Source organism: Frankia sp. CcCS3 (assembly GCF_977927575.1).
The window spans coordinates 1-42,058 of the sequence record NZ_CDWRCL010000008.1; the positions used below are offsets into that span (position 1 = coordinate 1).

General features: G+C 71.5%; 28 protein-coding genes. 15 read left to right on the forward strand and 13 right to left on the reverse strand.

The annotated features are described in order from the left end of the window. Positions 1-114: 114 nt before the first annotated feature. Complete coding sequence (locus AC08OQ_RS01595; RefSeq protein WP_476604408.1) at positions 115-1,515, reverse strand: LCP family protein; 1,401 nt, start codon at positions 1,513-1,515, stop codon at positions 115-117. Positions 1,516-2,024: 509 nt separating this feature from the next. On the opposite strand from AC08OQ_RS01595, the gene AC08OQ_RS01600 reads away from it, so the two are divergent. Beyond that, positions 2,025-3,101, forward strand: coding sequence for a glucose-1-phosphate thymidylyltransferase (locus tag AC08OQ_RS01600; protein ID WP_476595192.1), 1,077 nt, complete (start codon positions 2,025-2,027; stop codon positions 3,099-3,101). 72 nt (positions 3,102-3,173) lie between these two features. Here the strand turns inward: AC08OQ_RS01600 and AC08OQ_RS01605 are convergent, their stop codons facing one another. Continuing rightward, on the reverse strand, positions 3,174-5,039 hold the full coding sequence (locus tag AC08OQ_RS01605) for a glycosyltransferase family 39 protein (protein ID WP_476601364.1): 1,866 nt from the start codon (positions 5,037-5,039) through the stop codon (positions 3,174-3,176). A 150-nt stretch (positions 5,040-5,189) separates the two neighbouring features. On the opposite strand from AC08OQ_RS01605, the gene rfbD reads away from it, so the two are divergent. The 3 genes from rfbD to AC08OQ_RS01620 all read left to right on the forward strand — a co-directional run bounded on the left by rfbD (position 5,190) and on the right by AC08OQ_RS01620 (position 9,476). Continuing rightward, a complete protein-coding gene (gene rfbD / locus AC08OQ_RS01610; protein WP_476604409.1) occupies positions 5,190-6,098 on the forward strand; it encodes a dTDP-4-dehydrorhamnose reductase in 909 nt (302 codons plus the stop codon). Positions 6,099-6,375: 277 nt separating this feature from the next. Continuing rightward, positions 6,376-7,965, forward strand: a complete 1,590-nt coding sequence (locus tag AC08OQ_RS01615; RefSeq protein WP_476601362.1) for an MFS transporter — start codon at positions 6,376-6,378, stop codon at positions 7,963-7,965. A gap of 98 nt (positions 7,966-8,063) precedes the next feature. Further along, positions 8,064-9,476 carry a hypothetical protein gene (locus tag AC08OQ_RS01620; protein WP_476601361.1) on the forward strand — a complete coding sequence of 471 codons (1,413 nt, stop codon included), beginning with the start codon at positions 8,064-8,066 and terminating at the stop codon, positions 9,474-9,476. A 1,839-nt stretch (positions 9,477-11,315) separates the two neighbouring features. On the opposite strand, the gene AC08OQ_RS01625 is transcribed toward AC08OQ_RS01620, so the two are convergent. The 5 genes from AC08OQ_RS01625 to AC08OQ_RS01645 all read right to left on the reverse strand — a co-directional run bounded on the left by AC08OQ_RS01625 (position 11,316) and on the right by AC08OQ_RS01645 (position 18,031). Further along, a complete protein-coding gene (locus tag AC08OQ_RS01625; protein ID WP_476598923.1) occupies positions 11,316-12,584 on the reverse strand; it encodes a glycosyltransferase family 4 protein in 1,269 nt (422 codons plus the stop codon). A 50-nt stretch (positions 12,585-12,634) separates the two neighbouring features. Continuing rightward, on the reverse strand, positions 12,635-14,272 hold the full coding sequence (locus AC08OQ_RS01630) for a glycosyltransferase (protein WP_462186849.1): 1,638 nt from the start codon (positions 14,270-14,272) through the stop codon (positions 12,635-12,637). Continuing rightward, positions 14,269-15,687, reverse strand: coding sequence for a glycosyltransferase family 2 protein (locus AC08OQ_RS01635; RefSeq protein ID WP_476598924.1), 1,419 nt, complete (start codon positions 15,685-15,687; stop codon positions 14,269-14,271). Before AC08OQ_RS01635 ends, AC08OQ_RS01630 begins: the two co-directional genes overlap by 4 nt. Continuing rightward, positions 15,684-16,946, reverse strand: coding sequence for an ABC transporter ATP-binding protein (locus AC08OQ_RS01640; protein ID WP_476598926.1), 1,263 nt, complete (start codon positions 16,944-16,946; stop codon positions 15,684-15,686). Before AC08OQ_RS01640 ends, AC08OQ_RS01635 begins: the two co-directional genes overlap by 4 nt. Positions 16,947-17,065: 119 nt before the next feature. Further along, positions 17,066-18,031 carry an ABC transporter permease gene (locus AC08OQ_RS01645; protein WP_476598928.1) on the reverse strand — a complete coding sequence of 322 codons (966 nt, stop codon included), beginning with the start codon at positions 18,029-18,031 and terminating at the stop codon, positions 17,066-17,068. Positions 18,032-18,519: 488 nt separating this feature from the next. Between AC08OQ_RS01645 and AC08OQ_RS01650 the strand changes: the two genes are divergently transcribed. Further along, positions 18,520-21,108 (forward strand): HAD family hydrolase, encoded by a 2,589-nt coding sequence (locus AC08OQ_RS01650; protein ID WP_476598930.1) that lies wholly within the window; start codon positions 18,520-18,522, stop codon positions 21,106-21,108. Next, on the forward strand, positions 21,105-22,535 hold the full coding sequence (locus AC08OQ_RS01655; RefSeq protein WP_476598932.1) for a class I SAM-dependent methyltransferase: 1,431 nt from the start codon (positions 21,105-21,107) through the stop codon (positions 22,533-22,535). Before AC08OQ_RS01650 ends, AC08OQ_RS01655 begins: the two co-directional genes overlap by 4 nt. On the opposite strand, the gene AC08OQ_RS01660 is transcribed toward AC08OQ_RS01655, so the two are convergent. The 3 genes from AC08OQ_RS01660 to AC08OQ_RS01670 form a co-directional block, all read right to left on the reverse strand. Further along, a complete protein-coding gene (locus tag AC08OQ_RS01660) occupies positions 22,517-24,946 on the reverse strand; it encodes a WD40 repeat domain-containing serine/threonine protein kinase (RefSeq protein WP_476598934.1) in 2,430 nt (809 codons plus the stop codon). The two genes, AC08OQ_RS01655 and AC08OQ_RS01660, sit on opposite strands and share 19 nt — an antisense overlap. Positions 24,947-25,342: 396 nt before the next feature. Beyond that, positions 25,343-27,385 carry a DUF2142 domain-containing protein gene (locus AC08OQ_RS01665; protein WP_476598936.1) on the reverse strand — a complete coding sequence of 681 codons (2,043 nt, stop codon included), beginning with the start codon at positions 27,383-27,385 and terminating at the stop codon, positions 25,343-25,345. Positions 27,386-27,819: 434 nt separating this feature from the next. Next, positions 27,820-28,494, reverse strand: coding sequence for an acyltransferase (locus AC08OQ_RS01670; RefSeq protein ID WP_476598938.1), 675 nt, complete (start codon positions 28,492-28,494; stop codon positions 27,820-27,822). Positions 28,495-28,708: 214 nt separating this feature from the next. On the opposite strand from AC08OQ_RS01670, the gene AC08OQ_RS01675 reads away from it, so the two are divergent. The 9 genes from AC08OQ_RS01675 (at position 28,709) to dnaN (ending at position 38,527) form a co-directional block, all read left to right on the forward strand. Continuing rightward, a complete protein-coding gene (locus AC08OQ_RS01675; RefSeq protein WP_476598940.1) occupies positions 28,709-29,692 on the forward strand; it encodes a glycosyltransferase family 2 protein in 984 nt (327 codons plus the stop codon). 5 nt (positions 29,693-29,697) lie between these two features. Next, positions 29,698-30,921 carry a glycosyltransferase gene (locus AC08OQ_RS01680; RefSeq protein WP_476598942.1) on the forward strand — a complete coding sequence of 408 codons (1,224 nt, stop codon included), beginning with the start codon at positions 29,698-29,700 and terminating at the stop codon, positions 30,919-30,921. A gap of 115 nt (positions 30,922-31,036) precedes the next feature. Continuing rightward, positions 31,037-31,750, forward strand: a complete 714-nt coding sequence (locus AC08OQ_RS01685) for a class I SAM-dependent methyltransferase (RefSeq protein ID WP_476598944.1) — start codon at positions 31,037-31,039, stop codon at positions 31,748-31,750. A gap of 3 nt (positions 31,751-31,753) precedes the next feature. Next, complete coding sequence (locus AC08OQ_RS01690) at positions 31,754-32,029, forward strand: hypothetical protein (protein WP_462187458.1); 276 nt, start codon at positions 31,754-31,756, stop codon at positions 32,027-32,029. Positions 32,030-32,111: 82 nt separating this feature from the next. Continuing rightward, positions 32,112-33,521 carry a glycosyltransferase family 4 protein gene (locus AC08OQ_RS01695; RefSeq protein WP_476598946.1) on the forward strand — a complete coding sequence of 470 codons (1,410 nt, stop codon included), beginning with the start codon at positions 32,112-32,114 and terminating at the stop codon, positions 33,519-33,521. A gap of 82 nt (positions 33,522-33,603) precedes the next feature. Further along, the gene (locus AC08OQ_RS01700) at positions 33,604-34,734 is read left to right on the forward strand and encodes a glycosyltransferase family 4 protein (RefSeq protein ID WP_462187465.1); all 1,131 of its coding nucleotides are present in this window, start codon (positions 33,604-33,606) and stop codon (positions 34,732-34,734) included. Positions 34,735-34,868: 134 nt separating this feature from the next. Next, entirely contained in the window at positions 34,869-35,789 is a 921-nt protein-coding gene (locus AC08OQ_RS01705) for a glycosyltransferase family 2 protein (RefSeq protein ID WP_476593616.1), read from the forward strand. A gap of 235 nt (positions 35,790-36,024) precedes the next feature. Further along, the gene (gene manB / locus AC08OQ_RS01710) at positions 36,025-37,098 is read left to right on the forward strand and encodes a mannose-1-phosphate guanylyltransferase (protein ID WP_476611877.1); all 1,074 of its coding nucleotides are present in this window, start codon (positions 36,025-36,027) and stop codon (positions 37,096-37,098) included. 175 nt (positions 37,099-37,273) lie between these two features. Then, on the forward strand, positions 37,274-38,527 hold the full coding sequence (gene dnaN / locus AC08OQ_RS01715) for a DNA polymerase III subunit beta (RefSeq protein ID WP_476598948.1): 1,254 nt from the start codon (positions 37,274-37,276) through the stop codon (positions 38,525-38,527). Positions 38,528-38,561: 34 nt separating this feature from the next. Here dnaN and AC08OQ_RS01720 read toward each other — a convergent pair whose 3' ends face one another. From AC08OQ_RS01720 to cofD, 3 genes are all read right to left on the reverse strand, one after another. Continuing rightward, complete coding sequence (locus AC08OQ_RS01720; protein ID WP_476604411.1) at positions 38,562-39,368, reverse strand: DUF3105 domain-containing protein; 807 nt, start codon at positions 39,366-39,368, stop codon at positions 38,562-38,564. A 175-nt stretch (positions 39,369-39,543) separates the two neighbouring features. Further along, positions 39,544-40,872, reverse strand: a complete 1,329-nt coding sequence (locus AC08OQ_RS01725) for a coenzyme F420-0:L-glutamate ligase (RefSeq protein WP_476602282.1) — start codon at positions 40,870-40,872, stop codon at positions 39,544-39,546. After that, complete coding sequence (gene cofD / locus AC08OQ_RS01730) at positions 40,865-41,863, reverse strand: 2-phospho-L-lactate transferase (RefSeq protein ID WP_476602281.1); 999 nt, start codon at positions 41,861-41,863, stop codon at positions 40,865-40,867. Before cofD ends, AC08OQ_RS01725 begins: the two co-directional genes overlap by 8 nt. Positions 41,864-42,058: the final 195 nt, after the last annotated feature.

A 42,058-nucleotide genomic window follows, 5' to 3' on the forward strand; every position in this document is an offset into this window, starting at 1 on the left:
AAACGCACCGGGCGGTCGCGACCCGCTACGACAAGCTAGCCGTCCGCAACGAAGCAACAGTCACCATCGCCGCGATCAACGAATGGCTGCCCCGATAAACTTCCCAAACAGGCCCTAGTACGTGCACCCCGAGGTGAGATCCGCGGCCGTCGACGGTGAGGCGGGAGGCGGGTCCGCCGCGGCGGACCCGCCGGTCGCCCCGGCGGCTGTGCCGGTACCACCGGTCGATCCGGCGCCCCCGGCCGCTGGACTCGGGTTCACCCCGTCGTAGGACGTGCCCAGGACGAGGGTGATGTGGCCGGCGGGGACGGAGGCGTCCGCGCGCAACCGGCTGCCGGGCACGTCGGCCTGCACGGCATGGGCGGCGGCCTGTTCGCCCGGGCGATAGCGCACCTGTGTCGTCTCCACCACGCCGGCCTGCCACGTCTGCGGCGGGCCGACCCGGAAACCGGCCTGCCGCAGCTCCCCGGCGGCCGTGGCGGCGAGGCCCCCCACCCCGGCGCCGTTGTAGACGTCGATCAGCACCTGTGCCGGGTCGACCGTCGGGGTCGGGGTAACGGAGGATTCCCGCGTGTCACGGGCCCGCCCGCGCAGCGGAGCGAAGAACTTCTCCAGCGTCTCGGGGTCGTAGAGCTGTACGGAGCCGAACCTCGGCAGCTCCCCCACGGCGTTGCCGCCCTCGGCCGGCGTCGGGGCGTGCACGGGGATCGTCTCGAACCGGATCTGATCGGCGGACATCCCGCGCAGCCGTGTCGCGAGCGCGCGCATGTCGTTCATGCTGGTGCCGTCATCGATGGTGAGCGCCCTGGTCGCGGCCTGAAGCAGGTTCTCCAGCCTGACCGGGTTGGCGAGCACCCCGGTCGTGGTTGCCTGGGTGAAGATGGCGCCGATGAACTGCTGCTGGCGGCGGATGCGATCAAAATCGTTGTCGGGTAGGCCGTGGCGTTGGCGGACGAAGGCGAGTGCCCGCTCTCCGTTGAGATGATTTTTGCCTACCGTGCCCCGCCACTGCGACCACGGATCGTACAGATTGGACTTTCCGCCGTTTGGTAGCGGTTTGACGCAGACGGTGACGCCGCCAATGGCATCGGTCATCTCCTTGAAACCGGCCAGATCGACCGAGACATAGTGGTCGATCTTGATGTCGGTGAGATTCTCGATCGTTCTGATCAGGAGACTGGGCCCGCCGAGGGTGATCGCCGAGTTCAGCTTGCCGAGGCCGTGCCCCGGAATGCGCACGAGGATGTCCCTCGGAAAGGAGACCATCGTCGTGGTCCCGTCCACGTCGAGGTGGGCCAGCATCGTCGTGTCCGACCGTTCGCCGGTCACCGCTCCCTGGCTCTCGTACTCGCCGCCGGTGCCCGCCCTGCTGTCCGATCCGACCAGCAGGAAGTTCCGGGTGCCCTCCGCGGCCTCCGCCGGCCGGTCCCCGCCGAGCCCGAGGCGGATCCGGTTGATCTGGGTGTCAAAATACTCGTAGGCGGTCCAGCCGCCCACCGCGGCAAGGAGTACCACGGCGGCGAGTATTGCTGCGACTACCGTGAGCAGGCGGGATGCCAGAGACCGCTCCCGGCGAGTGTCGTGTTCGCCGTCGCGGTTCTGGTGGTCGTCGCGGTTCTGGTGGTCGTCCCGGGTCGGATACGGGCCTCGATACGCACGGGCAGTAGGATTCAGACGATTTCGTCGCCGCGGGGGCGGGCCCTGGGACCCCGCGGACAGACGCGGCGGCGCGTCGGTCACCGTGTCCCCCTCCCAGGCGGCCCGAGATGTCTCCTGGGTCTGGAACGATCAGATGCGCGGTAAGGTTTCCCGCCGGCTGGCCGCCCCGAACCCTGCGACTACCCAACGTACCCGTATCGGGCGGGGTGTACCTGTCGCCGGCCCGGTGCGCATGGAAATACCTGTTGCACAGGTGGGTGTTCGCGGTGACATGCGGGCAAAGGTGGATCGATCTGCCATGTGATAGGAATCACATTGGCGGTTACTTTCTGTTAGCTCAAAGCGGCACGATAGGGTTTCGGATCATGAAGGCCCTCGTCCTTGCCGGTGGTTCGGGAACCCGTCTGCGGCCAATCACCCACACCTCGGCCAAACAGCTTGTCCCAGTGGCGAACAAGCCGGTGCTTTTCTACGGCTTGGAGGCCATCCGTGACGCCGGTATCACCGATGTCGGGATCATCGTGGGGGAGACGGCCGACGAGATCCAGGCGGCGGTAGGTGACGGCTCGGCATTCGGGATCCAGGTCACCTACATCCGCCAGGACGCGCCGCTCGGATTGGCGCATGCCGTGCTCATCGCCCGCGACTTCCTCGTCGATGAACCGTTTGTCATGTACCTCGGCGACAACCTGATTATCGGTGGGATCTCCAGCCTGGTCGAGGAGTTCCGACGGACCACGCCGGACGCCCTGATCCTGCTGACCAGGGTCGACAACCCCTCCGCCTTCGGTGTCGCCGAGCTCGGTGCGGACCGGAAGATCATTCGACTGGTCGAGAAGCCGCTCGTTCCGCCGAGTGACCTGGCGCTCGTCGGCGTCTACATGTTCGGCACCCCCATCCACGACGCCGTGGGGGCGATCAAACCGTCGGCCCGCGGCGAGCTGGAGATCACCGAGGCGATCCAGTGGCTCGTCGACGGCGGATACGAGGTCGCCTCGCACCTGGTCGAGGGTTACTGGAAGGACACCGGCCGACTCGACGACATGCTCGAGACAAACCGCCACCTCCTCGAGTCGATCGAGCCGGCGATCCGTGGCAGCGTTGACGAGCACAGCACGATCGTCGGCCGTGTGGTGATCGAGGAGGGCGCCTCGCTGGTCCGGTCCACCGTGCGCGGGCCGGCCATCATCGGCCGGGACACCACCCTCGTCGATACCTATGTCGGCCCGTTCACCTCGATCTTTCACTCCTGCACCATCGAACGGACCGAGATCGAGTACTCGATCGTGCTGGAGCGGGCGACGATCCGTGGGATCGGGCGGATCGAGGACTCGTTGATCGGCCGGGATGCCGAGGTCGTCCCCTCCGCGGCCCTGCCCAGGGCGCATCGGCTCATGCTGGGCGACCACTCCCGCGTCTCGGTGGCTACGACGGGGACCTGAGGCCCGCTCGGAGCGGACCTCCCTTGCACATCCGCGACGGACTTCGTGGGGCGGGCGTCGGCCGGTGACCGCCTACGCCCGGACCCGATCCCGGACCCGATCCCGTGACCGCGCCCCCGCCCGCGCGCCCCCGGCTCCGCCCGCCCGCACCGCGACGGCGAGGCAGAGAACGACGAGCACCGCCGACAGCACGAAGACCGTGATCGTGACGCCGACCGGGAACGGCGCCCAGCGGCCGGCCCCCGCGACGACCTCGGGAACGCGAGCCGGGGTGAAGGACACCTGGCGCGGCAACCAGTAGTATGAACAGATCGCCAGCAGCCCCAGACCCTGCATCAGCAGCGCGCTGACCAGCGTGACGGCGGGTGCCAGTCGCTCCCGGCCGCGCAGCGCCGTGCGCAGGCCCAGAGCGAACACCACCCCCAGACCGACCAGTCCCAGGTAGAGATACCGGCCCTGGACGGCAATGCCGCGGGTGTACTGCTGGTACTCCGCCCAGCTGCGCTGCCCGACCATCAGGTAGGCGAAAGCGACCGGGAGCAGCAGTACCGCCGGCCCGGCATCGCTCGCCAGCCGGTCCGGCCGCGCGGCGCGGCGTGGTCCGGCGACCAGCGCGGCCGCGCACAGTCCGACGACCGCCCCGGTCGCCACGACGATGGCGACCGGGGAGAGCTGGGGCGGCTCGAACAGGCCGAGCCCGCCCCAGAAGCGGCTGATCATAGTCCGGAAGAAGTACCAGAACCAGGTGAGAAAGGAGTCCGGAAGCAGCAGTGGTTCCCGCCGCGGCGGGTTCGTCGCCCACCCGTTCGGCTGGACGGCGTCGTACAGGACGTAGTTCCTGATCCACCACCAGCCTCCCAGGGCGAGCCCGAGGCCGACCGCCAGCGTGGCCGGCGTCCATGGCAGGGAGCCAATCGCGCGACGCGACGCGAAAAGTCGGCCGGCCGGATACGCAGACCGCTCCGGTGCATGCCGGCCCGCACGCCGCAGGTGCCACCAGCCGACCAGATAGGCGGCGATGATCACGGCCGGCAGGGCCAGCGCGAACGCCTTGGACAGCAGGGCGATTCCCAACCAGATTCCGGCCCAGGCGGCTGCGCGGCGACGCATGTCGCCGCGCAGCACACCCACGAGGGTGACGGTCAGCCCGCCGGTGGCGAGCATCAGGATGCCGTCATTGTTGAAGGTGGCACCGACCCTGGTGAACCCGGGTACGGCGAGTGGCAGGGCCGCCGCGGCGAGAGCCGATGGTTGATCCAGTCCGAAGCGGCGTGCCGCCAGCCATGCCAGCAGGGGCAGCGGCGCGACCACCAGGATGTTCAACAGACGCAGGACGAAGACCTGCTGGTCATAGGCCCAGTGCTTGGAGCCCGGCAGGGCGTCGAGCAGCCTGGCGCCGACCACGTAGATCAATGGTGGATGCTGCACCATCTGGTTGGAGAGGCGGCCGTCGCCGACGGGGGTAACCCCACCGAGGGCGTCGAACGCCTGGCGCTGGCCGCGTGGCGTCGGATCGATCTCGGCGAAGGACGGGGAGCCCCGCTGTTTCCCACCGGCCTGGAACATGTCCTGGAAGCGGCCGCGGTCGAAGTCGTCAGAGGTCGCGGCTACACCCGTCGAGATGATCTTCTTGCCTGGTGCGGGCCAGCCGACTCCGTGCTGCAGGCCGTAGACCATGTCCACGTGCTGAGCCTCGTCGTATCCCGTCCAGGTCGGATACACGAACGCGTAGCTGAGCAGCAGGCCGAGGTGAACCGCCGTGATGAGGAGCAGTAACACCGGCACGCGCCGCGGACCGGGCATCGACACCGCCTCGGCGGCCTCGCCTCGCGCCTCGGTCGCCGGTTGGGTCCCCGCCGGCCGGGTCCCCGCCGCGGAATCAGGCGCGGGACCGGCGGTGTAGCTACGGTCGATGATCGGCGGTTCTGGGGCGTCCATGGTTGACGCCAGCGTAGACGACCGATGTGAGAGGTTCGGACGAGCTCGGCGTGGGGTAACCGTCGCCTGTCTGTTGCCCTCTTCTCGACACGGGCTGATCCTGGGTGGATCCTGAACCGGGCGGGTCAGGGTGTCTGCGACACTCGGAAGGTGCGTTTTCTCGTGACCGGTGCCGCCGGTCAGCTCGGGGCCGACCTTTGCCGGCTGCTCGAGGCTCGAGCCGCGGAACCGGACTCCGGGGTGTACGGCTGGGCCGGTCTGACCCGGGCGGAGTTCGACATCACCGATTCGGCCCGGGTGCGCGCCGTCCTGCGCGACCAGGCGCGTCCCGCGAAGACCCAGGGTGGGCTGGTCGTCTTCAACACGGCGGCTTGGACAAACGTCGACGCGGCGGAGTCGGACGAGGCTGGCGCCTACGCGGTCAACGCCACGGGGCCGGCGCACCTCGCCGCAGCCTGCGCCGAGGTCGGCGCGACCCTGATCCACATCTCGACTGACTACGTCTTCGACGGGCGGGCCGCCAAGCCCTACGAGGTCGACGATCCTACCGGTCCCGTCTCGGCATACGGCCGGACGAAACTGGCCGGGGAGGAGGCTGTCCGAGGCCTGCTGCCCGATGCCTCGTACGTGGTGCGCACCGCATGGATCTATGGCCGGACCGGCAGCAACTTCGTGAAGACGATCTCGCGACTGGCCCGTGAGCGGGACACGCTGTCCGTTGTGGACGATCAGGTGGGCTCGCCGACCTGGTCGGCCGATCTCGCGTCGGGGCTGATCGAGCTCGCTTCCTCGGCGGCACCGACCGGCGTCTACCACTGCACGAACGCCGGCGAGACCACGTGGTTCGGCTTCGCCCGCGAGATCGTCGCCGCGCTGGGCCAGGACCCGGCCAAGGTGACGCCGACGACGACGGAGGCATTTCCCCGTCCGGCCCGGCGCCCGGCCTACGCGGTGCTCTCCGGGCGGTCGTGGGTGGACGCGGGACTCACTCCTCCGCGGGCCTGGGACGCCGCGCTGTCCGCGACCTTCGTCGCGGCGGGCGACGCGCTGCGCGGCTGATCGTTCTGCCGGGTACCGATCTTTCTGCCGATCGTTGCGCGACCGGCCACCGTCGGCCCACCGCGCCCCCGGCCGCGGGCGGGGGCGGGGGCGTGTCTGACTCTCGCCTGGTTCTCGCCTGCTGTCCGGTCCCCCGCCCGGCCCCGTCTTCCCGATCCGCCCGGCCCTTCGGCGACGGTTCCCGGTGGGCGCCGATCGTGTTGACTGTCACAGTAGAATTTTGCAGGATGAGAATAAGTGCGTATACTACAAAGTTGTAGGGGGGTCCGGGGGAGCGGTGGCGGAGCGCCCTCCCGAGGAGGAGCCGCTGGCGGCGTTGCGGGCGGTCATGCTGGATCGGGCCGCCCTCGTCGCGCCCGATCAGGCCGAGCTGTGGCGCGTCCGGCTTGCGATCATCCGTGCCCATCTGCATCTGACCATGGCCAACGCGGCCAGCTGGAGTTCCTACGAACGCGCTCTCGCCGAGGCGATCGGCCGGCGTTGCGGGCTCGATCCCGATCGTGACCCCCACCCCGTCGTGCTGGTCGCGACGACGTTGGCCGTCGTGCGGACCCTGACCGTGCGGTGGCAGGAGTCCCCGGATGACGCCTCGTTGCCCGACACTCTCGGCCGCGCCTTCGACGCTGTCCAAGGGCTCGATGGCGGCGGGTTGATCATCAGTGTAATAACGATCATCAGTGATCTCGTTCCGCCGCGCGATCGAGGCCGTTACCAGGGGCTGTTCGGCGCGACGTTCGGCGTGTCGTCGGTGGTCGGTCCGCTACTCGGCGGCCTGTTCGTCGATCATCTCTCCTGGCGCTGGGTCTTCTACGTGAACCTGCCGGTGGGCGCGGTCGCCCTGGTGGTGACGGCGTTGGCGCTCCCGGCGACGAGGAACCGCATCAGGCACGTCATCGACTACCTCGGCACCGTGCTCCTGGCCATGGCGACGACCAGCCTCGTGTTGCTGACCAGCCTGGTTGGCACCACCTACGCCTGGGGATCACCGGAGATCATCGGGATGGGCGTCGCGGGAGTTGTGCTCCTCGTCGGGTTCGTGTTCGTCGAACGAGTGGCGGTCGAACCCGTGCTGCCGCTGACCCTGTTCCGGGTCCGGGTGTTCTCGGTGGCCGGCGCGGTCGGCTTCGTCGTCGGCTTCGCGATGTTCGGCGCGATCGTCTTCCTACCGCTGTTCCTCCAGGTGGTGAAGGGAGTCGACCCGACGGACTCCGGCCTGCAGATGCTGCCGGTGATGGGTGGGCTGCTACTCAGCTCGATCATCTCCGGCCGGCTCATCAGCCGGTGGGGCCGTTACAAGATCTTCCCGGTCGTCGGTACCGCGATGATGTCGATCGGCCTGTTCCTGCTGTCGTTCATCAGTCCCGACATCTCTACGCTGCAGCTCACGTTGTCCATGTTCCTTCTCGGGGTCGGGATCGGCGCGGTCCTGCAGGTCCTGGTCATGGCCGTGCAGAACGCTGTCGACTACCGGCAGATGGGCGTGGCCACCTCGGGTGCGACCTTCTTCCGGTTCATCGGCGGGTCGTTCGGTACCGCCGTATTCGGCGCGATCTTCGCGAACCAGCTCAGAGGTAACCTCGCCGAGCGGTTCGCGGGCATCCCGTTGCCACCCGGTCTGTCCGCCTCCGGTTCCAACATCACCCCCCAGGTGCTCCACAGGCTGCCCCCGACGATCCGGGACGGATTCGTCCAGGCGTTCTCGGACGCGATGCAGACCGTCTTCCTGGTGGCGGTGCCGATCGGTCTGTGCGCCTTCGCGCTGGCCTGGTTGCTGCCCGAGATCCGCCTGGGAAACACCGTCGGTGGCGCGCGGCCCGCGGCGCCGGGCTCGGCGGAGTCCGACGAGACCGCGGAGGTCCTCAAGTAGCCGCGATTCCGACCGCGCGTCGGCGCCTGCGCGGGACGCCCCGTCGGCACGCGGTCTTTCTGCTGCTGGTCGCCGCCGGGATCGCTGCCCGGGTCCTGGTGATCGTCACCTACCCGCCCGCGCTGATGTACCTCGGGGATTCGGCGGCCTACCTCGACCAGGCATGGCGGGACATCTGGCCGGGCGACTGGCGGCCGTCGGGCTACCCGATGTTCCTGCGGATCCTCGACGGGCAGGCCCACCTGACGCGGGTCGTCGTCGTCCAGCACCTGCTCACGCTGGGCGCGGTGGTGGCGCTCTATGCGGTGGCGTTGCGGGTTGCTCGCCGGCCGTGGCTCGCTGCCCTCGCCGCCACCCCCGCCTTGCTCTCCCCGTGGGTGCTGGACCTCGGCCAGTTCGTCCTCGCCGACAGCCTGTTCGGGGTTCTCGTCTCGGTCGGCGTGGCGCTGCTCGCGTTACCGGGACGCCCTCGGCCCGTTGCCTGCGCCGCCGCCGGCCTGCTGCTCGGAGCCTGCCTGTGCGTGCGGACGGTGGGCTACGGCCCGCTGGCGGTCGGCCTGGTCGTCCTGCTCGGCACCGTGCTGGCCGACCGGCGGCGCGCGACTTCCCGGGCCGGGTCGGTTGCCGCTCCTCGGGCGGCCCGACCCGTCCTCGCCTTCGCGCTGGCCGCCGCCGCGCCGATCCTGGCCTACTCTGGGTGGAGCGCCTCGGCGGGAGGGGGCTTCGCCGTTTCCGCGCACTCCGGGTTCTTCCTGTACGGGCGGGTGGCGCCGTTCGCGGATTGTTCCGCGCTGTCGCGAGCGGACCTGCGCACCCTGTGCGACCCACGGCCGGTCGACCAGCGCGGTTCGCCGGTTCGCTACCTGTGGCCGGCCGACTCCCCTCTGCGCCAGGGGCACCGGCACATCCCACCGGGACGGGAGGACCTCGCGGCCGAGTTCGCGGGCGAGGTCGTGCGTGACCAGCCGTGGATGCTGGTGACGACGTCGGCCCGGTACCTCGTCGGCTATCTCTCCCCGGTCCGGCATGAGACGACGAAGACCTCGCGGGCGGACACCTGGGAACTGCCGTCCAGCGTGACCAACGTGCTGACCCCGGACGATCCGCATGCCGACGACGGCTATTTCGTCGCGACCGAGGTGCACAACCCCGCGGCGGGCTGGCTGGCCGTCTACTCCCGCCTGGCCTACGCTCCGATGCCGCTCGTCGGCCTGGGCCTGCTGGCGGGTCTCGCGGCAGTACTGCTCGAGGCCGTTCGCCGGGTGCGCAGGAGCGGGGTGACGGCAGCGTGGCCGGGGGTCGGGCGGCTGTTCTGGCTGGCCGCCGGGGCCGGCCTGTCGACCCTTGTGCTGTCCGCGCTGACCTCCGGATTCGACTACCGCTACCTCGCCGCGGTCATCGGGCCGATCGGATCGGCCGCGATCCTGGGCGTGGCCGGATTCGTTGCCGCGCTCCAAACCCGGACCGCCGGAGAGCGCCGGCCGCCGGATAACGGACCGCCGGACAGCTGACGCCAAGCGGACGATACCGTCGTATCCGCCAAACGATCGTCGCTGATGTTCGACGGGCTGACCGGCGTTGTGGCGTGGTAGTCGGGGCGACACCGCCCGGCCGATGCTGAGAGGGTTGCCGACGTGCCTGGCGGGGATGCGTGGCAGGCGGTCGAAACCTCCACGCAGGTGCCTGGGACCGGTGCGGCGCCGGAGGCCTGGCGGGTGTCGGAGGTCCGGCGGGTGTCGGATCCGGGGCGGCGCTGGCTTGTGACCGGGGTGGTCGCGGCCGGCATGGTTTTCTCCGCGCTCGGCGTGCTCGTCGCCGCGGTCGTGCCTCCCTTCACCTCGGCCGACGAGGCACAGCACACCGCCTACGCGTTCGTCGTCGCTGACGGCTCGTTGCCCGTGCTCGACTCGCCCGTGCACTCCCGCATCCCGAGCATGCCGGGACTGCCCGCCGACTGCGTGGTGTCGCCGCAGCAGGCGCGGGCCGCGGTGGCCTCCCACGTCGATCGGCTCTGCGGGGCGCGCCTCGGCCGACCACTGACGAATGTCGACCTCACCTACACCGCGAACCATCCACCGCTGTTCTACGCGGTCGAGGCCGTCCCGCTCCGGACGGGCGTCGCGCTGGATCATCCGCTGGCCGGTTTCCGGGCCGCCCGCCTTCTCAACGTGGCGTTCGGGATCATCGCGGTGATCGCGACCGCGGCGCTGGTCCGCGGTGTGCTGCCGGGGCGGCCCGGTGTCGCCGTCGGCGCGGCGGCGATCGTCGGCGTGGTCGGCATGTTCGTCCTCATCTCCGGCCAGGTCTACAACGACACCCTGGCGGTGGCGACCATTACCGGCCTGCTCGCGGTGGCCGTCGCGATCATCCGCCGGGGACCGGGGCCGCGGACCCTGGCGGCGCTGGCGGTGCTCGGCCCGGCCGCGGCGGCGAGTCGGGCCAGTGGCGCGTTGGCCGTCGCGGTGGTCGTCCCGGCTCTCGGTGCCGCCGTCTCGATGCGGACGTCCGGTGGCCGGCTGCGGCGAGCCGGGCGTGGCCTAACGGCCGCGGTCACGCTCGTCGCGCTGACTTTCGCCGCGACCGGCTGGTTCTACCTGCGTAACGTGCGCCGGTACGGCGATCCCACCGCCTCGGGCCGGGTCGCCGAGATGTTCCCGATCCGCGATGGGCGGACGTCGGCCTGGCAGGTATTACGTGACAGCGACTTCTGGTGGCACGCCTACCGCGGGTTCTTCGGACGTCCCGTCCTGCTGACCGGTCACGCCCGGACGATCGCCGTCGGGGTCGCGGTCGTGACCGGCGCGGGCCTGGTGGCGGCGGGGGTTCGGGTCCTGGGCGCCCGGCTGCGGACCGCTGCACGCCCGGCCGCCCGGATCGCGGGTACCACCGAGGCCCGGCCGGTGGACGACGGGGTGGACGACGGGCACTCCGAGGCGGATCCGCCGGGAGGCCGGCTGGCCGGCAGCGTCGTCATCGGCCTTCTGCTCACCCTGCACTGCCTGCTCGTCGTCGCCACCCTGGTGGGATACGTCGCCGTCGGAGGCGCGCCGTTCACCCGGTACCTGCTGCCGATGCTGCCGATCCTCGCCTTCGTCGTCGCGGCCTGCTGCGGGTCGTTGCCGCTGGGCCGCCGCGGCCTGCCGACGGTCGCGGTCGTCGCCGCGCTGGCGGCGCTCACCGTGGTCATGCTCATCCGTGACCTGGCATTCAAGCGGCCCGCGCTCGCCCCGCTGGCGAACCTGGACCGGCTGCGGGCCGCCTGGGACCAGACGGCCCCGGGCCCGCCCGACCTCGGGCTGTCGTGCCTGGCGGGATGGGCCGTTCTCGGCGGTGTCCTGCTCGTTGTCGCGTTATGGAAGCTCGGTGACCCGGCGGTAGACGGCCGCGGTGAGCTGCGCGGTGCGCCGCCAGGTGAACGTGCGGGCGTGCGCCCGGCCGGCGTCGGTGTCGCCGGGGGAGTCGAGCAGCTCCAGGATCGCCTCGGCGAGGTCGTCGGCGAACGAGTCGCGGTCGGTCTGCCGAACGAGCCGCACCGGACTGCTGGGCCGGGTGATGGCCCGTCCGGGGGCCTGGCCAGGGGTCCGGCCGGCGGGGGCGGCGACGTCGACGAGAGCGGCGGTGACCTCCCGCACGGTCGGGATGTCGGCGGCGACCACCGGAGTCCCGGCGGCGAGCGCCTCCAGGGGGGGTAGACCGAAGCCCTCGTACCGGGACGGGAAGCACAGCACGCTCGCTCCGGCGACGGTCGTCCGCAGCGCCTCGCTGTCGAGGTAACCGGCGGCGACGACGGCGTCGGACGGCAGGTTCGCCAGGTCCAGCGCCGGTCCCCACCCCGGAGGCCCGACGAGCACCAACGGCGGAGCGTCGATTTTCGCCGCGTGCAGTCGGCGGACCGCCTCCAGCAGCGCCGGGAGGTTCTTGCGGGGCTCCACCGAACCGACGAACAGCAGGTACCGCTCGGGCAGGCCACGGGCCCTGCGCCAGGCGAGGCTCGGCTTCGCCGTGGTGAACCAGGCGTCGTCGACGCCGAGCGGCGTCGGGGTCACCAGTGCGGGGTCGAGCCGGTAGGCCGTCACCACCTCGTCGGCCACCGCGCGGCTGGGCGTCAGCACGGCGGACGCCCGGCGCAGGCCGCGGGGGACCAGATCGCTGTAGCGGGCGGACGCCCCCGTCACCGTGTCCGGGGTACGCAGGTAGGACAGGTCATGGATGGTCAGCACACCGCGGGCCCGGCGCAGGGGTGGAAGGACGAAGTTCGTCGCGTGCATGACGTCGGCGGGGCCGGTGAGCCACTCGACGGGCGGGTACTCCGAGCGGGCCCAGGCGTCCTGCAACAGCCGGGCCGGTGCCCGCCGGGCCGCCGTTCGCACCCCGGCCGGCAGCGCGCCCGGGAGCTCGCCCAACCCGCGCCAGGTGAACGCCGTCGCCGCGAGTTCCCACCCGGCCTCGGCTTCCCACCCGGCCTCGGCTTCCCACCCGGCCCCGGCTTCCCACCCGGCCCCGGCTTCCCACCCGGGCTCGGTGGCGAGCCGGGCGAGCCCGGTCAGCAGATGCTCGGTGTAATGGCCGACCCCGGTGCGTTGCCCGAGCAACGGCGTGCCGTCCAGCATGACCCTCATGCCGGGATCACCCCCTCCTTTCCGGGAGTGCCACGCCACACCGCGCCGCTTCACCGCTCGTACAGCCCGTGCCGGGTGGCGATCTCCCGCCACTGCCGCGCGAACGCCGCATCGGAGAAGGTCTGGGCGCGTTCGATCGCCGCGGCGGCGAGCCGACCGCGCAGACCGTCCTCGGCGGCGAGCCGGCGAGTGAAGGAGGCAACCTGCTCCGAGCCGGTCCATCGGTAGCCGTCGACCCCGTGCCGGACGATTTCTCGCTGGCCGGCCCGGTCGATGACGACGGGAACGCAGCCCCCGGCCATCGCCTCGACGGTGGTCATCCCGAAGTGCTCCGCCGTCCAGGGACGCCGGTCGTCGTCCTCGCCGTACCCGGTGGCCGACCAGAACACCGAGCTGGTCGAGAGCAGCCGTTCGACCTCGGCGCGCGGGGCGTTGGGATGGATCTGCACCGGCAGCCCCGCGCCGGCCGCCCGGACCTGCTCCAGGTAGGGCAGTTGAGAGTCCTCACAGCCGCCGACGACGTGCATCGTCCAGTCGGGCAGGTCGCCCGCGCGGTACAGGTCGCCGAACCACTGCACCATCTCCAGCTGTCGCTTGGCGTGGCCGAGGCCGGGGGCGAAGAACCGGCCGACGGTGACGACGGCCTTCTCCCGCCGCGGCGCCGGATGCAGCCGTTCCACCTGGATGGGGGGGAACAGCAGGTCGGCGTCGCGCTTCCACAACCGGCGGATCCAGCCGCGGGTGAACCGCGAGTTGGCCATGACCACGTTGTAGCCGTCGAGGTAGCCGAGGTCGGCCGGGTCCCGCAGCAGCCAGGGGAAACGCAGCGGGAGCCGGGCGATCGGCCCCTCGCCACCGTCGGTGACCCGGGGCCGGCTCACCGCCACGCCGAGTTCGCGCACGTCCGCCGCGCCCGGCGAGAACGCGTCACTGACCAGGGTGAGCTCGGTACCGTTCGCCGACGGCGGCAGCGATACCTCGAACGGGGTGAAGTCGGTGCCGATCTGCAGCTTGGCCAGCACGCTGCCGTCGGCGTCGAGGAGGCGCAAGGCCGTGCCGACGGGCGCGCCGGGCCGGCCGATATCGGCGCGCAGGGTGCGCCGCTCGCCCGGGCTGACAGCGAGGATGCCCGCCCCGTTCGTCCAGGTCCACTGCCGGCGGCGGCCGCCCTCCGGCGGGTACCAGCCCTGGCCGAAGCTCACCGCCGGGCGAACCCCGCGCAGCAGCGGCCCGGCCGTGCGGACCGCGGCCTTACGCCAGGCCGCCATGTCGTGGTCGAACGGCGTCGGGAAGAAGCACAGGTACGCCGAGTGGCGGGCCTTCGGCATGATCCGGCTCATGTACGAACCGTTCACGAACAGGTCGTAGCGCCCGGAGAGGACGGCGATGGCCTCCTCGCCCCGGTCCGGCAACCGCACGTACCGGCAGCCGGCGAGATCCAGCCCGAGATGCTCGCCGAGCGCCGCGAGGTCGACCTCGGAGTGCCCGAGGAGGTCGACCGCGGCGCCCTCGGCGGCCAGTACCTGGGCGATCATGCCGTTGTGGCGTTCCCCGCCGCCCATGGAGTGCCAGAACCGGTTGTAGACCGCCGCCCGCACCCCGCCGGCCGGTCGGTCGCCCTCGGCCGGTGCGTCGCCGGCCGGTTGGTCGTTCTCGGCCGGTTGGCCGGCTCTCGCGGGATCGTTCATCGGGACACCAGCCAGCTTTGCAGGCTCGCCCGCCGTTGCGCGGCGCTGCGCCCGATCTCGCGCCGGGCCCGCAGCATGTCGGGCAGCAGCCGCAGGTAGGAGCCGTACACTCGCAGCCGCAGCAGGGTCGGTCGGATCGCGGGTCGGCTGCGCGCGCGCTGTGCCTGGCGCAGCGTGCGCACCGCGATCGAGACCGTGGTCAGCGGGTAGCGGATCACGGCGGCCAGCGCCATCGGCGCGGTCGCGTCCTTGGTGAGCATCAGCAGCCGGTTGCGGTCGGTGTGGAAGATGAACAGCGGTGACCATTCGACGCTCGACGCCGAGTGGATGTGACGCAGCACCGCCCCCGGGACGTAGCGGATGCCGTACCCGCGGGCCCGGATCCGCCAGGACAGGTCGGTGTCCTCGTAGTAGAGGAAGAACGCGTCGTCGAACCAGCCGAGCTCGTGGCCGAGCGGCGAGCGGATCGCCATCCCGTTCCCGCAGGCGGTGAACACGTCCTCCGGCTGGTCGAACTGGCCGGCGTCGACCTGCTGGTAACCGCGGTCGGCACCGTAACCGTCGGTCAGGACGATGCCGCCGACGTTGTTGATGACGTCCACCCGCGGCGCCTCACCGCCGACGGTCAGCGACACCGTCGTCGACTCGGGGCCCACCGCGAGGTCCGCCCGCCCTCCGGCCGACGTGCCCGTCGGGCCGTCCCAGCTCAGGGTGACCTGTTTGCGCGATTCCGCCGCCCAGGTGAACCCGAGGGTGACCGGGCCGCCGTCGGGGATCGGCACGCACAGTTCGCCGTCCCCTCGGGTCCAGAAGTACGGCGAGCCGCTCGGTCCCTCGGCACCGTAGGTGAGTTTCTCCCAGAGCACCTCGCGCAGCGCCTCGCGCCCGTTCACCGTCACCGAGGACACCCGCACTCCCAGCTCGCGGGAGTCGTGCGGACCCGGGACGAAGGTCGGCGTGTGCAGCCTGATCCGCAGGAACCGGGGGAGGAAGACGACCTTGCCGGTGGTGGCGCCGAGATGCCGGCCGCCGGGCTCGTCGAACGGCGCCAGCAGCGCGGCGAGCCAGGTGGGCTCGGGGATCGCGTCGTTGTTCACCAGGACCGCGAAGGGCGTCGTGACCTGGCGCAGCGCCAGGTTGTTGCCGCCGGCGAAACCGAGGTTGCGCTCCGCGGGCACCACGCGTACCCAGGGGTATCGCTCGGCGAGCAGCTCCCGTGAGCCGTCGGACGAGGCGTTGTCGACTACCCAGGTTTGGTAGGCGAAATCCGCCTCCTGCTTGGCGATGCCGTCCAGGCAGGCCGGGAGGAGATGTGCGCCGTTCCAGTTGACGATCATGATGGTCGCCAGCGGCTCGGCGGTCTTCGACTCGGCGGCCGATCCCGCCGCCGGCCGGGTCGGGCGTTCCTCGCTCATCCGCGCAACCTCGCATCGTAGTCGACCTTGAGCAGTCCGTCCGCCTGCGCACCACCGACGCCGAACAGCTCCTCGAACCGGCGGGTGGTGACCGGGGCGCCGGTGGCGGCGTCCGAGACGTGCACCTTCACCGCGAAGGCGCCGAGCAGTTCGGGCAGGCGTGGTACCGAGAAGTCGACGATGTGGCGGCCCGGCCCGATGGCGAGCCCGCCGGGTGGCGTCTCCATCATCCAGATCGGTACCTCGCTCTGGCCGACGATGTAGGTGTGCAGGTACACGTGCTCGGGGGCACCCTCGGTGACGTCGAACTCGACGCTGACGGTGAGGGACTCGCCGGGGCCGTACTGCACGGTGGGCAGTCCGCCCGGCTTGTGGCTGAAGGTGACCGACTCCGGCCTGACCGTGGCGTACTGGTAGGAGACCGGTTCCCCCGCGGGCAGGCTGCCCAGCTTCTGCCGCAGCAGTTTGGTACCCACGGCCGGCGGGCCGTCGAAGAACAGCGACCCGGACTCCAGGACCAGGATGCGATCGCACATGTTCTCGATGAGGTCGAGGGAGTGCGTCACGAACAGGATCGTGCGGCCCTGCGCCCGGAATTCGGCGATCTTGGCCAGGCACTTGCGCTGGAACGCCTCGTCCCCGACGGCCAGGACCTCGTCGACGAGCAGCACGTCCGGGTCGACGTGCACGGCGACGGCGAAGCCGAGGCGGACGTACTGGCCCGACGAGTAGTGCTTGACATCATCGTCGATCTTGTGGCGCAGCTCGGAGAAGTCGACGATGGAGTCGAAGAGCTGATCGATCTCCCGTTTGGACAGCCCGAGCAGGGACGCGTTGAGGTAGACGTTGTCCCGGCCGGAAAGCTCGCCGTTGAACCCGGCACCGAGTTCGAGCAGCGAGGCGATCCGACCGTGCACCGCGACCCGTCCGTCCGTCGGGCGCAGGATCCCGGTGAGCACCTTGAGCAGCGTCGACTTGCCCGAGCCGTTCGCACCGGCGAGACCGACCGTCTGGCCTCGCCCGATCGTCACGTCGATGTCGCGCAGTGCCCAGAAGTCGTCCCCGGCGGGGCCGCCCCGACGGACGAACCGTTCCTTCAGACTGGTCGCCCGGTTGTGGTAGGAGACGAATTTCTTGCTCACTCCGGCGGCCTCGATCACCACGGGCGCCTCGCGCGCCGGGCCGGGTGGCGTGGCGGCCTCCCTGCCCTCGGGCGGGGCGGCGGGGCTCGGCGGGTACGCGGACGAGTGTCGGGCCACTACTGCTACTCCTTGCTGGCCGCCTGCGGACGTCCCATCATGATCGCACCGCGGTCGGCGTGCTGGCTCCCGGGGCCTTCGGCGGGCGACGAGGACAGGGCCGGTCCGCCACGGGCCGACTACAGATCCTCGGCGAAGTCCGCCTGCAGGGCGCGGAACACGTGCAGCCCCAGCCACAGCAGGACGAGGGAGATCACTCCGGCGACGGCGAGATGTTCCAGGTAGAACGTGTATCCCGGGTTCGCCAGGATGGGGGCGGAACCCGTCGAGTTACCCGGGGGTGGATCGTAGATCGCCCGCTGGAACGTGATGACCACGACGGCCATCGGGTTGAGCAGGTACACCCAGGTCAGGTCGGCCAACCTGTTCTGGATGAGGCCGAAGGCGTACACCATGGGATTCAGCCAGAACCAGGCGAGCAGCGCCACGTCGAGCAGATGGGCGGTGTCGCGGTAACGCACGTTGAGCGCGCTGACCAGCAGGGACAGCGCCACGGTGAAGGTGAGGGCGACGGCTCCGGCCGGGACGAGCAGCAGCAGCTCGGGGCCGAGCAGGCTGTAGCCGAGCGCGAAGATCACCACGAACAGGACCAGCAGCTGCAGCAGGAAGTGCACCGCGGCGAAGCCGACCGCCGACAGGGGGAGCACGGCGAGGGGAAAGCGGACTTTCTTGACGAGGTTCGCGTTCGCCACGACGCTGCCGCAGGACGCGGACACGCTGCCCGAGAAGGCGTTCCAGACGAGCAGCCCGGACATCAGGTAAATACCGAAGCGGGGGATTCCTGATTTCAGCACGATCTGGAACACGAAGGTATACACGACGAGAAGGAGCATCGGATTCGCCAGTGACCAGGCGAATCCCAGCGTCGATCCCTTGTATTTGATCTTGAGATCCTTGCGGATGAGATTGCGCAGCAGTTCCCAGCGCACCCTCGTCTGGGCCCGGCTGCGACGGGCCAGCCGACTCGAGTCCAGCGCGTGATGGTGCTCCGGCCCGGGCGGCCCGGGCGGACCGGTCTCCGGCTCCGGGGCGGACGGAGCCATCGGCGCCCCCGCCGGCAGCGCGGCGTCAGCCAGATGTGACACGGCCCGCCCTCCCCGTCTCCCGAATGCGCGGGTACCGCTCGCCGCCATGGCGCGACTGGAGCTGCACCTGTCCGCTCCTCCTCGACACTTCGGCTCGACACTCCGGGGACCTGAACACTACCGAGACCGAGGCGTCCCTGGTTCGTCCCACGTCCAAGCGGGTTCCGCGACCCGGCCGGCCGTCTTTTCCGGCTACCGAGAGTATCGCCCTGCTTGTGGATGAATAATCAATGGTGTATAGGGTCGAACTGGCCCGCTTCTCGTCAGAATCGGACGGTACCGTGCCATCGCCGGGCGGGCGACGCCACCCACTCCGGTGGCCGACGGCCAGAGCACGGTTCATAGTATTGATCCGTCCATCTGGCTTCGGCCGGCCGAGGCCGCGCGGGAGAATCCCGACGCACGCCGGCCGTCGTGGCTGACCCGGCGGAGGCGGCCGTAACCGGCCGCATGGAGCGGTCGTAACCGGCCGCACGGAGAGGACGGTCGTGTTCACCGACGTCCGGCTACGCGAAGTGTGGTCGCACCTGGAGTCGGGCGGGGCACAGGCCCTGACTCTGGATGTCTTCGACACCCTCCTGTGGCGCATGGTGCCAGAGCCCGCCCATGCCTTCGTGCTGTTGGGCCGGCGGCTCGCGGACGCGGGCCACCTGCCCGCCAGCGTCTCCCCGGGCGAGTTCGCCCGGCTGCGGGTCCACGCCGAGCAGCTGGCCCGCCTGCACGCCAGGGCCACCCGCGGTACCCATGAGGTGCGGCTGGACGAGATCTGGCAGCTGCTGCTGCCGGCGCTGCCCGGTGCCCCCGGCGTCCAGGACCTCCTGGACGCCGAGGTCGCGGTCGAACGCGAGCTCTGCCGCGCCGACCTCGCCGTGGTGGAGCTCGCCGAGCTCGCCATGACGAAGCTCGGCCTGCCGGTCTACCTGCTGTCCGACACGTACTTCTCGGCCGGCCAGCTCGAACGGCTGCTGAACCGGCCGGAGCTGGCCGGCGTGCCCTTCACCCACATCTTCACCTCCTCCGACGCGGGGACGTCGAAGAGCGACGGGCTGTTCCAGCACATGCTCGCCGCGTCGAACCTGCAGCCGTCCCGGGTCGTGCACCTTGGCGACCACCCCGTCGCCGACGTCGAGGGCGCCCGCGAGCACGGGCTTGTCGCCATCCATTACCCGAAGTACTCCGGGGCGCTGGAGCAGACCCTCGAGCTCGAGGGTCTGCGTAAGGCGCCGAGCGACGACCTCCCGATCGACCCGGTGGACGGCGACTACGGGATGACCGCGTTGCGGGCCCGATCACTGCACCGTGCCGACGCCCTCGCGGTCCCCGCGGGGCTGCGCCGGTACTGGGAGGCCGGCGCGACGGTCTTCGGGCCGGTCTTCACCGGTTTCGCGGAGTGGGCCGTGGAACGGGCCCGTGACTTCGGCGCCGACCACATCCACTGCCTGATGCGGGAGGGTGACTTCCTTTCCCGCCTGCTCGTCGGTCCCGGCGAGGATGTCGGGGTCACCATTTCGACGCTGTGGGCGTCGCGGCAGGTGTGCGCGCTGGCCAACGTCTTCGAGGGCAACCCCGAGGAGCTCAGGAGCTTCCTGGTCCGTCGGCACGCGCCGAGTGTGGGGCAGCTGCTGCGCCAGCTCGGGGTCCGGCTGGAGAACGTCGCCGGCATCTCGGCGCTGGCCGACCGCCGCCTCGACGTGCCCGGCCTGCTCGACGACACCCTCGAGGCGCTCTGTTCCGATGAGCGGATCCGCAGCGAGATCGTGCTGACCGCGTCCCGCCTGCGTGAGCGTTACGTGCGCTACCTCGACAGCCAGCTACCCGAGAGCGGCCGGGTCGTCTTCCTCGACCTGGGCTGGGGCGGGACCATCCAGGCGCTGCTCACCCGGCTGCTCGCCTCCACCGGCCGCGGGCTGGACATCCTCGGCCTGTACCTGGCTACGAACCAGGCGGCGATGACGCACCGGTTGGCCGGTCTGGAGCTGGAGGGATATCTTGCGACAAGCGGTCAGCCCGAGACCCTGGCGAACCAGCTCATGCGTAGCCCCGAGGTACTCGAGCAGCTCTGCATGCCCGACGTCGGGTCACTGGTCTCCTTCGACGAGATGGGTAATCCGGTGCTCAGCATCGACCGGACCTCGCGGACGCAGGTCGCCCAGCGAGCCGCCGTCCAGGACGGCGTCCTGGCCTTCCAGCGGGAATGGCTGCGTTACCGGCGCTCGGAGACCCCGATGCCGTCGCTGGCCTGCGCCGGGGCGCGCCAGGCGGGGCTGCGGACGCTGACCCGCTTCGTCGCCCGGCCGACCGCGGTGGAGGCCGCGGCCTTCGGTGCCTGGGCGCACGACGACAACTTCGGCTCCGACGCCACCGAGGGCCTGCTGCCGCCGGAGCTGGTCCGCCGGATGCCGTACCTCACCCCGGCCGACATCGACCGGATCTCCATGCGTGAGCTCTACTGGCCCGCCGGGGTGGCCGGGGTCGCGAACCGGCCGCTGGCGGTGATCAGCGGGCTGGCCGCCGCCGCGGGCATCCCGCCGGAGGAGGTCTCGCCCGAGGCCGCCGCGGGGCCCGTGGAGGTCTACATCGACACGGGCGGGGACTTCGTCAATGGTCCGAAGGAGACGGCGGTCACCCGGTCGGCCCGCGACGGCCTGTCGATCGTCCGGCTCAGCCTGGAGGCGGTCGGGGCACGCCGGATCCGCATCGACCCGGCGGGTCGGCGCGGTCTGCTCCGCCTGGACTGGCTGACGCTGTCCTTTCATATCAACAACACCCCAGAGCCGGACAAGATAACCATCACCTCGCTGGACGATCCCGCCCAGCGGCTCGCACTCCTCGGCGGCCGGCTGCTCCAGCCGAACCTGGTGGAGATCACCGGGGACGACCCACAGTTCGTCTACACGATCGACCTCGCCACGCAGCCGCAGCTCGCCGGGGTCTACGCCCTCGACGTCGAGCTGGCGTTCGGCTGGATGGGCATCCGGGGTGATCCGCTGGCTCTGCCCGCGGCGGAGCCCGCCCGCGACGGTCTGCCGCTGCGGGCGGCCCGCAAGATCCGGCGCGAGCTCGGGGGACCGCGGTGACGGACCGCCCGGACTCAGAGCGCAGCGAGGTTCGGGACAGTTTCGCCGAGCTCGCCGCCGTCGCCGCCGGAATGGACGCCGGAACGGACCTCGAGGCCCGACCGGGCACCGGACCAGGCACGGCGCTCACCCGGCAGGGCGATCACGCCGTCGAGGTCGGGGACGCCGCCGAACCCACGCTGGCGCCCCTGCTCCTGCACTCCCTGTCCGATCTGCGCGAGATCTGGGTGCCGCTGCTGGAGGCGTCCGGGGCGCGCAGCATCGCGGAGATCGGTTCCGAGAGCGGAGTCACCACCTCGCTCCTCGTCGACCTGCTGCGCCGTGGCGGTGGCGGGCGGTTAGTGGTCATCGATCCCGAGCCCGGGGTGTCGCCGGCCTCCGGCGGGGGCCTCGACGTGCACGTGATCCGGGGGCACAGCCCGCAGGCGCTCGACGGCCACGCGCCGACCGACGCCTACCTCATCGACGGGGACCACAACTACGCCACCGTGCACGGCGAGCTCACCGAGATCGACCGCGCGGTCACCTTGTTCGGCCGGTCCTACTTTCCCTTGGTGATCCTGCACGACGTCGGCTGGCCGGCCGGCCGACGCGACCAGTACTACAACCCCGACCGCATTCCCGAGGACGCCCGGCAGCCGCACTCGTGGGACGTCGGTGTCGAGATCGACAACAGGGAGACGGTTCCCGGGGGATTTCGGGGCATGGGAGCCTTCGCCTGGGCGCTGACCGAGGGCGGTCCGCGTAACGGGGTGCGCACGGCCGTCGAGGACTTCGTCGCCGACCACCCCGACCTGCGTTTCTTCACCGTGGCACCGATCTTCGGGTTGGGCGTGGTGATCGACCGGCGGGCTCCCTGGGCGCGTCGCGTCGCCGACCTGCTCACTCCGTGGATGTCCAACCGGTTACTTTCCCGCCTGGAACGCAACCGCATCGACCTCTACCTGCACGTCCTGCGGTTGCAGGACACCGCGGCCGCGGTCGCCCGGGCGCGGCAGCGGGAGTGGGCGCGCCTGGACGACGAGCGCAGCCGGCTCGCGGCGATCGAGCTTGAGCACCTGCACCGCATCGCCCAGCTCGAGCAGGAGGTCGCCGAGCTCCGCCGGCACGGGCAGGAACGCGAGGAGCGGTGGGCCCAGAGCCACTGGGCGGCCGTGGACGTCGACGAGCCCAAGCTGATGCAGGTCGCGCGGATCGCGAACTCGGTGCTGCGGTCCCGGCTGAGCACCACCGGACAGGACCGCCTGGCGAGGGTGCAGACGCGGATCGCCGAGAGCGGTGTCGCGGGTCGTGGCGCCCTGCCCGCTCTGCGGCGCCGCTCGGCCGCCCCGGCGCCACCCCCGCCGGCAGCGCCGCCGGGCACGCGGCGACCGCCGTGGGACCGGACCTCGGACCGGACCTCGGGTGGTCAGCAGACCGGTTGGTAGGGCACGTCCGAGATGTGGCGCTGCCATTCGGCATCGGTGATCTGCTTCGACGGGTCGGCGCACGCGGCGGCGATCAGGTCGGCGTCACCGATCCGGCTGATGCGCACGGTGTAGTCGTCGCTTGCCGTGGCGATGCCCTGGCTGTCCGGTGTCCACGCCAGGGCCTGGACCCAGTCCCCGTGCCCGGTGATGGTGCCGATCGCCGGCGGCCGGCCCGGTTCGGTGACATCCCACAGGTGCACCGTGGTGTCCCAGCCCGCGGTGGCCAGGGTCCTGCCGTCCGGGCTGAACGCCACGTCGAACACCCATTTCTCGTCGGCAGGGAAGGAGGCGGTGGCCGCCGGCCGGGACGGGTTGGTGATGTCCCAGATTCGGGCCGTACCGTCATAGGCGCCCGTGGCGAGGCGCCGGCCGTCCGGGCTGAAGGCGACCGCCCACACGTAGTCGGTGTGCGCGGTGATGGCCGTGAGCGGTCGCGGCCGGCGCGGATCGGTGACGTCCCACAGCCGGGCCGTCCGGTCGGCGCTGGCGGTCGCCAACAGGTGACCGTTCGGGCTGAACGCGACCTCGTTCACCCAACTGGTGTGGCGGTCGAGCACGGACAGTTGACTGGGGCGGCGCGGATCGGTGACGTCCCACAGCCGGGCCGTGTTGTCATAGCCCGAGGTGGCGAGTACCTTCCCGTCCGGGCTGAACGCGGCGTCGAGCACCCAGCCGTTGTGCCCGAGGATGACGGAGAGTTCGACGGGGCGGCGCGGATCGCTGAGGTTCCACAGGATCACCGACCGGTCGTAGCTGACCGTGGCGAGCAGCCGTCCGTCCGGGCTGAACGCCGCGTCGAGCGTCCACGAGGTGTGCCTGGCCAGGGTGGCGAGCTTCACCGGATGGGAACGCGCGGAGATGTCCCACAGCTGGACGAGGTTGTCGGCACCGGTCGAGGCCAGCAGGCGCCCGTCCCGGCTGATGTCCATACCGAGCGCCGACTGCGTGTGCCCGTCGAGCACCGTCGCCGTCGCGGCGGCGAAGGAGGTGCGCAGCCCGGCGCGGGCCTCCCACACCGGGCTGATGCGGTAGGCCGCCAGGGACAGCCGGGCGGCCAGGTCCGCATCAGAGTTGCGGACGGCCTCGGCGGCCAGAGCGACGCGAGCGGCCGTCTCCTCCCGGCTCGGCCGCCGGTCACTGCCGGTGGTGAGCGCGAATGGCATGAGGGCCGCGATGAGCAGGACCGCGAGGACCGGGGCGGCCAGCAGCACGACGCGGCGCCAGTTCCACCGGCCGCGGTCCCGTGCCGACGGGTCGACGGGCGGCCCGGCGCCGACCGGCTCGCCCGAGGCAGACCCGCCCGGATCAGGGTCGACGGGCGTGAAGCCCCGGTTCGCCCTGCCTCCGGTCGCCGCTAGCCCGGTGGGTTCGTCCCCGGTCTCGTCACGACCCGCGCCGGGCGGTCCCTCCAACTCGGCCTCGGTGGGCGGATCCGATCTCTGTCCGGGCGCGGAGCGGTCCGGGTCGGTCCGTTGCGGGGGCGCGGGCATCGATGCCCCGGCACGGATGACGCGGGTCACCTCCGGGTCGGGATGCGTGGTCGGGCCCATTCCGACCAGACGAAGGAACAGTTCCTGGGCACTCGGCCGGGTGGCCGGGTCCTTGCGCATGGCCTCTTCGACGATCGGCCGCAGGGCTGGAGCGAGACCGTCGAGCAGTGGTTCGCGGTGTACGACGCGGTAGAGCTGCACCGGCGTCGGCCCGTCCCCGAAGGGGAAGGAGCCGGTGCCCGCATAGGTCACCAGGCCACCCCATGCGAAGACGTCCGCCGCCGCCGTCACCGGCTCGCCGTTGGCCTGCTCCGGGGCCATGAACGCCGGTGTACCGATCCGCTGGATCTCCTGGCTGAGCATCGTCGGGGCGTCCAGCGCCCGGGCGATGCCGAAGTCGATGACGCGGGGGCCCAAGGCTGAGAGCAGCACGTTGGACGGCTTGAGATCACGGTGTACGAGGCCGGCGCCGTGGATGGCGGTCAGCGCCGCGGCCACGCTGACCGCGACGCGCTCCAGGTCGGCCGACCGCAGTGGGCCGGCCGCGGCCACCGTCTGGGCGAGGGTGAGGCCGTCGATGTACTCGGTGATGAGGTAGGGCCGCCCGCCCGGCGGATCGACGACATCGAGTACCTCGGCGGTGCAGAAGCGGGCGACCCGGCGCGCGATGTCGGCCTCCCGGCGGAACCTGGCCCGGAACTCGGGCACCCGGGCCAGGTCAGGTCGAATGACCTTGACCGCGACGAGCCGGCCGGCGTACTCGGCGACGTCCGGCCTGCCCCGCCCGAGGAAGACGGTCCCCATCCCGCCCTCCCCGAGGCGCCCCAGCAGTGTGAACTGGCCCAGTTCGGTCGGGTCGCTGCTGTCGAGGGGCTCCATGGGCGGTGCCGTCAGACCGCTGCCGCCCACCGGGTCGAAGTCCGGCGCCGAGGGTGTCCCCCGTCCCGACCGAGCGACGGGCCCGGAGGGCGTCTCGGGCCCCAGGGGGTTCGCCCCGGAGGCGGGGCCGGGTGGAGCGGGCGATGCGGACGGGGGCGCCACCGTCCGCGCGCTGCCCGTCTCCCGCTTGCGGCGCAAGACCCCTCCCGAACCGAGATGGTTGACATCGCGGATCCTATGCGCCTCCGAATCACCATCCGAGGCCCCCGAGCTCCGATGCGCAGCGCCGCCGTGGCCGGTTGCGCCTTGTCCGAGGCTCGGGATTCAGTGTGACTCTCCGTGAGTGAACGCGCACGATGGTCGGATGGTTTCCGGTTCCTTGTCGGCGATGCCGGATCAGGGGGAGTGCGGAGGCCCCGCGGCGGAGGGGCCCTGGCCGGTGGGCTCCGGGCCCGTACCGGCCGCCGGGCCCGAGCCGGTGGTGGCATCCGGCGCGGCGGCGCGCCGCGGCCGTTCCGGCGACGGCAGGTGCGACGGGTACGGCGCGAGCGGTGGAGCCGGTCGCTGTCCCGTCGATGGTGACCGTCCCTTTGACGGGGCCGGACCGCCGGTGACAAGGACCCCGATGCAGCAGGCCAGGGCCGCCACGGCGAGGACGCACACCGCGCCGGCAAGCCATTTCGGGGTGCCCTCCGACCACGGTGCCCACGCCGCCATCGCGTCCCACGCGTCGCCGAGGTCGCCGCCCTCGAGTTGCCAGAAGTGCGGAAACACCATCGAGATCGCCCAGGCCTGCAGGGTGGTCGCGCCGGCCAGGAAGAGCAGCGGCATGATCCGGGAGAGATGGCGGCCGGTCGCCGCCGCGCCCATCCCGACCCCGATCGCCAGCGACGCCAGGCCCGCATACAGGTAGCGGCCGGAGATCCCGCTGACGTGGAAGTACCTGTCGAAGTTCTTCGCGGACTGCAGGGTCATCAGGCCGAACAGCGCCCAGGTGGGCCAGAGCAGGAACAGCAGGTCCACCCGGATGCGTCCGGTCCGGGCCCGGATGAGGGCGAGGGCGAAGAAGACGATGACGACGGCGGTGCCCGTGCGCACCGGGACCGTCGTCAGGTTGACCTCGAACCATCCGAAGGATCCCCACCAGCGCAGGATCGTCCCGTTGATCAGCAGCTCGGTGTAGGCACCCCAGTCGTCGCTCAGATACTGGCCGAGGGGGAATCCCGGCGTCTCCGGTTGGAAGGTGCCGTAACGGACGATGTTGACGATCCACCACCAGCCGCCGAGCGCGATCGCCAGCGCGCCGCCGAGCAGCAGTTGGCGCCAGGGCACGCGAAGCGCGGAGGCGGGTGGTCCCGTGGGTCCGGCCTCGGCGAGCAGGAAGGGCTCCGTCTCGGTGGGGTGAGAGCCGGTTGCATGTGGGCTGGTTGTGCGGGGGCTGGTTGTGCGGGGGTCGGCGGGGGGGTAAGGGGCGGCCGGGTAGGGGGCGATGGCGGCCGGTCCGGTCGCCGCCACGGCGGCCGCTGGTCCCCGCGCCCACGGAGCCCGGGCGTCGCGTCGGGCCCGGCCCCAGGCGACGAGGTAGGCCAGCGCCGCCATGGGGACCAGCATGATCGCCAGTGACTTCGTCAGAAGGGCGAGGCCGACGAAGACCCCCGTCCAGGCCGCGGTGCGCAGGGAGGTGTCCCCGCGCAGCACGTAGACGATCGAGACCGTGGCCAGGCCGCTGGTCAGAACCAGCAGGTTGTCGTTGTTGACGCTGGATCCGATGTGGGTGAGCTGGGGGATCCCGAGCGGTACCAGGGCGGCACAGATCCCCGCCACCCGGCTGCCACCGCTGAGCCGGTTCGCCCCGGCCCAGGCGAGCAACGGCAACGGCGCGACCATTGCCACGCTGACCAGGCGCAGGATCCCGATGATCTCGTCCCAGCGCAGGTGGTCGCCACCGCCGGGGACGGCCTTGAGAATCATGGCGTCAACCCAGTAGTACAGCGGGGGATGCTGCACGAGCTGCTGGATGCCGCCCTTCGGCGCCGGCATCCGGTCCAACTCCTCCCAGCTGGGACGATCGTGGCGGGGGACGGCGTCGGCCGCGGTGAACGGGCCGGCTGACAGGTCGCGGGGCCGCTCCTCGGATCCGTAGGGGGCGGCCATGATCGCCCCTACGCCACCTTGCGTCACGATCGCACGGCCCGGATACGGCCAGCCCTTGCCCTCGACGAGCCGCATCACAGCGTCCACGTGGTTCGGTTCGTCGGGCGCATGGTATTGCGGCATCATCACCGACCAGCCGGCCAGCAGCGCGGTGAAGAGCAGAGTGATCACCCAGATGGCCGCAGGGGTGGTGCGGAGAATCCCCCACGGCCGGAAGCGCGTCCCCATCGGGAACACGTCTCCGCCGGCCTTGGCGTCGGCGCGGGCCGTTGCGGTCGAATCCACAGAGTCACCCACGAGTGGCAGAGTCCCATCGGACGAAGGTGGAGTCATGCTACGGACCCCCGATTCCCCGTCGGCATCATGGGTGCCCTCCTCCAGTCAGCCCTGGTCGCGCACGGTGGTGCGGGTGCTTCCGGGCTGGTGTCCAGACCGTTGTCGCGGTGTTCCCGGACCGGCGGTGTCACAGCCTGCAACCATCATCGTGACCGCTCGAGGGCTGGTTCACCGTTATTGAATCGGGGGATCGAGGCGGATGCCTTCGGCTATCCGGATGCAAAGTCCGCCGGATAGCACGGATAGCAGGATCTGTCGAATAGCAGGATCTGTCGGATTTGGGCGAGGCGAAGATTCCGGTTTTAGGCGTGGCCGCGGAGCTGTCCGCGTGGCACGCGGGCAGCCGAGGCCCGACGTCCGGAGCGCGCGATCCGGGCGCCGGATCAGCGCCAGGAGTCGATGTGGCCGACGATCTTCGCGGGGGATCCGGCGGCGACGGCCTTGGGCGGCACGTCCCGGGTCACCACCGAGCCCGCGGCGACGACGGCGCTCTCGCCGATCGTCACGCCCTTGAGCACGATAGCCCCCGTGCCGATCCAGGCCCGGTCCTCCAGCACGATCGGCCCGCTCATCGGCTGCTCCACGCCGTCGACGACCATCGGATGGAAGTCGTTGTCGAGTAGCTGGGTGTCCCACGAGACGTTGCAGCAGGCGCCGATTGAGACGCGTTCGCGCACGAGGATCTTGGCGAACCCGTTGATGTTCGCCCCGGGGCCGAGTTCCAGTACGCCCGAGTCGACGACGATCCGCACGCCCCGCTGCAGCGACACGACACCTTCGCAGCGCAGGCGGCCCTCGGGATGCACCCGGATGATCGAGGTGTCGCGCCGGGTCGACAGTCCGAACGCGCCGAGCCCCACCCGTAGCGATGCGCCCTCGGCGAACTCGATGCGTTCCCGGCCTTCGATCACGGTGGGGGAACCGGTCCAGATCGGTTGTCTGTACGCGAGCGGGTAACGCAGCCCGGCCACGAACGAGCGGGCCGAGGTCTCCTGCGCCGCCCGCAGCGAACGAACGTGCCGCACATACTCCCGCAGATCACTTCTGAACGCACCCACGGAGCAACAGTAGGCGCTGCCCCGGTGGCCGGGACCGCCCGGCTGTCGGCTCGCCGGGGCGGGCATGCCACTCTAGAGTCGTGCGCGAGCCCTCGACGGAGCGTGCACCATCGCCACGGACCGGCGATCGGGGCGGGAACTGACGACGCCGGGCCGCCAGGACGCCGGCCCGGGACGCCGCTGGGCCGGAACGACGACCGGGAGCCACACCGACGTGAGTGTCAGCGCCATCCACCGACCTGAACATCCGCAGGCCGGCACCCCAGTGCGGGCGGCTTCCGGGGACGGCGTCGCTGCCGCCGGTCCGGACACCCCTTACGTGACCATCGTGCTGCCCTGCTACAACGAGCAGGACCATGTGGTGCTCGAACTCGAGCGCATCACCGCCGCGATGGACGCGAGCGGTTACTCCTACGAAGTCTTGGCGATTGACGACAAGTCGACCGACAACACGCTCGCGGTGCTGCGCGAGGTGGCCCCGCGGTTCCCGTGCATGCGGGTGATGCCGTTCCGCCGCAACGGTGGTTCCGGCACGGCCCGCCGGATCGGGACCCAGGAGGCCCGCGGCAAGATCGTCGTCTGGACCGACGCCGACATGACGTACCCGAACGAGCGCATCCCGGAGTTCGTCCGTTACCTGGACGACAACCTCGACGTCGACCAGGTCGTCGGGGCGCGCCGCACCGAGGAGGGCACTCACAAGTGGGCCCGGGTGCCGGCGAAATGGTTCATCCGGATAATCGCCCAGCGGCTGTCCGGCATGAAGATTCCCGACCTCAACTCCGGGCTTCGCGCCTTCCGCCGGGACGTTTCCCTGCCCTATCTGCGGCTACTGCCCCCCGGTTTCTCCTGCGTCACCACGATCACGATGTCCTTCCTGTCGAACCAGCATCCGGTGGATTACCTCCCGATTGATTACGCAAAACGGTCCGGAACGTCGAAGTTCCATCCCTTCCGGGACGCGCGGCGTTACATCCTTCAGGTGCTGCGGATGGTGATGTACTTCGATCCGATCAAGGTTCTCATGCCGGCCGCCCTGTGGATCATGGGTTTGGGTTTTGTCAAGCTGATCGTGGACGTGATCCGCTACGACTTCCATGTGGCGACGTCGACGCTGCTGGCGATTCTGGTCGGCTTCCAGATCGTCGTGCTGGCGTTGATCGGCGATTTGGTGGCCCGCTCGCGCAGCGACACCTGACCGGCGTGCGCATCGCGATCGTCGGTCCGACCCATCCCTACAAGGGGGGGATCGCGCAGCACACCACCGAGCTTGCGCACCGGCTGTCGGCGCGGGGCCACGAGGTGGCGGTCGAGTCCTGGTCGGCGCAATACCCCGCGCGGCTCTATCCCGGCGTGCAGCGCGTCACCGAGCCCGAGATGGAGCCGTTCGAGGTCACCCGCTACCCGTTGTCGTGGTGCAGACCGGATGGGTGGATCCGGCTCGGCAGGCGCCTGCGGCGGCAGGCCGACGCGGTGATCCTGGTCGTCGTCACCCCCGTGCAGGCCCCGGCCTACCTGGGCGTCCTCGGCGCACTGCGGGCCCCGGGGCTGCGGGCCCGGGGGCTGCGCGGCCGGGGCACGGGTTCCGGGCGAGCGGGTTCCGGAGGCGCGGGTCCCACGGTCGTGGCACTCTGCCACAACGTCCTGCCGCACGAGCGCCGGGCCGTGGACGAACCGCTGACCAGTGCGGTGCTGCGCCGGTCGTCGGCTGTTCTCGTCCACACGCCGGCCCAGGCGGAGCTCGCCGCGTGCCTCACCCCTGCTCCGGTCCTGGTGGCCGAGATGGCCACGCACCTGTGGTCCTCGCGTCTGCCGTCCTCGGGTCCGTCCTCCTCGGGTCTGCCGTCCTCGCCGCCCGGGCCGGTGGCCGGCCGCGGTGGGCCATCCGCCGACGTCACCCGGCGCAATCTGCTGTTCTTCGGGCTGGTGCGGCCGTACAAGGGACTGGACGTCCTGCTGCGGGCGTTGGCCCGCGGGCCGGCGGACGTTCGTCTCACCGTCGCCGGCGAGTTCTGGGGCGGGACGGGGGAGACCGCCCGGCTGGTCGAGGAGCTCGGCCTGGCCACCCGGGTGGACCTGCGGTCGGGCTATGTCGACGCGGCGGAGGTGCCCGCGCTGTTCGCCGGTGCCGACGCCCTGGTGCTTCCCTACCGGGCCGGAACGGCGTCGCAGAACGTCGATCTCGCGCACCTGCACGGCGTGCCGGTCGTGGCGACCACGGTGGGAACACTCGCCACCACGGTCCGCGACGGCGTGGACGGTCTACTCGTGCCGCCCGACGACGCGGAGGCGCTGGCGGTGGCGCTGCGGCGGCTCTACGAGCCCGGCGTGCTCGCCGGGCTGCGCTCGAAGGTCATACCGCCGGACATCGACGGGGCGTGGGAGCGTTACCTTGATGTGACGTTGGGCGCGCTTGGGCACACCTGAGCCGTGGCGTATGCGCGAGTCACGGCCCATCCATGGATCGTAGACCACGCGTGAATCGTGGACTCGGAAGGCGGACTGGAATGAGCAAGGCTGACCGGATGGGCGGGGCCGACCTGTGAGCCCGGTGCGGGACGACGCCCTCGCCTTCGTGGGCCATCAGGTACATGTCATGCGTCGCCGGGAGGTCGGCACCCTGCTGTCGTGGGCGGGGGAACTGGCCGGGCGCACCCTGCTCGATGTGGCCGGCGGTGACGGCTACTGGGCCGGCCAGGCCGTCCGTCGCGGGGCTCGGGCGGTGTGCCTCGACCTCGCCCGGCACAAGCTGCAGTTCGGTCGCCGGCTGCGCGGGCATCCCGGGCTCGTCGAGGGGGACGCCTTGGCGCTGCCGTTCGCCGCGGCCACGTTCGACGTCGTCATGTCGGTCTGCGCCATCGAGCACTTCGACGATGGGCCGGCCGCGCTTGCCGAGATGGCGCGGGTGCTGCGTCCGGGTGGCGACCTGGTGATGTCTGCCGACGCCCTCACCCGGGCGGCGTCCTGGCCGGATCTGTTCGACCGGCACCGCGAGCGATACCACGTCAGGCACACCTATTCCGGCGACCATCTCGCCAAGCTGCTCGACGATGTCGGGCTCGAGGTCATTCGGCAGACGTACATGTTCCGCAGCGAACGCGCCGAGCGGCTCTACCTGACCTTGTCCGCCAAGGGCGGCAGGACGGGATGGAACGCCGCGGCCGTGCTCTCGCCGGCCGTCGCCCTGTCGGACCGGCGGGCTCCCGACACCGCGGGCAGCGTCGTACTCACCCACGCCCGCAAACGGGAGGGCTGAACGATGGCGTCCGCCGGCCGGTCGGCACGCCCGGGCCCCGGCCGTGAACCGCGCCGGCAGCCGGAGCACGGGCCGCGGACGGGCCCGCCGCCGCCCCCCACCTCCCTGCGTAACCAGCGCATCCTCGCCGTCGTCCTGACCGTGCTGCTGTTCGGGCTGATCGTGGCCGGGATGGGTGCCGGGTTCGCGCTCTTCGGCCATCGGGGCTGGGGATACCTGGTCGGCGGGATCTCCTGCGCCGTGATGGCACTCGCGGCCCTGCGCGCCTGCGGCCGCTGACCCCGCCGGCCCACCGGCCCCGGCTGTCCGGGGACCGGGCCGGCTGTCCGGGAATGGAGGAGGCAGGGGCAGACTGTGACCCGTGCGTGTGGGTTTCCTTGTCGAGCAGCTGCTCGCGCCGGTTCCTGGCGGGACCGGGCGCTACTCCGCCGAGCTCGCGGCGGCGCTCGCCCGCACCGCCGCCCCCGAGGACCGGGTGACCGGGTGGTGTGCCGGGCGCCGGGAGGTCGGTCCGGCCGTGTTGCCCGGCGTCTTCGGTCCGTTCCGACTTGGTCTGCCTCGCCGCGCACTCGCCGTGGCCTGGGCGTGTGGCGTGGGCCCGGCTCCGACAGGGGTGGACGTCATTCACGCTCCGACCCTGCTGGTGCCACCCACGGGTGGCACCCGGGGGTTCGTGACCGGTTCGGTGGCGGACGCCCTGCACGGCCTCGACGACCGGACCGGTTCTCGGACCGGGTCCCGGCGCGGGCGACGGTCCGGTGACTCCCGGCGTTCTCCGGATTATCGGCGCTCTCCGGGTTATGTGGACTCATCTTCACCTTCCGGACTTTCCGGCGCGCCGCCCCGTCCGTCGCTGGCTTCCTGGGCCTCCGGAACCGTCGCGCCGGCCCTGGGTGATGCCCTGGACCGGCGCCGGCCGCGCCCGAAGCTCGTCGTGACGATCCACGACGCCGTTCCCTGGACGCATCCCGAGACCCTGACCCCGCACGGGGTCCGGTGGCACCGGCTGATGGGCGAACGGGCCGCACGCCACGCCGACGCGATCGTCGTGCCGACGCTCGCGGTGGCGGCCGAGATCGCCCGGCATCTGCCGATCCCCGAAGACCGCCTGCACGCGATCGGGGAGGGAGTCGCCGACGCCGTGGTCCGGGTTCCGCCCGATGCCGACGCCCGCGCCGCGCGGATGGGGCTACCCCCTCCAGGGCGTTATCTACTCACCCTCGCCACGCTCGAACCCCGTAAGGGCCTCGACACCGCGCTCGCGGCGCTGCGACGACCGGGCGATCCGGGCCTGCCGTTGGTCCACGTCGGCGCGACCGGCTGGGGTGGGCTGGACGTGCGCGCGGCGGCGGCCAGGCACGGTCTGGGCGCGGACCGGGTGCGCACCCTTGGGCGGCTCAGTGACGAGGATCTCGCCGTGGTCCTGTCCCTTGCGGGCGTACTGCTCGCGCCGAGCCGGTCGGAGGGCTTCGGGCTGCCGGTCGTCGAGGCGATGGCGCACGGTGTGCCGGTCATCGTCTCGGATGCCCCCGCGCTGGTCGAGGTCGGTGGGGGCGCCGCCGTGGTAGTCGGGGTGGACGACCCGGCCGCGCTGGGCGCCGCGGTGGCGAAGGTCATGGGCGATCCGGGCCTGCGGGGGCGGCTGTCGGAGTCTGGACGCCTTCGTGCCCGGTCATTTACCTGGAAAGGGGCAGCACTGGCGACGTGGGCGCTCTACCGTCGAGTCAGCGGTTCCCCCGCCGTGTCCGTCGCCGACGACGGGCGGGCGTAGTGTTGCCCCCGTTGAGAAGCAAGCGGTCACCGTGAAGCAAGCGACCACCCCGTCGCGGGTGGCGCGTCAGGGAGGGAGCGCCGTGGGACCCCGGGTGCTCGTCGACGCCACTTCGGTCCCGGCCGACCGTGGTGGCGTGGGGCGTTATGTCGACGGGTTGGTCGCGGCGCTGGGCACGACCGGCGCGGACATGGCGCTCGTCTGCCAACGGTCGGATGAGGAACGCTACAGCCGGATGGCTCCACACGCCACCGTTCTGTCCGGGCCGGCGGCCATCGCCCACCGGCCCGCGCGGTTGGCCTGGGAACAGACCGGGCTGCCACTGGTCGCCGAACAGGTGAATGCCGATGTCATCCATTCACCGCACTACACGATGCCGTTGCGGGCGCACCAGCCCGTGTGCGTGACGATTCACGACGTCACCTTCTTCACCGAGCCCGACATGCACACCGCGGTGAAGGGCACGTTCTTCCGGTCCGCGATGCGCACCGCGGTGCGCCGGGCGGTCCGGATCATCGTCCCCTCGAAGGCCACCCGGGACGAGCTGGTGCGGGTGCTCGACGGGGAGCCGACGACCACCGACGTCGCCTACCACGGCGTCGACACGTCGACCTTCCATCCGCCGACCGAGGAGGACAAGCGGCGGGTGCGCCGCCGGCTCGGGCTTGGCGACTCGCGCTACGTCGCGTTCCTCGGGATGCTGGAGCCGCGCAAGAACGTGCCGAACCTCATCCGGGGCTGGGCCGAGGCGGTGCACTGGCGGGACGAGCCGCCCGCGCTCGTCCTGGCCGGCGGCTCCGGCTGGGACGACGACGTCGATGCCGCCGTCGCCTCGGTGCCGAGCCACCTGCGGGTGATCCGGCCGGGTTATCTGCGCTTCTCCGACCTGCCGGGCTATCTGGGAGGTTCGTCACTGGTGGCGTATCCCTCGCACGGTGAGGGCTTCGGGCTGCCGGTGCTGGAGGCGATGGCCTGCGGCGCCCCGGTTCTCACCACGCCGCGCCTGTCGCTGCCGGAAGTCGGCGGCGATGCCGTCGCCTACACCCAGCCGGACGCCGGCTCGATCGCCCGGGAGATGGGCGCCCTGCTCGATGACGCCGAGCGGCGCAGGCAGCTCGGTCAGGCCGGTCTCGCCCGGGCCCGGGAGTTCACCTGGGCGGCCAGCGCCGAGGCGCATCTCGCGAGCTACGCGCGGGCGGTCGCCGAGCGCTGAGGCGCCCGTCGGCCCGGCCCCGGGGCGAGGAACGCTGCAAAGGGCGCGCTACGGTCTCCTCGGTGCAAGGTGCCGTGCGTCGTCACGGGAACGTGTCGGGCGACCAGCGGTGGGCGAGAACGGGCGGGCGAGACATGGGTGTGGATCCGGAGATCCGGGTTGTCGTCGTGACCTTCCGGTCCGGGGAGGTGATCGGCGCCTTCCTCGACTCGCTGGCGAAGGCGACCACGCGGCCCTACGAGGTCGTCGTGGTGGACAACTCGCCGCACCTCGACGAGGGCACGAGGGCGGCCGCCGAGCGGGCCGAGGTGCGCCTGGTGCGCCCGGGTCGCAACCTCGGCTACGGCACCGCGGTCAACCGTGGTGCCGCCGGAGCCCGCGGGCCCTGGCTGGTGATCTCCAATGCCGACATCTCCTTCGCGCCCGGTGCGGTCGACGAACTGATTGCCGCGGCCGACCGCTGGCCGGGGGGCGGGGCCTTCGGCCCGGGGATCATCAATCCGGACGGGGCGCTCTACCCCTCGGCCCGGGACCTGCCCTCTCTCGGCCGCGGGGTGGGGCACGCCTTGTTCGGCTGGTGCTGGCCGACGAATCCGTGGACGGCCTCCTACCGGCGGGAGCGGGGCCTCCCCCGGGAGATGACCGCCGGCTGGTTGTCCGGTTCCTGCCAGCTGCTGCGCCGGGAGGCGTTCGAGGCGGTCGGCGGGTTCGACGAGTCCTACTTCATGTTCATGGAGGACGTCGACCTCGGCCGCCGCGTCGGCGAGGTGTCCTGGCAGTCGGTGTACGTGCCGTCCGCGGTGGTCGAGCACCTCGGCGGGCACTCGACGAAGCGGTCGTCACGGCGGATGGTGCTGGCTCATCACCGCAGCATGTTCCGCTACCTGTCCCGGCAGTACCCCGGCAACGCGCGCGCGCCGCTGCGGCTGCTGCTCGGGGTCGGTCTCGTGGTCCGGCTGCTGCTCGCGCTGATCTTCGCCCGGGACAGCGCGGGGGCGAAGGCGACCCGTTCCGCCGATCTGCTTCCCCGGGGCGGTGCCGCGCGGGGCGCCTGAGCGGACCGCGGCCGGCCGATGGCCGGCAGTCGAGTCGCTGGTAGCCGAGTCGCTGGTAGCCGAGTCGCTGGTAGTTGAGGATGTCCTGGATGTCCGAGATGTTTGGGATATCCGGACGGCTCGGTGAACCCCGGTCCGACGCAACGTGTCGAAACCATGGCATGCCGTTCGTCGTATGGTCCCGACCCCGATCCGTTTTCAGCGCCCACCGCGTGTTCTGCGACACTGACGCCCCATGGACGCAGTGATGCTTGTCGGCGGTCAGGGGACCCGCCTGCGACCGCTCACGATGTCGGCACCGAAGCCGATGTTGCCGGTCGCGGGGGTGCCGGTCACCGCGCACATGCTGGCTCGCGCGCGAGACGCGGGAATCGACCGGGTGGTGCTCGCCACCTCGTACCGGGCGGAGGTCTTCGAGGAGTACTTCGGGGACGGCTCGGCGCACGGACTCCAGCTGGAGTACGTCACCGAGACCGAGCCGATGGGCACGGGCGGCGCGATCCGCAACGTGGCCGAGCGGCTCCACGGGGGACCGGACGATCCGGTCGTGATCTTCAACGGTGACATCCTCGCCGGTCTGGACATCCAGGCCCTCGTCGCGCGGCACACGGGGACCGGCGCGGCGGTCACCCTGCATCTGACCCGGGTGGTGGACCCGCGTGCCTTCGGGGTCGTGCCCGTCGACGACGATGGTCGCGTCACCGCCTTCCTGGAGAAGACCCCGGACCCGCCCACCAATCTGATCAACGCCGGGTGCTACGTGTTCCGGCGGTCCGTCATCGACACGATCCCGACGGGACGACCGGTCTCGGTCGAGCGGGAGACCTTCCCGGGACTGCTGGCCGCCGGCACGACGGTCATGGGTTACCCGGATGACACCTACTGGCTCGACCTCGGAACTCCCGCGGCGTTCGTGCAGGGCAGTCGCGATCTGGTGACCGGCCGGATGGCGTCGTCGGCGCTGCCGGGGCCGGTCGGGGACTGCCTGGTGCTGCCCGGTGCTGTCGTGGCCGCCGACGCCAAGATCGGTGGCGGGGCGACCGTCGGGACCGGTGCGTGGGTCGGCGCGGGTGCCGCGATCGACGGTGCCGTGCTGTTCGACGGTGCGGTCATCGAGGCCGGGGCGGTCGTGCGGGACAGCGTGATCGGTCGGGACGCGGTGATCGGCTCCGGTGTCGCGCTCGACGGGGTGGTCATCGGCGACGGGGCACGGATCGAGCGAGGCAACGAGCTGCGGTCCGGGGCGCGCGTGTTCCCCGGAGCCGCCCTCTCGGCGGGCGCTGTGCGATTCAGCTCGGACCGCACCTGAGCGCAGCCGACCGGTTGCGGGCGGCGGCGGACCACTGGTAGCGCCGCCGCCTCTCCTCACGACGCGGCGGCTGCGGCCCGTCCGGGCGGAGATCTCGCGGACATCCACGGACGGGGAACAAACACCGCCCGCTGAATGCGGCGATTCCGCGCCGTGGCCGAGGACAATCGCACTCATGAGGTTCAGCGTGGAACGCGACGCGTTCGCCGACGCGACCGGCTGGGCCGCTCGGCATCTACCCAACCGGCCGGGCCCGGCCCGGAACGTCCTGACCGGCATCCTGCTCACCGCGGGCCATGGCGCCCCGGCGTCGGCGCCCGCCGCGGTTCCCCTGCCGTCGGGTTCCGCGGCGTCTCCTGGTTCCGCGGCGCGCCAGGGGCCGGCCACGGCCTCGGTCCTGACGATCTGCGCGTACGACACGGAGGTGGCGGTGCGGGCTCCGGTCGCGGCCTCGGTGGACGAACCGGGGCGGGTGCTGGTGCCCGGCCGGCTCCTCACGGACATCGTGCGCAGCCTGCCCGCGACGACGGTCGACGTCGTGGTCGACGGTGACCGGCTGGTCCTGCGCTGCGGCAGCGTCCGTTTCACCGTGCCGTTAATGGACCCGGGCGACTACCCGAAGCTCCCCAGCTTTCCCGGACCGATCGGTGAGGTGGACACGCTCGGGTTCGCGTCCGCGGTCGGTCAGGTCGCCCCGGCGGCCGGCCGGGACGAGACCATGCCCGTGCTCACCGCGGTCCGGATGGAGATCTCCGGGCGCGGGCTGACCCTCGCCGCCACCGACCGGTACCGGCTCGCGGTACGCGGCATACCCTGGCAGCCGACAGTCGACGATCCGTGGGCGCTCGCGCACGTGCCCGCCAAGGTTCTCGCCGAGGTGGCCCGCATGCCGACGTCGGCCTCCCGCATCATGATTGGCCTGGACCTCGACGATCCGTCCGGCGCCCGGCTCGGCCTCGCCGCCGGCGGCCGGCAGACCATCGTCCGACTCATCGAAGGGACGTTTCCCAACTACCGCAAGCTCCTGCCCGAGGCGGCCGCGCTCGTCGTCACCGCGCAGACCGCGGCGCTCGCCGCGGCGGTCCGCCGGGTGGCTGTCGTCGCCACCCGCACCGGGCCGCTGCGGTTCACGTTCACCCGCGACCAGGTCGTCGCCGAGGCCGGGGACGGCGGTGGCGCACAGGCCAGCGAGACGATTCCGGTCGAGTACGCAGGTCCCGAGCTCTCGGTGCTGTTCAACCCGTCCTACCTGCTGGACGGGCTCGGTGCCGTCGAGGACGATCAGGCGACGATCGGGTTCGTCGACGCCGATCCGGCCGAGGCCGCCGCGAAACCCGCGGTGCTCACCGGCAAGGACAGCGGCCGCGGCGCCGTTGACGAGGGCGCCTACCGCTACCTGCTGATGCCGATCCGCCACGGCGGGAGCTGACTTGTCCTGTGCCGTGTCGCCGTGCCGGGGAGGGTCAGGGTGCCGGGGTCGGGGTGGTGGGCGACAGCGGCATGGTGCCCGCGCCGGGGAGCGGGGAGGCGGCCGCGCCCGGATCCACCAGGGGGCCGTCCGCCGTCACGTTCAGGGTGCCGCCCGCCGCGCCGGACTCCGGAGCGGTCGGTGAGTCCCAGGTGGCCCCGGCGGCATCCGGGTTCGCATGCTTGGTGACGAAATCCTTGATCACGTCCGCGGAGACCGTCGAGCATCGCTGGGTGCGGTCCCAGGCGGTCAGGACGAAGTGCTTGTTGTCGACGAAGGTGCTCCGGGTCCAGGGCATACCGATGAACCGCGGCCCGGCATTCGCCGCGAGCTTGCGCAGCTTGTCGACCTGATCCCCCGGCAGGCTCTTGTCGTACCAGCCGATCACGAAGCCGTGTTCGAGGTTGTGTACGGCACGTTCCGCCGAGATGCCCGAGTTCGGGTTGTAGAAGGGAATGCCGTCGGGCAGGGGGTCGGGGTTGTGGTTACCCGAGGACGGCGGTGACGCCTCGTACGTGACCGCTGTGCTGACGTGCGTCGAGCCGCGGAACGGGTCGTTCGCCGTGCCGGTGCACCCGGCCGCGGTGGCGGCCGCCGAGGCCGGCGCGACGTAGCCGACCTTGCGGGCCTCGTTCTTCGATCTACTGTCCGCGACGCTGTAGATGATGATGCCGACGAGGAGCGCGACGGCGACGAGCCCCGACGTCCCGTAGATGAGCAGCGCGCGGCGGCGTTCCCTGCGCTTCTGTTCACGGCGCAACTGCTCGAGCCGGGTGTTGCGTTCGACGCTCTTCTTACCCACGACAGCTGATCCTACGAAGTGTTGAACCACGTCGTCCGGGCAGGATGGATCCGACCCGCCGAACACCACCGGACACGCCCTGTCTCGCCACGCTGCACCGTGACCGTGGCGTCACGGATCATCCCGGGACCAGGTCATCCGGGACCGGGCCACCCGGGACGGGCCGGCCACGAGGTCAGCGGTGGAGGACGAACGCCGCGGTATCGCGGTCCGGTCGGGCGGGTACGGGCGCGGCGGCGTGCCCGACCCCGACCGTGCCCATCGGCGCCCAACCGGCCGGCAGGTCGAGCACCCGGGTGACCACCTCCGGGCAGAACAGCGTCGACGATACCCAGCACGACCCCAGACCCTCCGTGGCCAGGGCGACGAGCAGGTTCTGCACCCCGGCCCCGACGGAGACGGTGAACATCCGCTCCTCGGCGGCGGCGCGGCGGGCGTCCGGATAGGGATGCGCGCCGTCGAGGACCATGATCGGAACGATCAGCAGTGGGGCACGCCGCAGCACCTCGCTGCGCCGGAGCCGACGCTCGACGGCCGCCTCGCCGAACCCGTCGCGTCGTAGATCGTCCGCCCAGGTCTCGGCCATCGCGTCGAGCAGCGCCGCGCGTCGCTCGGTCACGATCACGAAACGCCATGGTGTGGTGTGGTGCGGGGCCGGGGCGGTGAATGCCGCCGCGATCGCCCGGTCAACCGCGGCCGGGTCGACCGGGGTGTCGGAGAAGTCCCGCACGGTGCGCCGCTCGCGCAGCGCCGCCCGGCGCGCCTCGAGGGTGCCGAGGCGGAACATGTCCTCACCCGCGGGACGCAGCAGTGCCCGCCCGCCGGTGCCGTCGTCGGGCAGCCGGCCGTAGCCGCGGACGACCGCCACCGGCGTGGCGCCCAGCTTGCCCTTGACGAGGTCGGCGGCCGCGGCGAGCTCGTCGGCCTCGGCCACCTCGGTCATCCCCAGCTCGTTGCCGTAGCCGTCGAGGTCGCCGACGTGGCTGCGCAGCGCCGCCATGCCGGCCACCCCGATGGCGATGTCGGTCAGGCCGCGTCGCCACGGCCGTCCGGCGGTATCGGTGACGACGACGGCGACATCCACGCCGAGCACGGTGGCCAGGCCCGACCGCAGCCGCCTGGCGCTGGCGTCCGGATCCACCGGGAGCAGGGCGAGGGAGTCCTTGGCGATGTTCGACGCGTCGACCCCCGCGCTGGCGAGGACGAAACCGTGGTGCGTCTCGACGATCCGGGTCGGGCCGCGCCGGGCGACCTCGCGCACCGATTCACTGTCGATCATGGCCTGCCTGGCTTCCTCGCGGTCGCCGGACACCGTGACGAGCCGTCCCTCGGCCTTCGAAACAATCTTTGAGGTGACCACGACGACATCGCCGTCGGCGAGTGCCGGGCCGTGCGTCCGGGCGGCCGAGGCCACCAGGACGGCGAGATCGTCGCCGGGACGGACCTCGCCGATGCCGGTGAGCGGGAACACGCGCAGCGCCCGTTCCGCGCTGCGCTCAGACACCGGCGAGCTCCAGAGCCGCCCGGACGATCGCCACCGTGGCCTTCAGATCGGTCATCAGCAGGGATGCCGCGGCCACGGTCGCGCCGGGAACGGTCGCGCCGGCGTCGGCGGTGTCGACGAGCCAGCCGTCGAGCAGTCCGTCCGCCGTCCCGGCTCCCGGGCGCGGGGCCGTCCCGTGCCCCGTCGCGGCGGTGCGCCCCCGGCCTCCGTAATGCACGCCCACCGCCTGGGCGGAGGTCTCGACGCCGATGGCAGCCAGGCAGGCGTCCGCCATCCCGCGCACGGCCGCACCGCCGATGATCGGCGACACCCCGACCACCGGCGCCGCGGTCTCGTGCACGGCCGAGCGGATCCCGGGAACGGCGAGGATGGTGCCGATCGAGACGACCGGATTCGATGGGGGGAGCAGTACGACGTCCGCGTCGGCGATGGCGGCCAGGACGCCGGGCGCGGGCTTGGCCTTTTCCGCGTTCACCGGGATGATCGCCTGTGCCGGCACGGCGGCACGCAGCCGCAGCCACCACTCCTGGAAGTGCACCGCGCGCTGGCCGTCGGCGTCCGAGATCACCACGTGGGTCTCGACCCGCTCGTCCGACATCGGCAGCAGCCGTACCCCCGGCTTCCACCGCTCACACAGTGCCCGGACCACGTCCGAGAGGGAGTAGCCGGCGTCGAGCATCCGGGTACGCACCAGGTGGGTGGCGAGGTCGCGGTCGCCGAGCCCGAACCAGGCCGGCCCGACGCCGTAGGCGGCGAGTTCCTCGGCCACGACGAACGACTCGCCCTCGCGCCCCCAGCCCCGTTCGGCCGAGATCCCGCCGCCCAGGGTGTACATGACGGTGTCGAGATCGGGGCAGATGCGCAGTCCGTGCAACGTGATGTCGTCGCTGGTGTTGCCGATTACCGTCACGTCGGCCTCCGGCAGTGCCGCGAGCACGCCGCGCAGGAACCGGGCGCCACCGATCCCGCCAGCCAGGGCTGTAACTCTCACACCGACCGATCCTGGCACCGCGCCCCGGCGGATGGGGCACCGGTGGGCGGTGGTGGATTTCCCGGCCGGGGTGATAGTGACCACTGCTCGGCCGCGGACGGATTTCTCCGGACCGGGGCGGGCGCGCCGGTCCGTGCTCCTGACCGAGCCTTGCTCGGGGTTCCTAACCGAGCCTTGGCCGTAAACATTCACGTA

Bases quoted from the DNA above. Each gene is read 5' to 3' on its own strand.
- AC08OQ_RS01630 (WP_462186849.1), bottom strand. From the start codon at position 14,272: ATGAACGATCCCGCGAGAGCCGGCCAACCGGCCGAGAACGACCAACCG.
- dnaN (WP_476598948.1), top strand. From the start codon at position 37,274: ATGAGGTTCAGCGTGGAACGCGACGCGTTCGCCGACGCGACCGGCTGG.
- AC08OQ_RS01600 (WP_476595192.1), top strand. From the start codon at position 2,025: ATGAAGGCCCTCGTCCTTGCCGGTGGTTCGGGAACCCGTCTGCGGCCA.
- AC08OQ_RS01690 (WP_462187458.1), top strand. From the start codon at position 31,754: ATGGCGTCCGCCGGCCGGTCGGCACGCCCGGGCCCCGGCCGTGAACCG.
- AC08OQ_RS01625 (WP_476598923.1), bottom strand. From the start codon at position 12,584: ATGAGGGTCATGCTGGACGGCACGCCGTTGCTCGGGCAACGCACCGGG.
- AC08OQ_RS01705 (WP_476593616.1), top strand. From the start codon at position 34,869: ATGGGTGTGGATCCGGAGATCCGGGTTGTCGTCGTGACCTTCCGGTCC.
- manB (WP_476611877.1), top strand. From the start codon at position 36,025: ATGGACGCAGTGATGCTTGTCGGCGGTCAGGGGACCCGCCTGCGACCG.
- AC08OQ_RS01635 (WP_476598924.1), bottom strand. From the start codon at position 15,687: ATGAGCGAGGAACGCCCGACCCGGCCGGCGGCGGGATCGGCCGCCGAG.
- AC08OQ_RS01605 (WP_476601364.1), bottom strand. From the start codon at position 5,039: ATGGACGCCCCAGAACCGCCGATCATCGACCGTAGCTACACCGCCGGT.
- AC08OQ_RS01660 (WP_476598934.1), bottom strand. From the start codon at position 24,946: ATGGAGCCCCTCGACAGCAGCGACCCGACCGAACTGGGCCAGTTCACA.